This is a genomic window from Kitasatospora sp. NPDC053308 (assembly GCF_055585785.1).
Map to the genome: position 1 here is coordinate 1 of NZ_JBVJJY010000009.1, position 55711 is coordinate 55711.

Below are 55711 nucleotides of genomic sequence, written 5' to 3' on the forward strand. Positions count from 1 at the left end.
GGCAGTCTGAAAATCACCCGCAACGCCCCTCTCCGGGCCACCCCCTGCGCCGCCCCTTCCGCAGCGCGTCCCTCTCGCGGGGTCGGGTGAGGGGGAGGTGGGGGGAGGGAGGTGGGATGGGTGGAGGGAGGTGGATGGGGTGTGCGGGGTGGGGTGGGTGTTGGGGTGGGTGGGTGGGGGTGTTGGGGGTGTGGCGAAGCCGCCGGCGCGGTGGGCGGCCGGCGGCTTCGGGGTGGGGGTCAGGCCTTGCGGAGGTGGAAGGTGAGGCCGAGGGAGTCGTCGGTGAAGGGGGCGGAGTCCCAGTCGGGGGTGCCGGCGGCGAAGTCGGTGGCGAGGACCTCTTCGGCGACGAGGGGGCCGTGTTCGGCGATGGCCTCGGCGGTTTCCTCGGAGGTGGCGCGCCAGCGGAGGACGATGCGGTCGGCGACGTCCAGGCCGGAGTTCTTGCGGGCCTCCTGGATCTGGCGGATGGCGTCGCGGGCGATGCCGAGACGCTTGAGTTCCGGGGTGATGGCCAGGTCGAGGGCGACGGTGGCGCCGGACTCGTTGGCGACGGCCCAGCCCTCGCGCGGGGTCTCGGTGATGATCACCTCGTCGGGGGAGAGGGTGATCGGTTCGCCGTTCAGGTCGACGCCGGCTTCGCCGGTGGTGCGGAGGTCGGCGGCGAGCTGGGCGGCGTCGGCGGCGGCGACGGCCTTGGCGACGTCCTGGACGCCCTTGCCGAAGCGCTTGCCGAGGGCGCGGAAGTTGGCCTTGGCGGTGGTGTCGACGAGCGAACCGCCGACCTCGGCGAGGGATTCGAGGGTGGCGACGTTGAGTTCCTCGGCGATCTGCGCGCGCAGGTCGGCGGGCAGCTCCTCCCAGCCCTGGGCGGCGACCAGTGCGCGGGAGAGCGGCTGGCGGGTCTTCACGCCGGACTCGGCGCGGGTGGCCCGGCCGAGTTCGACCAGGCGGCGGACCAGGGCCATGTGGCGGGAGAGGTCGGCGTCGATCAGCGTCTCGTCGGCCTCGGGCCAGGAGGCGAGGTGGACGGAGGACGGGGCCTGGGGGTCGGTCGGGACGACGAGGTCCTGCCAGACCTGCTCGGTGATGAAGGGGGTGAGCGGGGCCATCAGGCGGGTGACCGTCTCCAGCGCCTCGTGCAGGGTGGCGAGCGCGGCGGCGTCGCCCTGCCAGAAGCGGCGGCGGCCGCGGCGGACGTACCAGTTGGAGAGGTCGTCGACGAAGCCGGAGAGCAGCTTGCCGGCGCGCTGGGTGTCATACGCCTCGAAGGCCGCGTCGACCTCGCGGACCAGGGTGTTCAGCTCGGAGAGCACCCAGCGGTCCAGCTGCGGGCGGTCGGCCGGGGCCGGGTCGCCCGCGGAGGGGGCCCAGCCGGAGGTGCGGGCGTACAGGGCCTGGAAGGCGACGGTGTTCCAGTAGGTGAGGAGGGTCTTGCGGACCACCTCCTGGATGGTGCCGTGGCCGACCCGGCGGGCGGACCAGGGCGAGCCGCCGGCCGCCATGAACCAGCGGACGGCGTCGGCGCCGTGCTGGTCCATCAGCGGGATCGGCTGCAGGATGTTGCCCAGGTGCTTGGACATCTTGCGGCCGTCCTCGGCCAGGATGTGGCCCAGACAGACCACGTTCTCGTAGCTGTTCTTGTCGAACACCAGGGTGCCGACCGCCATCAGCGTGTAGAACCAGCCGCGGGTCTGGTCGATCGCCTCGGAGATGAACTGCGCCGGGTAGCGCTTCTCGAACAGCTCCTTGTTCTGGTACGGGTAGCCGTACTGGGCGAAGGGCATCGAGCCCGAGTCGTACCAGGCGTCGATGACCTCGGGCACGCGGGTCGAGGTGCCGCCGCACTCGCGGCAGGCGAAGGTCACCGCGTCGATGTACGGGCGGTGCGGGTCGAGGGCGCTCTGGTCGGTGCCGGTGAGCTCGGTCAGCTCGGCCAGCGAGCCGACGCAGGTGAGGTGGCCCTCCTCGCAGCGCCAGATCGGCAGCGGGGTGCCCCAGTAGCGGTTGCGGCTGAGCGCCCAGTCGATGTTGTTGTTCAGCCAGTCGCCGAAGCGGCCGTGCTTGACCGTCTCCGGGAACCAGTTGGTGGCCTCGTTCTCGCGGATCAGCGCGTCCTTGACGGCGGTGGTCCGGATGTACCAGGACGGCTGCGCGTAGTAGAGCAGCGCGGTGTGGCAGCGCCAGCAGTGCGGGTAGCTGTGCTCGTACGGCAGGTGGCGGAAGAGCAGGCCGCGCTCCTTGAGGTCCGCGACCAGGGCCTCGTCGGCCTTCTTGAAGAACTGGCCGCCGACCAGCGGGACTTCGGGGGCGAAGGTGCCGTCGGCGAGCACCGGGTTGACCACCGGCAGGCCGTACTTGCGGCAGGTCGCGAGGTCGTCCGCGCCGAAGGCGGGGGACTGGTGGACGATGCCGGTGCCGTCCTCGGTGGTGACGTAGTCGGCGTTGAGGACGTAGTGCGCGTTCTCGATCTCGACCAGGTCGAAGGGGCGGCGGTAGGCCCAGCGCTCCATCTCGGCGCCGGTGAAGCGCTGTCCGGTGGCCTCCCAGCCCTCGCCGAGGGCCTTGGCGAGCAGGGGCTCGGCGACGACCAGCTTCTCGGTGCCGTCGGTGGCCACGGCGTAGGTGACCTCGGGGTGGACCGCGGCCGCGGTGTTGGAGACCAGGGTCCAGGGGGTGGTCGTCCAGACCAGCAGGGCGGCCTCGCCGGCCAGCGGGCCGCTGGTCAGCGGGAAGCGGACGAAGACCGAGGGGTCGACCACGGTCTCGTAGCCCTGGGCCAGCTCGTGGTCGGACAGGCCGGTGCCGCAGCGCGGGCACCAGGGGGCGACCCGGTGGTCCTGGACCAGGAGGCCCTTGTCGAAGATCTGCTGGAGCGACCACCAGACGGACTGGACGTACGACGGGTCCATCGTCCGGTAGGCCTCGTCCAGGTCGACCCAGTACCCCATGCGGGTGGTCAGCTCGGCGAAGGCGTCGGTGTGACGGGTCACCGATTCGCGGCACTTGGCGTTGAACTCGGCGATGCCGTACGCCTCGATGTCCTGCTTGCCGGAGAAGCCCAGCTCCTTCTCGACGGCGAGCTCGACCGGGAGGCCGTGGCAGTCCCAGCCGGCCTTGCGGGCGACGTGGTAGCCCTTCATGGTCCGGTAGCGGGGGAAGACGTCCTTGAAGACGCGGGCCTCGATGTGGTGGGCGCCCGGCATGCCGTTGGCGGTCGGCGGTCCCTCGTAGAACACCCACTCGGGGCGGCCCTCGGACTGTTCCAGGCTGCGCTGGAAGATCTTGTTGTCCTGCCAGAAGGAGAGGATCTGGTGCTCGAGGGCAGGGAGATCGACCTGTGCGGGGACGGGGTTATAGGAGCTCATCGCGGGCGTCTACCTCCGGCGGATGCTGGGACTGGATCCTCCGGAGGGACGAGACGGCCAGCCGTCCCGCGGTACCACCCTCCTTGGCCGCGGTGGTGCGTTGCGGCCCTCTTGTTTGGGCTTGCTGCCGGGTCTAGTGAGCCGCCGCGGCGGCCGTTCTTCCGGCGGCTCCGGGGTGATCTTCCCGCCGCGCACACCCCCGGGCTCGCACCGTCCCCGGGTCGCTGGTGGCTGCGTACGTCGGTACTCGTCCCATCTGCGCCTTGCAGGGCCAGTGTATCGGCCGGGCAAGTCGGTTTGTCCAAACCGTTTCCGGCGGGCGGCACTCGGACGCCGTCGCGGGGCTGGTCAGGAGGGCTGTCGGGTGGGGGTTAGGCGGGGGTGAGGTGGGCACAACCCTCTCAGCGCGCGGGGCGTGGCGGCTGGGGCGGCTGCCTGGGTGGGAACGTTGTGAGGCATCGGTATGTCATGTTGTGACCGGTTTTGATCGGGATTATCGTTCCGGCACTGGAAGCCGCCGGGAACCGGCGGCTCGATTCGTTCGTAGATGGGGTCGTAGCCATGGCTGAGAAGGGAACCGGCGCGGGTACCGCCACCAAGCGGGCACGCAAGGCCGTGGCGGTCGATCCAGGGGAGGGGACCGTGACCACTACCGCACCGAAGACCAGCACCGTCACCGCGCCGCGCGGGGCGGAGTCGGTGGACCCGGCCACGCTGCCGGTCCGGCCCGGCGAGGACCCGTGGACCACCGAGGAGGTCCACGAGCTGCACACCGAGCTGATCAGCGAGCTCAAGCGGCTGCAGGACGAGATCGACGCCGCCGAGGCGGCCATCTCCGGCCTGATGCGCGACTCCAACGACGGAGCCGGCGACGACCAGGTCGACGCCGGTACGAAGAACATCTCCCGGGAGAGCGAGCTGGCGCTGGCCAACAACGCGCGCGACAGCCTCGCCCAGACCGAGCGCGCCCTGGACCGGCTGGAGGGCGTCGGCTTCGGCACCTGCGAGTCCTGCGGGCAGGCCATCGGCAAGGCCCGGATGCAGGCCTTCCCGCGGGCGACGCTCTGCGTGCAGTGCAAGGCGAAGCAGGAGCGGCGCTGACCCGGTCGCGGGAGGGGCGGCGGAGCCCTTGACGAAGCGGGCGTCGGACCGGGTGGCCGGGACGGCGCGCAGGGTCGGGCTTGCCGTACGCTCGACCCGTAACGTCGCCTGACGCGTCCGCACGTGTGGACGCGGGCGGGTCGGCACTGGCCCACCACCCTCCCCCACCTACGGCCGGGGGAGCTCCATCGGCAGCGGAGCGGATCATCAGTACGCAAGGTTCCCCCCAGACCCGGGACGACGCCGTCCCGTCCCCCGCCGATGCCGTGGAGGTGCCCGTGGCCGATCCGTCCGAGGCGGCGTCCGTGGACGAACCGACGGCGGCGGAGAAGCCCAAGGGGCCGCGGCGGATCGGGGTGCTGCTGGTCGTCGCGGTGCTCGCCTTCCTGATCGACCTCGGCAGCAAGCTGCTGGTCGTCGCCAAGCTGGAGAACCACGCCGCGATCAAGGTGATCGGGGACGTCGTCACCCTCCAGGTGATCCGGAACTCGGGTGCGGCCTTCGGGATGGGCCAGGCGCTGACCGTCGTCTTCACCATGATCGCCGCGGCCGTCATCGTGGTGATCTGGCGGATCGCCCGCCGGCTGTACAGCCTGCCCTGGGCGATCGCGCTCGGGCTGCTGCTCGGCGGCGCGCTGGGCAACCTCACCGACCGGCTGTTCCGCTGGCCGGGCGTCTTCCGCGGGCACGTGGTGGACTTCATCTCCGTCCAGCACTTCGCGGTGTTCAACCTCGCCGACTCGGCGATCGTCTGCGGCGGGATCCTCGTCGTGCTGCTCTCCTTCCGGGGCAGCAACCCGGACGGGACCGTCCACCAGCAGGGCGACAAGGCGGAGTAGCGGCCGAGGGGCGGCCAGGCCCCCGGGGAGTGCGGCGCGCGGGGGCGGGGCGGGTTTCCGGCATACTCGTACGGGTGAGTACCGCAGCGCAGATCCGAAGCCTCCCCGTTCCCGACGGCCTGGAGGGCGAGCGCCTCGACGCCGCCCTGGCCCGGATGTTCGGCTTCTCCCGGACGAAGGCCGCCGAACTGGCCGCCGAGGGCAAGGTGACGCTCGACGGCGCCGTGGCCGGCAAGTCGGACCGGGTGACCGCCGGTTCCTGGCTGGAGGTCGAGATCCCCGCCCCGGCCGCCCCCGTGCAGATCGTCGCCGAACACGTCGAGGGCATGCGGATCGTCCACGACGACGAGGACATCGTGCTGGTCGACAAGCCGGTCGGCGTCGCCGCGCACCCCAGCCCGGGCTGGACCGGCCCCACCGTGATCGGCGGGCTCGCCGCGGCCGGCTACCGGATCTCCACCTCGGGTGCGGCCGAGCGGCAGGGCATCGTGCACCGGCTGGACGTCGGCACCTCGGGCCTGATGGTCGTCGCCAAGTCCGAGCGCGCGTACACCGACCTCAAGCGGCAGTTCCACGACCGGATCACCGAGAAGCGGTACCACACGCTGGTCCAGGGCCACCCGGACCCGATGAGCGGGACGGTCGACGCGCCGATCGGGCGGCACCCCAGCTCGGACTGGAAGTGGGCGGTGACCCGGGACGGCAAGCCGTCCGTCACGCACTACGACCTGATCGAGGCGTACCGGGCCGCGTCGCTGCTGGCGATCAAGCTGGAGACCGGGCGCACCCACCAGATCCGCGTCCACATGTCCGCGCTGCGGCACCCCTGCGTCGGCGACCTGACGTACGGTGCCGACCCGACGCTGGCCAAGCGGCTCGGGCTCGGCCGGCAGTGGCTGCACGCGGTGTCGCTCGGTTTCGAGCACCCGTCGGACGGACAGTGGGTCGAGTTCTCCAGCGAGTACCCGGACGACCTGAAGAAGGCGCTGGACATCATCGCGGCGGAGAGCTGAGGTGGCGGCCGAGGCCCGGGCCGGCGTCGGTGCGGGGCTGAGGGGCGGGTCGGGGGCCGTGGTCCGGATCGCCGAGGGGGAATCGGACCTGGCGCTGGTGCGGGAGGTCCGGCGCGCGGTGTTCGTCGTCGAGCAGAACGTGCCGGAGGAGCTGGAGTACGACGAGTACGACGCGACCTCGGTGCACCTGCTGGCCGTGGCGGCGGACGGCAGCGCGCTCGGGACCGGGCGGCTGATCTTCGGCGACCAGGCGCGGGAGCTGACCGGAGGCGTCGAGGGGCGGGTGCTGCTCGGGCGGCTCGCGGTGCTGCCGCAGGCCCGGGGGACCGGGCTGGGAGCGGAACTCGTGCGGGCGATCGAGGTCGCGGGCGTGGAGCGCGGCGGCTCGGAGATGGAGCTGCACGCGCAGGTGCAGGCGCTCGGGTTCTACGAGCGGCTGGGGTACGTGGCGCAGGGCCCGGTGTACGAGGACGCCGGGATTCCGCACCGGACGATGACGCGGGTGTTGTAGGCGGCGGCTTCCGACCCTTCGCGCGGGTCCCCGCGCCCCTGGTGGGGCGCGGGGATTCGTGCGTGGAGGGGTCAGTCGGTGGTGCGCAGGCGGGGGAGGGCCCGGGGGTGCTCGTCGCGCAGGTAGGCGATGAGTTGTTCGCGGATGTCGACGCGGAGCCGGGCGGCGTCGTCGGGGCAGCGGGCGGTCATGGTGGCGCGGACGACGATGGTGCTGGGGGTGGTGTCGGTGACCTGGAGGGCCCACTCGGCGCCGTCCCACAGGGGGTGGCGGTCGAGACGGGCGCGCAGGGCGGCGCGCAGGTCGTCGACCGGGGTGCTGTGGTCGAGGTGGAGCAGGACGGCGGCGAGCAGGCCCGGGTCGCGGCGGGTCCAGTTCTCGAAGGGCTTGTTGACGAAGTACGAGACCGGGACGATCAGCCGGCGGTGGTCCCAGAGTCGGACCACCAGGTAGGAGAGCGTGATCTCCTCGACCGTGCCCTGCTGGCCGTCCACCACCACGGTGTCGCCGATCCGGACGGTGTCGCCGAAGGCGATCTGCAGGCCCGCGAAGAAGTTGCCGAGGGTGCTCTGGGCGGCGATGCCGGCCACGATGCCGATGATGCCCGCGGAGGCGAGCAGGCCGGCGCCGACGGTGCGCATCGCGGAGAAGGTCAGCAGCATCACGGCGACGGTGACCACGACGATGGCCGCGGCGGCCACCCGGCGCAGCATGCTGATCTGGGTGTGCACCCGCTGCACCCGGGCCGGGTCGTCGACGCGCCGCTCGTAACGGCTGAGCAGGGCGTCCAGGAGCGCGGCGACCACGCGGACGGAGAGCCAGCCGAGCGAGGCGAGCAGGATGAGCAGGACGAGGTGGTGCGGGCCCTCGTCCCGGTGCAGGTGGAGGGCCTGCCGGAGCGGCTCGGTGGCGAGCAACAGGGCTGAGGCGACCACGAGTTGGAGCGGGACCCGGCAGCGGCGGAGCTGCGCCCAGAGCGGGGCGTCGGGCTCCCGGGCGGCGAGCCGCTGGAGGGTCTGGTCGACGATCCAGCCGATCGCCAGGGTGGCGGCGACGGTGGCGAGCAGCGAGATCAGCGGCCGGAGCATGGCCGTACGATACCCGGGCGCAGTGGGGCGAACCGGGCAAAGGGGTGGTCTGCTTCCGGGCGGCCTTATCGGGCGCCTACCCGGACGGCGGATACGATCAGCGCCCATGGAGTTCGGTGGGGCATGGCGTCGTCGGCGCGGCCGGGGTACGACGGTCGGGCGCAGGCTGCTGGCCGGTGCGGTGGCGCTGGTGGCGGTGGCCGGGGTCGGTACGGCGGCGATGGCGTCCGGCGGTGAGCAGGCGGTCCGCGAGGAGGACCGTTTCCTCAGCATGCCGGAGACGCCCGGAAGCACGCAGCAGGTCCAGCTGGACACCTCCTTCTTCACCGCCGGCAGCGGTCCGCGGCCGGCGGTGCTGCTCGCGCACGGGTTCGGCGGCTCCAAGGAGGGCGAGCGTGATCGCGCCCGGCAGCTCGCCCGGCAGGGCTACGCGGTGCTGACCTGGTCGGCACGCGGGTTCGGGCGCTCGGGCGGCAAGATCGGGCTCAACGCGCCGGACCGCGAGGTGGAGGACGTCCGGCACCTGGTGGACTGGTTGGCCCAGCGGCCCGAGGTGCAGCTCGACGGCGCGGGCGACCCGAGGGTCGGCATCACCGGTGCCTCGTACGGCGGGGCGATCTCGCTGCTGGCCTCCGCGTACGACCACCGGATCGACGCGGTGGCGACCCAGATCACCTGGTGGAACCTGGCGGACGCGCTGTTCCCGCAGGGGGTGCAGGGCTCGGGCGCCGCGGACGGCGTGTTCAAGAAGCTGTGGGCCGGGATCTTCTTCACCACCGGCTCCGCCGGGGACCTCGGGCCGTCCGGCGGCGCGCCGCGCGAGGGCGGCGAGGCCAAGCCGGTGGCGGACGGGGACGCCGGGTGCGGGCGGTTCCTGGAGCCGCTCTGCCGGATGTACGACCGGGTCGCGACCGCCGGGCACGCCGATCCGGAGGCCGTCGCGCTGCTGGACCGCTCCAGCCCGTCCTCGGTGGCGGCGCAGCTGAAGGCGCCCACGCTGGTGGTGCAGGGGCAGCAGGACTCGCTGTTCCCGCTCGACCAGGGTGACCGGATCGCGCAGGCGGTCGCCGCGAACGGCGCGCCGGTGGCGGTGGACTGGTTCGCGGGCGGCCACGACGGCGGGACGGACACCAGCGCCCGGGTCGACGACCGGGTCACCGCCTGGTTCGACCACTACCTGCGGGGGCGTGGGAACGACACCGGCCCGGCCTTCCGGGTGACCAGGACCGGCGGGGTGGACTCGACCGGCTTCCAGGCGGTGCTGCGCGGCGCCGACGCCGACCGGTACCCCGGGCTGGGCGGGACGGGTTCGCGGAGCGTCGCGCTGGCCGGCGGGGAGAAGACCGTCGCCAATCCGCCCGGCGGTGCGCCGCCCGGGATCTCGACCCTGCCGGGCATCGGCGCGCTCAGCCAGGCGGCCTCGCTGGGCGCCGGGCTGTCGCTGGACTTCCCCGGGCAGAGCGCGGCCTTCGACTCGGAGGCGCTGGACACACCGCTGCACCTGACCGGCCAGCCCACCGTGCCCGTGCGGGTGACGGCGGACCGGCCGGACGCGGTGCTGTTCGCGAAGCTGTACGACGTCGGGCCGGACGGCAAGGCGGTGCTGCCGCAGCAGCTCGCGGCGCCGCTGCGGGTGACCGGCGCGGACGCCGGGCGGACCGTCACGGTGGCGCTGCCGGCGGTGGACCACACCTTCCCGGCCGGGCACCGGGTGCGGCTGGTGCTGGCGACCACCGACCTCGCGTACGCGTCGCCCGTCGAGCCGGCGAGCTACCGCGTCGCGCCGGCCGGGGCGATCACCGCGCCGACCGTCGAGGAGCTGGCCACCGAGGCGGCGCCGCTGCCCGCGCGGACCTGGGTGCTGCCGGTGGTCGCCGTGGTGGTGGCCGCCGGGCTGGTGCTGCTGCCGCGGCTGCGGCGCCGGCGGGCGACGGGCCCCGGTCCGGACTTCGATCCGGAGCTGGCCGCGGTGCCGCTGCGGATCAGCGGACTGAGCAAGCGCTACAAGGGCTCCCAGGACCGCTACGCCGTCCGGGAGCTGGGCTTCCGGGTGGAGCAGGGGCAGGTGCTCGGACTGCTCGGGCCGAACGGGGCGGGCAAGACCACGACGCTGCGGATGCTGATGGGGCTGATCCGGCCGGACGCCGGGGAGATCCGGATCTTCGGGCACCTGGTGCGGCCCGGGGCGCCCGTGCTGTCGCGGGTCGGGGCGTTCGTGGAGGGCGCGGGCTTCCTGCCGCACCTCACCGGGCGGGCCAACCTGCGGCTGTACTGGCAGGCGACCGGGCGGCCGGAGGCCGACGCGTGCTTCGAGGAGGCGCTGGCCATCGCCGGGCTCGGCGAGGCGCTGGACCGCGCGGTGCGGACGTACTCGCAGGGCATGCGGCAGCGGCTGGCGATCGCGCAGGCGATGCTCGGGATGCCGGACCTGCTGATCCTGGACGAGCCGACCAACGGGCTGGACCCGCCGCAGATCCGCGAGATGCGCGAGGTGATGATCCGGTACGCGGCGGGCGGGCGGACCGTGATCGTGTCGAGCCACCTGCTGTCCGAGGTCGAGCAGAGCTGTACGGACCTGGTCGTGATGGACCGCGGGCGGCTGGTGACGGCCGGGGCGGTCGGAGAGATCGTCGGATCGTCGGAGCTGCTGATGATCGGCGTCGCCGGTCCGTACGACCCGGAGTCGGCGGCCGAGAAGGTGGCCGCGCTGGCCGGGGTCGGTTCGGCGGAGGCCGTCGAGGGCGGACTGCTGGTGCGGCTGGACGGGCTGGCGGCGAGCGAGCTGCTGGCCGAGCTGGTGCGGCTGGGGGTCCCGGTGGAGAGCGCCGGGCCGCAGCGCCGGCTGGAGGACGCGTTCCTGTCGTTGATCGGAGGTGGTGCGCAGTGAGTGCCATGGTGTCGGCCGACCATGCGGAGGGGTACCGGGCGAGCCGGACGCTGCCGCTGCGGGTGGAGGCGATGCGGCAGCTGCGCCGGCGCCGCACCCTGGTGATCGGCGCGGTGCTGGCCGCGATGCCGTTCGTCATCCTGGCCGCGTTCCAGATCGGCGGCACCCCGGACCGGCCGGACCGGACCACCTTCATCGAGCTGGCCACCGCCTCGGGCGCCAACTTCGCGGTCACCATGCTGTTCGTGGGCACCGGCTTCATGCTGGTGATCCCGGTCGCGCTGTTCTGCGGGGACACCGTCGCCTCGGAGGCCAGCTGGTCCTCGCTGCGCTACCTGCTGGCCGCGCCCGTGCCCCGGGCGCGGCTGCTCGCCCGCAAGTTCGTGGTCGGGCTGGCGTTCTCGGCGGTCGCGGTGGTGCTGCTGCCCGCGATCGGACTGGTCGTCGGAACGGCGGCCTACGGCTGGGGGGACCTCAAACTGCCCGCCGGGGCCAGTCTGCCGGCGGGCGAGGCGCTGCCCCGGATCGCGATCGCGGTGGCCTTCGTCTTCCTGAGCGAGATCGTGATCGCGGCGCTGGCCTTCTGGCTGTCCACGGCGACGGACGCGCCGCTGGGCGCGGTGGGCGGCGCGGTGTTCGCCTCGATCATCACCGGGGTGCTGGACGCCGTCACCGCGCTCGGCGACCTGAGGGAGTGGCTGCCGGGGCACTGGCAGTACGCCTGGGCGGACGCGCTGCAGCCGCAGCTGGAGTGGGGCGGCATGGTGCAGGGCGTCTCGCTGTCGCTCTCGTACGCGGCGGTGCTGCTGGCGCTGGCCTTCCGCGGGTTCGCGCGCAAGGACGTGGTGTCGTAGGGCGGCTGGTGCCGCGGCCGGCGTCGGGGCCGGTGTCGTGTGGGTCGGGCGGGGCATGGGGGATCATGGGTGGGTAGCTGACTCCCCTGGTGAAGGACCCGAACCGTGGCCCAGATCGTCCTCTTCCACTCCGCCTACGGCCTGCGGCCCGCCGTGCACGACGCCGCCGAGCGGCTGCGGGCCGCCGGGCACACCGTGCACGCGCCGGACCTGTTCGAGGGCCGGACCTTCGACTCGGTCGAGGACGGCCGGGCGTACCAGGAGGAGGCCGGGGGCAGCGAGGAGATGCTGCGCCGCGCCGTGACGGCCGCCGCGCCGCTGTCCGAGGGCGGGCTGGTGTACGCGGGCTTCTCGCTCGGCGGCGCGATCGCGCAGAACCTGGCGCTGGCCGACGAGAAGGCGCGCGGGCTGCTGCTCCTGCACGGCACCTCGGACCTGCGGGAGGACGCCGCCACCGAGATCCCCGTACAGCTGCACATCGCCGAGCCGGACCCGTTCGAGCCGGAGGACTGGCTGAACGCCTGGTACCTGCGGATGCGGCGGGCCGGGGCGGAGGTGGAGGTGCACCGCTACCGGGGCGCCGGGCACCTGTTCACCGACCCGGAGCTGCCCGATTACGACGAGGAGGCGGCGGAGCGCGCCTGGGCGGCGTCGCTGGACTTCCTGGCGGAGCTGGACGGCTGACGGGACTGGACGGCTGACGGGACTGGTCGGCTGACGGAGCTGGACGGCTGACGGAAGTGGTCGGCCGACGGGCGCTGAGGGCCCGTCGGGCGAGCGGGGCGAGGAGAAGGCCAGGTCGGGCGGGTGCCCCGACCTGGCCTTCGGCGTTGGGGCGGCAGCTTCTCCAGTGGCCGGTGGGGCTCGCGGGACGGGTGTGACGATCCGTCGGAGGGACGGTCGAGGGGCGGCGGAAGTGCCGGTCACCGGCGGGCCGCAGGCCGGAAGGACTGTTTCCGGACAGCTACCCACAGTCATCGCGAGGGTAGTGGTCCAGACCTCTTGACACGCTCTCGCCAGTCGGCCAGCGCGAATGATCGAACCACGAACTGTTGTTCACCGGAAGGCCGTCCGCGCGTCACGGTCCGGCGGCCGGTCAGGTTGACCGGAATCCCCACGGTGTCGTTGATCTGCAGGGAAACCTCTTCATAGAGTCGCGGTGCACTTCATACCTGACCAGCTCGCGAATCCGTGGAAATGCCGTCGGGCCATTTCCCGTGACCATCATCGGAGCGGCACATGCTTGTTCTCGGAATCACCAACAACGATCTGGCCGGCGCCTGCCTGGTGCAGGACGGAACCGTCGTCGCGGCTGTCAGCGAGGAGCGCTTCTCCCGGGTCAAGGACCACAAGACCTGGCCGGAGCAGTCGATCGACTACGTCCTGAGGGAGGCCGGGGTCACCCTTTCCGATGTCGACCGGGTGGCCTACGGGTGGCAGGCGGGATTCAGCGCGGAAAAGCACCTGCTGCTGTACGTGGACCGGATTTCGGAGGAGGCCCGGCTGCGCCCCGAGGCGCTTCCGCACCTCCGCAAGCGGATATCCGACGAAATTCGGAACGACCGCGAGAAGCGCGGTGAGTTCGATGCCTTCATCGAGGAGAACGGACTCCGCGGCAAGGTGGTTCTCGTCGACCACCACGAGTCGCACGGCCTGGGCGCCTTCCTCTGCTCCCCGTTCGACGACGCCCTCGTGGTCACCTGCGACGGCCGCGGGGACTTCCAGTCCCTGACCGTCACGCACTACTTCCCCGGCGGCGAGGAGGTGCTCCAGCGGGAGACCTCGATCGACAGCCTGGGCTACTTCTACGGCCGGATCACCAAGCTGCTCGGCTTCCGCCCGAACCGCCACGAGGGCAAGATCACCGGACTGGCCGCCAACGGCGACCCGGAGAAGCTCCTCCCGCTGATGCGGCGGATGATCGACGTCGAGGAGAACGGCGCGATCCGCGCCCGCTGTGGCGACTGGTACCAGCCGTCCTACGAGGGCTACTCGGAGGCGCTGCTGGCGGAGATCGGCGCCCACGAGCCGGCCGACGTCGCGGCGGCGGCCCAGCGGCACGTGGAGAACCTGCTGACCGCCGTGGTGGCGCGGCACATCGGCCGGGTGCCGAGCGGCAACGTCTGCCTGTCGGGCGGCGTGTTCGCCAACGTCAAGCTCAACCAGCGGATCTTCGAGACCCCGGGCGTGCGGAACGTCTACGTGCTGCCGCCGATGGGCGACGGCGGGCTGCCGCTGCAGAGCGCCGTGATCGTGGCCCACCGGGAGACCGGCGAACGCCCGCGGGTGCCCTCGATGGCGCTCGGGCCGGACGCGGCCATCTCCGAGGGCCGGCTGGAGGAGATCCTGCGGGACTACCCCGGGCTGCGCTACCGCCGCATCGGCGAGGGCATGCGGGAGGTGCTGCTGGACGCGCTGGAGGCGGACCAGGTCATCGGCACCTACCGGGGCCGGATGGAGTTCGGCCCGCGCGCGCTCGGCCGGCGCAGCGTCATCTACGGCACCGCCGACCCGACCATGAACGACTGGCTCAACAAGCGCCTGAACCGTACCGAGTTCATGCCCTTCGCGCCCATCACCGCCGAGGACCTGGCGGCCGACTGCTACGTGGGCTGGGAGCCCGAGCAGCCGTCGGCGCTGTTCATGACGATCACCTACGACTGCCACGAGTCGTTCGCCAAGGCCTGCCCGGCGGTGGTGCACGTCGACAACACCGCGCGCCCGCAGATCGTCCGGGCCCAGGACGACCCGTTCCTGCACGGCCTGCTGATGGCCTGGTACGACCGGAGCGGACAGGCGGCGCTGGTGAACACCTCGTTCAACAAGCACGAGGAGCCGATCGTCGGATCGCACCGGGACGCGCTCGACCCGCTCGCCGACGAGGTGATCGACCTGCTGCTGATCGACGACGTGTACCTGGTCTGGAAGGACGGTGCGGACAACTACATGGCGCGGCAGGCGGTTTGACCTGCCGGATCAACCGGTCGGGGCACGGGCCGGCGGTGTGGTCCAGACCGGTTGACCGTCCGCCCGTGGCACGTTGAACTATCGTCAGACCGTATGGCGCGAGCGCCGAGTGAGGAGACCGATGCAGCCGCTGCAGCCGCAAGCCGGGACGCGGTACGAGGTCGAGGCCGTCGTCTTCGACATGGACGGGGTCCTGATCGACTCCAGGCCCGTGATCGAGGAGGCGTGGCGGTCGGTGGCTCGGCGCCACGGCCGGGTGCTGACCGACCCGGAGATCGAGGAGTACGTCCACGGGCGGACCGGCGACCAGACGGTGCGGCTGATCTTCCCGGACCACTCGGACGTCGACCGGAAGGCCATCTGGGCCGAGGTGGACACCGTCGAGGAGCGGGCACCGTACCGGGCGATCCCCGGTGCGGACGGGCTCGCCGATCGGCTGCGGCACGCGGGCCTGCCGATCGGCCTGGCCACCAGCAGCTGGACCCGGAAGATCGACAACGCGCTGGGCGGGCTCGGCCTGCTCGACGTCTTCCGGGTGCGGGTCACCCGGGACGACGTCGAGCGGGGCAAGCCGCACCCCGACCCGTACCTGGCGGCCTGCCGGGGCCTCGGGCTCCGGCCGCAGCGCACGCTGGTCTTCGAGGACTCGGTCAGCGGGGTGCGCTCGGCCGTCGCGGCCGGGGCGGTGTGTCTCGGGATCGGTGGACCGGCCCTGGTGGAGGCCGGCGCGGTGGTCGCGGTGCCCGACTTCACCGCGCTGACGGTGGCGGAGGAGGCCGGGGTCCTCACCCTGACCGACCCGGACGGGCTGGCCGTCGTGGCGCTGGCGCTCGGGCGGCACGGTGGCTGAGGCGGGGACGGCGGAGCCGGCCGCGCCGGTGGCGTCCGGGGTGCCGGACTCGCCCGTGATGGGCCGGGCGGCGGCGGTCTCGGCGTTCGGCGTCTTCCTCGTCCTCGGCGTGCTCACCGCTTCGCTCGGTGCCTCGCTGCCCTTCCTGCGGGAACGTTTCGGCGCCGAGCACGAGGTCGGCCGGGTGGTCTCGGCGTACAACCTCGGCGCGCTCGCGGCGACCGTCGGGATCGGGCTGCTCGGGCGGCGGCTGAACGTCCGGGCGGCGCCGCCCGTCCTGCTCGGGGTCTTCGCGGCGGGCGCGGCCGGGATGGCGGCCAGCCCCGGCTGGGCCGCCTACCTCGGCTGCGCGGCGGTGACCGGCGTCGGCTACGGAGGGCTGGCGCTCACCCTCAACACGGCGTTCGCGCGCGGGTTCGCCGGGAACAGCGTGGTGATGGTCAACCGGCTGAACGCGGTCTTCGGGATCGGCGCGATGCTGGGCCCGCTCGCCGCCGGGGCCGTCGGGCACACGGACGTCCGGTTGCTCGCGCTGGCGGCCGCCGTGTGCACGCTGCCGTGCTTCCTGGTCGGGCGGGCGGGGGCGGTGCTCGCGGCTCCGGCGGGGGTATCGGGGGCGTCGGGAGTGTCGGGAGCTCGGTCCCGGAGCGGGCAGCCGGAGGACGGGCGGGGCGAGGGCGGCGGCCGGGAGGGCGGTCAACGGGCCCGGCTCGGCCTGGAGTTGCTGCCGTTCCTGCTGGTCGGCCTGGTGTACGCGGGCATGGAGACCGCGATCGGCACCTGGCAGTCGACCCAGCTGGTGCGCGACGGCTGGAGCACACAGGCCGCCACCACGGCGGCCTCGGGCTTCTGGGCCGGGATGGCGCTCGGACGCCTGGTCGTCCCGCAGCTGACCAAGCGGCTGCCGGGCCGCACCACCCTGCCCGGCTACCTGGCCGCCGGGCTGGGCGCGTTGGCGCTGGCCGCCGTACCGCACCTGGCCGTGGTCGCCTACCCGCTGGCCGGGCTGGCGCTGGCACCGGTGCTGCCCACGCTGATCGCCTGGGTCTCCGGCGTGGCGGCGGTGCCGCAGCGGGCGACCTCCGTGCTGACGCTGTGCTGCATGCTGGGCAACGCGGTGGTGCCGGCGGTGGTCGGGGCGCTCAGCGGGTCGGGCGGGGCGGCGGTGATTCCGCTGGTGCTGGCCGGGGCGTGCCTGCTCTGCCTCGGGCTCGCGCTGTGGCTGCGGGCGGCTCGGCGTTGACCGGCCGGCGGTGACGAGTCTGCGGTGACGAGTCTGCGGTGACGAGTCTGCGTCGACGGCCCAACCGCTGACGGGTTGCCGGTCGGCGGGCCGCCGACCGGCGTTCGGCGCCTGTCAGGCGGGGGTGCGCGGGGCGGTGCGGCGGTGGATCGGGCCTCCCGGGGTGTACCAGCCGGCCTTCTTGCGGACGGCCGGGCTGCCGTCCCCGGTGTGGCTGGCCTGCAGGGCGGCGAGGGCGCGGGGGTCGGTGTGGACGAACTTGCCGACGAGCTCGGCGGCCCGCATGCGGACCTGCGGGTCCGGATCGTCGGCCAGGTGCCGCAGGCCGGGGTCGAGCACCCGGTCCGCGCCCGGCGCGCAAGCGTCGTCCTTGCAGCGGTCGCAGGCCAGGGCGTGGAAGGCGGCGATCCGGACGCGGGCGTCGGGGTCGTCGGCCATGGCGATCAGCCGGTCCATCGAGTCGGTGTCGACCAGGTGGTCGAGGAGGCGGCAGCAGCCCTCCCGGACCACCGGGTCGGGGTGGGTGAGGCCGGTGCGGATGGCGTCGAGCGAGTCCGCCGCGCGGCGCAGCAGTTCGTGGTAGGCCGCCACGGTGCGCTGAGGGTCGCCCAGACAGGAGACGAGGGCTTCGTTGTCGGTCCGTGCGAATCCGAGCATGGGGCGAGTGTCCGCCGCACGGGGTGGTGGGGCAACGGGATTTCGGCCTGCGGGGGAGGTCCTGGAGGGGGTCAGCGCGGGCGGCGGCGGGTGCGGCCGACGATGAAGAGCGCGAGGCAGGTGACGGCGGCGATCCCGCAGGCGCCGATGCCGAGGGCGAGGAGCATGATCGTGCTGTCGTCCAGGCCCTGGACGAACTCATGGCCGGTGTGGCCGTCGGCGTCGACGGTGACCTTCTCGCCGTCCGGGTGGGCGGAGATGTAGTGGACCATGGCGACGATGCCGCCGACGCACAGGGCCGCGCCGAGTAGGAGCCAGCCGCCGGCCTTGCGGGTCCATTCCTCGCCGGTGAGCAGCTTGGCGTTCGGGCAGTGGTCGATCACGGCGTTGCCGAGGGCGGGCGCGTTGGCGGCCAGGCCGTCCATCCGGACCCGCTTGCCGCCGGTCAGGGTGAGGATGCAGCGGTAGTCGTTGCCGAAGCGGTGGGCGAAGGCCCCGACCGACTCCCGGCGGGTCGGAACGGTGATGGCGGACACCTGATCCCAGGCCCACATCCCCTGGTGGCCGCGGGCGTTGCCGTGGACCAGGCCGTACTCGCGGACCTCGAAGTACTCGCCGGCGCCGCCGCGCAGCGCCCGCACGGCCTGGGTGAGGCCGATGCCGAGCCCGCACGCGCCGAGGCCGAGGGCCACGCCGAGCCCCTGCCCGCCGCCCGGGGAGCCGTCGTCGCCGCCCCCGAAGAGGGCCCACAGGCCCAGCCAGGAGGTGAGTACGCCGATCGTGAGCGCCCAGGCGGCGTTGACCCACCGGGTGCGGGTGGCGACCGGGTGGCGGCTGAGGAGCGCTCCGAGGGCGTCGGGGGTGGCGGTGGTGTCGGTCACGGTGATCAGTGAAGCAGGAGTGGTTCGTCCACCTCAAGGGCTTTGACGCGGGCGGAAGTTGGCGGGGGCGACCGGGGAACGCGAACCGCCCGCCCGGAGGGTCCGGGCGGGCGGGGCGGTCGGCTCGGGTACGGCTCGGGTCACGCCATGGGCTGGGGCCTGATCATGGCGAAGGGGGCGCCCTGGGGGTCGGCGACGACGGTCATCCGGCCCGCCATCATGTCGAAGGGCGGGGCGAGGACGGTGCCGCCCCGCTTGATGAGGGCGTCCGCGGTGGAGTCGACGTCGTCGACCGCGAAGTAGGTCAGCCAGTGCGCCGGGGTGCCGGGCGGGTCGTTGGCGAGCAGGGTGGCGCCGCCGACCGCCCGGCCGCCGACCCGGACCTCCCAGTAGGCGTCCGCGCCGTCCAGCGGCTCGATCTCGATGCCGAACGCCTCGCCGTAGAAGGCGGCGGCCCCCTGGATGTCGCTGGTGTGCAGCTCGTTCCAGGTCAGCGCGCCGGCCTCGTTGACCACCTGCGCGCCGAAGAACTCGCCCGGCTGCCAGACGCCGAACACGGCGCCCTGCGGGTCGGCGGCGACCAGCATCCGGCCCAGGGCGCCCACGTCCATGGCCGGGACGAGCAGCGTGCCGCCGGCGGCGACGATCGCGTCCTGGGTGGCCCGGGCGTCGCTGGAGGCCAGGTAGCTGGTCCAGACGGTCGGCGGCTCCGGCTGGCCCTCGGGGGCCATCGTCGGGCCGATGCCGGCCACGGCCTTGCCGTTGAGCTCGCAGACGGCGTAGCCGCCGAACTCGGCCGGGCCGGGCTTGCCCTGCCAGCCGAGCAGGTCGCGGTAGAAGTCCAGCGCGGCCTGCTGGTCCTTCGCCATCAGGTCGACCCAGCAGGGGGTGCCGGTCGCGTACGGGGTGGTGACCTCGGGCATTTTGGCCCTTTCTGGTGGGGTTTGCTGCCGGTCACGATTTCGCCGCCGGCGTCGTGGCGCCACTCGACACGCCGCCGTCGGCGGCGAGCCCCGACCGGCCTCCGGGCCTGGTGGGCGCGGGGGGCGGGGCTGCGCCGGCCGGTCGGGGCGCGCTCCGGGCGGTCGTCCGGGTGCGGCCGTTCGAGCGGCAGGCCCGTGCCCGCCCCGCGAGGGTGACGGCCGGTGACGGTTCGATGGCCAACCCTTCTTCGTGGCACCACCAGACCCCTGAGCCGGCGCCGCGCGCCGGCCGCTCGCCACGGGAGGCGCCACGCCATGACGTCCGGAAGAAGGAAGACGGGAAGCGGCCGACGGTTCGCTGTCGCCGTCATCGCCGTTGTCGTCCAGCTGGGAGGAGCGGGGCAGGCCCTCGCGGCCCGGGGCGGTTTCGAGTCACGGCCGCAGGCGGCCGCGGGTGTCGGGCAGGGTACGGCCGGCACGGGCAACCACACGGCGGTGCTGGGCTGCGAGGACTGAGGGCGGGGAGCCGTCCGTTCCGTGGCCCCTCGCGCCGGTGGGCGTGAGGGGCCACGGCTGCCCGGGGCGTGATGCGGTCGGCTATTCTAGCGCTAGGATACGTGCATGGACGCAGGGCTGACCGCCGCCGAACTGACGCTGCTGGGACTGCTCGTGGAGCAACCCCGGCACGGGTACGAGCTGGAGAAGGTGATCGCCGAGCGCGGCATGCGGGAGTGGACGGAGATCGGGTTCAGCTCGATCTACTACCTGCTCACCAAGCTCCGCCGGCGCGGCCTGATCGACCAGCCCGCGGGATCGCCGCCGGGGGAAGGCAAGGCGCGCAAGGTGTACGCCGCGACCGACGCCGGGCGCGCGGCCTGCGCGGCGGCGGCCGTCGAGGCGATCGCCGTGCCGCACCCGCTGTTCCCGCGCGTCCTGGTCGGACTGGCCAACCAGCCGGCCGTCGAGCCCGAGGAACTGCTCGCCGCCCTCGACCGGCGGGCGCGGGCGCTGGCCGAGCGCGCCGAGGAGGTGCGCCGGGCGGCCGCCGCCGCGGGGGCGGCCGGGGCGGGCACTCCTGGGTTCGTGAGCGCCATCTTCGACTACAGCACGGGCCAACTGGAGGCCGAGCAGGCCTGGTTGGCCCGGTACCGGGCTTCGCTCGACGACGCCCGCCGACCGGGGAGGAGCACGACCGTGGCACCGTACGACGTGAAGCGGGAGAAGAAGCCGTTCTACGCCCCCAAGAACACCGGGTGGAACCTGGTGGAGGTTCCCGAGCAGCAGTACATCGGGATCGACGGCACGGGGGACCCCAACACCGCGCCCGCGTACGCGGCGGCCGTGGAGGCGCTCTACGCGGTCGCGTACACGGTGAAGTTCGCGAGCAAGGGCGGCGCGGACGGCGGCGACTTCGTCGTCGGCCCGCTGGAAGCCCTGTGGTGGTCGGACCGGCCGGAGGTCTTCACCACGCGGGAGAAGGACTCCTGGAACTGGACCGCGCTCATCAGCATGCCGGACTGGATCACGCAGGAGGCGATCGAGGAGGCGAAGCGGACGGCGTCGGCGAAGAAGAAGCTCCCGGCGGTGGCGCAGGTGCGGCGGCTCACGCTGACGGAGGGTCTGAGCGCCCAGGTGCTGCACATCGGGCCCTACGAGGACGAGACCCCGCTGATGGAGGAGCTGCACCAGGTCTTCCTGGAGGCCGAGGGCCTGCGGCCGTCGGGCCACCACCACGAGATCTACCTCGGCGACCCGCGGAGGACGGCGCCCGAGAAGCTGAGGACGGTGGTGCGGCAGCCGGTCGAGCGGGTCGGCTGAGCCGGGACCGTGAGCCCGCGCCGCGGGACGTCGGACAGGCCGACTTCCTGTGCGCGGGCGGCGGCGCGGCGGCGGCGCGGTGGTGACGCTGAGCAGGGGCGTCAGGCTGACGGGCCATGTGGCGAGATGCGGTGCTCGGGGTGTTCCCGGGGAGCGGGTTCAGGGAACCGGCCGAGGAAGCGGTGGTGGCCGAGGCGGCGCGGCGGCTCGGGGACGAGCTGCCCGGCGAGCTGAGGGCGCTGCTGGCGGAGACGGACGGGATCGTCGGGCGCAGCGGTGTGGACACGGTGTGGTCCGTCGAGCGGATCGTCGAGCAGAACCTGCTGTTCCGGACGGACGCCTCGTTCGCGCAGCTGTACATGCCGTTCGACGCCCTGCTGTTCTTCGGCGACAACGGCGGGGGCGACCGGTTCGCGTTCGTCCGGACGCCGGAGCGGCCGGACATCTTCGTGTGGGAGCACGAGAGCGACAGCCGGCGTTGGGTGGCGAACGACCTGGGGGACTACCTCAGGAGGTCGCTCGCCCAGGGTGGGGACGACTGGTACTGCTGAGACCCGCTGTCGGTGGTCGGGACGACCGGGATGCGGCCTCAGTGGAGATGGGGGACCCGCGGCGCGTCGGCGTCGTACTCCAAGGCCCAGGCGCGGGAACCCGTGAGCACCTTCCGGGGCGGCCATGCCCCGCCCAGCAGTCCCGCCACGGTGGGGTGGGCACTGCTGACGATGTGTGGCGCCGGGCGGTCGATCGGGGAGTCGGGTATCGCGGCGGACACCTCGGCGCGCAGGATCCTGCGCCCCCACGGCTCCAGGGCGTTGGCGAGGAGACCGTCGAACCGCATGGTCGCGTACTCCTCGTCGCTGCCGTCGCGGCCCAGTTCGGAGATGTAGCGGTACGTCTCCCAGTCGATCGAGACCCACACACCGAAGGTCGCCACCCGCCCGTCGGTCAGGGGGACCGGCAGCAGTGCGCGGGTGAAGGGACCGAGGTTGTCGGTGGCGACCATGAAGTCGGACAGGAACCGGATGTGCGTCTGCTGCTGGTAGGCCGACATCCTGGCCACCGGATCCGGCAGGGACACGTTGAACCGGGGATCGCCCGGATCCAGGGCGCCGTCGCAGCACGTACACGTGGGTACGGACGGAGAGGGCGCGCTGCCCGCCCCGGGGCCCTTGTTCCTGCCTCGCCACCAAGCCATGGTCGGAGACTCAACCACACACCGGCCGCCTAGCGCCAGGGACGTCCTCGGGAGCCTCCGGCGGAGGTCGCGCGAGGAGGGGACGGCGTGGGAATCCGGTGACGGAGAAGCCGCACCAGGTCTTCCCGGAGACCGAGGGCCCGCGGCCGTCGGACCACCACCACGGGATCTCCCTCGGCGACCCGCGGAGGACGGCACCCGAGCAGCTGAGGACGGTCGTGCGGCAGCCGGTCGAGCGGGGTGGGCTGAGGCGGGACCGTGAGCCCGCCCGCGGGCTGGTCCGGGATTGTCCAGGGGCTCGGATCGTGTCGCGCCCGAGAGGCGGAGCAGGTCGGGGACGGCGGACGGCCGCCCGGCCGGGAAACCCCCGGCCGGGCGGCCGTCTCTGCCGGTCCTCCGCTCAGCGGCAGTTGGTGGCGCTGTTGTAGTCGGCGTTGACGAAGCCGTGGGTGTACTCGGTGTCGAAGAAGTAGCGGCCCGTGTTCCGGTCGCGGCCGAGGTACTTCCAGCGGTACTGGATGCTGAAGCCGTTGTCGGTGGAGTTGAGGTGCCGGCTGGCCTCACCGAAGGTCTTCGGGCCGACGACGCCGTCGGCCTCGGAGGCGCCGAGGTAGTGGGCCTGCCAGGCCTTGGTCGCGGCCTGGGTCCTCGGGCCGAACTGGCAGTCGACGTCGACCTCGGAGAGGTAGCCGTCCTGCCACAGGACCAGCTGCCACAGGCCGGCGGCGCCGCTGTGGGAGTGCTGGGTGGTGGAGATCAGGCCCTCGTCGGCCCAGTCGTTGCTGTAGTCGCCCCAGCTGGTGTCGACGAAGCCCGTCGAAGTGCTGGCGTGGGCGCCCACCGTGCTGGTGGCGAGCGCGCCGAACGCCAGCGCCGCCGCGGCGAACGCCCGGGCGCAGTGGCGGGCCGTGCGGGTGACCTTGTTGTCCATGGTTCTCGTCTCCCCGTGTGTGATGTGAGTGGTTCGTGTGCCGTGGCAGCCGGGAGCTATCGATCGTTCGCCATGTGCTCGGCGCCGCTGCCTACTTGACGGTCCATTGGGTGACGGTGCCGAAAGTGGCGGAAGGCGGCGGTGCCGCCGCGATGGCGGCCTCCGGGTCCGTCGGCGCCACGAACGGGCTTCCTGGCTCGCCACAAGGTAAGCAGCAGACGGCGTGTAGCTGACGCCGTCTCACACGAGTCCCAGGGTCGGCGAAGGCGTCTCATGCCGATGAGCTGGGATGTGGGACGGCGGTGGAGGTGAACGTGGAGACGTCTCAGGCTGCGTGTGCCGCCGCGGGTCGTCAGTGGTCGGCTTCGGCCAGGGGGGAGGGGGCGCTGACGGGTTCGGGGCGGCGGGTGCGGTCGGCCCAGGCGGCGAGGGGAGGGGCGGCTGCTCCCAGAGCGGCGAAGAAGACGCCGAGGAGGAGCCAGCCCGGGTGGCCGAGGGTGAGGACGACGCCGGTCAGGACGAGTGGGGCGAGGGCCCCACCGGCGTCGAAGCCGATGCCGAGGAGGCCCTGGTACTGGCCCTGCGCGTGGACGGGCGCCAGACCGAAGCCGAGGGCGTAGCCGCCCGAGGACTCCCAGACCTCTCCGATGCTGTGGACGCACACGGCGAGGACGGCGAGCACCGGTGCCACCCAGGCGGGGACGTCGGCGGTCAGTGCCATCAGGGGGCAGCTGAGGAGGAAGAGGAATCCCGCGCGGCGGAGGGCTCGGCCGCCCTGGGTGGGGGTCTCGACCTTGGAGCCGAGTCGGCTCTGGAGCAGGACGCAGACGCCGCTGTTGACCGCGTAGACGGCTGCGACGGTCCAGCGCGGGGCGTCGGTGTGGGCGCTCAGCCAGATCGGGAGAAGGAGGGAGACGGTCTGGTACTGGAGGCCCATGGCGCTGTAGAGCGCGACGAAGGACACGTACGGGCGGTCGGTGAGGACCGACCACCGGCGGTGTTCCTTGGGGCGGGGGAGGGGCCGGTAGTTCGGAACCCCGAGGAGCGCGACCACGGCGGCACCGGCGAAGCTGGCGGCGTTGGCGAGGATCAGGGTGGTGTAGGCGGCGCGGGTGTTGATCTGGACGGCGAAGGCCGCGCCCAGAGTTCCCACGACGACACCGAGGTTGACGAAGGTCCGCAGCTTGGCGCGGAAGGCGGCCGCGCGTTCGTCGGCGACCCTGGCGATGAGGGCGCCGCCGGAGGCGTTGGCGGCGGTGGCGGCGAGTCGGTCCAGGGTGGCGACGAGGGTGAAGGCGAGCCAGCCGTCGATGAGGACGAAGGCCGCCATGGTGAGGGCCTGGAGGGCGAGGGCGAAGAGCCACACGGTGCGGGGGCCGTGGCGGTCGGCGAGGTTCCCGGCCGGGATCCCGGCGGCCAAGCCGCAGAGGCCGGCGATGGTCAGGCCCGCGCCGACCTGGGTGGCAGGCAGGTGCACCACGAGCGTGAAGTAGAGGATGGAGGCGGTGTTGAAGAGGCCGTTGCCCACCCGGTTGACGAAACTCGCGATGATCAGCGCCCGCTGCGGGCCGCCGGACGTCGACCCGCTGGATGTGTGGTGTCTGGACCCCCGCCTCAGCATGCCGATCAGGCTAACAGGGGGGTCCTTCGTGAACGCCCCCTCGCCCGGGGAGGGCGAGGGGGCGGGAAGTGTCAGGCGTGGTGGTCGAATTCGCCGGCTTTGATGGCGTGGAGGAGGGCGGCGAGGGCGGCGGGGGTGGTGTGGAGGATGGTTTCGCCCTCGTCGGACTCGCGGAGCTCGACTGTGCCGCCCACCGTGCGAACCTCCACACAGTTCTCGACGTTGCCGCTGAAGGAGGACTTCTGCCAGTCGGAGTCGGTCATGATGGGCCCTTTCACAGGTTTCGCGCGATCTTGCGAATCAAGTCGCGAGAGTCATCCTCGCTCAGCGCTGACGCTTCGGTGCGTTCGAAGATTGCTCGGTAGCTGGTCAGCTCGCTGACGGCATCGAGGTATTCGGGGCCGTGGGAGGACTCCCGCTCCACGGTGTCCAGTTCAGGGACCGCACCGAAAGCGTATGTGAGGTTCTCGGCGGGCCCGGGGAAGGTCTCGATGTCGAACGGTACGACGCGAATGGTCATCCAGGGCAACTCGGAGTCTTCGAGGAGGGCAGCGAGCTGCTCCTTGAGGACCGGCGTGCCGCCGAACCGCGTCCACAGCACTGACTCGTAGATGAAGTAGGTGACTGGCTTCGGATTTCGCCGCAGATCGGCTTTGCGCTCCATCCTGAACGCGGTGCGTGCCTCCAGCTCGTGCCGAGGCAGCGGTGGGAAGACACGGCCGAAGACGGCCGACGCGTAGTTGAGCGTTTGGGAGGGACCAGGCATGTGTGTGAGAAGCCACAGCATGAGTTCGCGGGAGGTCTTCTCGAACTCCGCGTTCTCAAGAACGCCGTCCGGGACAGTGCCTCGGTACTCCTCCCACCAACCCTTGGAACGGTCCCGGGTCATGGCTTCCAGCGCCTCGATCAAGGGCGGGTTCAAGCACTTGCAGGCTGCTGCGAAGGACCGGAGTCGGTCCACGTTGACGCTGGTCTTTCCGTTCTCCATTTGCGTGATCTGAGCAGCACTCACTCCGAGCGCACGGGCGAGCTGACTGCCACCGAGGCCGGCTCGTTCGCGCATCTTCCGTAGCTCGGCGCCCAGGCGGCGCTGGCGAAGGGTTGGGTTCTGGCGACCAGGCATGGAGTCAGTCTGCCTCGCCAGCGCTCAATGGGGCCATCTGTCCCTCGGGAGAGGGAACTTCGAGGGAGCAACCTAAAATTAAGTAGTCTGTGCGCTATGGTCGATGTCACATCGATCCGACGGATCGTCAGTAACGCCTGCTAGCAAGCACCGCAGAGCAGCCATGCCCATTTCGCCTGGCCTGGCTCACGGCGACATCTGTTCCGCCGGTCCCTCCGTCAACCACGCCTCGGGAGAACTCCCCATGCGTCACCTCGACACGCCCTTGCTCGTCATCGCCATCGCCCGGCAGTCCCTCCGCGACGCGATGGCCCGGGTCGGCTACAGCCCCTCCGAGATCTTCGACGCCCAACTCGCCCTGTGCGAACTCCTCGTCAACGCCTCCCGACACGGCGCGACCCCCGCGCCGATCGTCCAGATCATCTCCGTCGACGGCTCGCTCCGCGTCTCCGTCACCGACGGCAGCCCGGTCGTGCCCGTCCCGCAGACCCCCGAGCCGTTCTCCGAGTGCGGCCGCGGCCTGCGACTCGTCGAAGGGCTCACGCACCGGTGGGGTGTCGACCCCCAGGCTCTCGGCAAGTCGGTCTGGTTCGAGCTGGACGGTGCCGCGTGAAGCGCCAGCCCATGCTGCCGACCGACCCCCGGATCAAGCACTTCACCGACCAGCACATCCGCACCCTCCTCGCCGAAGTCCAGGAGCGCGGCCGCAAGTTCGGCCTGATCTGGCCCTCCGCCTCTACCGACAAGACCATCGACGGCCGCGTCCTGGTCCGCTTCAACACCGCCCCCGCCTCCACCCTCCTCAACCTCCTCACCCTGCTCCTCGACCTCGACCGCGAGCCTCCGTGCGATTCCTGATCGGGACGGCCTTCGTCGTCCTCCTCGCCCTCGCCCTGGCGACCGTCGCCCTGGGCGTCGTCACCGCCCTCCGCGCGACCCCGCCCGACGAGGAAGCCTGACCGCAGACCCCGCCGGCGCCCGCCCCCGCCGCCGACCGCGCGCCGGGGGCTGCGGCACGATGGACCCCATGCGGAACGACCACTACGCCCCGGCGAACACCCTCCCCGGCCTCCTGCAGCGCGGCCGAGGCCTGGGCGCCCTGATGGCCGCCGAGGACCCGGCCGCCGCCGCCGACCTCGTCTACGGCTGCATCCGCTGGGAGTGGCGGTGGGACACGACCGTGGACGAGCGCCACCTCTACCTCACCCGTCTCCTCCGAGACCTGAAGCTGCCCCTCGGTCCGGTGATCGAACTGCTCTCGGCCGCCGACGAGGACGCCCGGGGCCGAGCGGCCGAGGTCCTGCATCTGCTGGCCCCCTGCGGCTCCGCCGAGGCCCGGGAGGCTCTGCGGTCGCTTCCGGCAGCGGAGTACCCGCAGTACCCGGACCCGGGCCCCACACCCGGCGCGCCCGATCCGCTGGCCGAGCTGCCGGGCAGCTCGCTCCTGTCCCTGCTGGCCGACCCCGGGGAGTCCGAGCGCCGTAAGAGCCACGCCCTGAGCGTCCTCCACGACCGGGAGCCCGAGCCCGGACTCGTCCCGCTGGTCCCCTCGCTCGGGACAGCCGACGGCCAGTACCCCCTGCCGGGGCTGCCCGGCGTGATCCGCGAGCTCGGCCGGCTCGCCATGCCCGCCGCCCGCGACTGGGCCGCCTCGGGCACCCGCTGGCTGACCTGGGAGGGGCTGAGGGTCCTGGCCGAGTACGGCGAGGAGCAGGACATCCCCGCGCTGATCGCCGAGCTGGAACGGGACTGGGCGGACCGCACCTGGTGCGGCCCGGTGTTCCTGGCCCGCGGCCTCGCCCGGTTCGGCCCGAAGGCCGCCGACGCCGTCTCCCTGCTGCGCCGCTTCTGGCTGCAGACCCCGCACTCCTACGAGCGCCCCGCCTACCTGGACGCCCTGATCGCCCTCGGCTCCGCCGGGACGGAGCAAGCCTCCACCGAATCGCTCTGGGACTGCGAGGCCGAGGCCCGCCTGCTGGGCGTCCGGCACGCCCCCGACCGCCCCCAGGTGCGGGACCGGCTGGCCTCCCTCCGGGACGATCCGATCGAGGAGCCGGAGGTCCGCGAGGCCGCCGCCGCGCGACTCGCCGGGCTGACCTAGGAGGCCCTCCCCGTCGGGCGGCGAAGGTGTTCGAGGGGGCTAGAGTGGACGCGTGAACGTGTAAGTGATGGTCCGGACCCCGTGAGGTGCTCCGGGCCACATCCATTTCCGGGCATCTCCCCCGTGACCTGCACGTTCGCCGGCCCACCAGACCAGCACCAGAGCCTCCGGAGGCCCCGCCTTGAGCGACCAGCCGTTCGCGCATCTGCACGTCCACACCGAGTACTCGATGCTGGACGGTGCCGCCCGGCTGAAGCAGATGTTCAAGGAGGTCGAGCGCCTCGGTCAGACCCACGTGGCGATGACCGACCACGGCAACATGTACGGCGCCGCCGAGTTCCACAAGCAGGCCACCGAGGCCGGCATCACCCCCGTGATCGGCATCGAGGCGTACGTCGCGCCCGAGTCCCGCTCCAACACCAAGCGCATCCTGTGGGGCCAGCCGCACCAGAAGAAGGACGACGTCTCCGCGTCCGGCGCGTACACCCACAAGACCATCTGGGCCCGGAACAAGGAGGGCCTGCACAACCTCTTCAAGCTGACCTCGCGCTCCTACGCCGAGGGCTGGCTGGTCAAGTGGCCCCGGATGGACAAGGAGCTGATCTCCGAGCTCTCCGGCGGCCTGATGGCCACCACCGGCTGCCCCTCCGGCGAGGTGCAGACCCGCCTGCGCCTCGGCCAGTTCGACGAGGCCCTCAAGTCCGCCGCCGACTACCAGGACATCTTCGGCAAGGAGAACTACTTCCTGGAGCTGATGGACCACGGCCTGGAGATCGAGAAGCGGGTCCGCGACGGGCTGCTGGAGATCAGCAAGAAGCTGGGCATCCCCCCGGTCGTCACCAACGACTCGCACTACACGACCGAGGCCGACGCCGGCGCCCACGACCTGCTGCTCTGCGTCCAGACCGGCAAGAACCTCTCCGACCCGGACCGCTTCCGCTTCGACGGCACCGGCTACTACATCAAGTCCGCCGCCGAGATGTACGCGCTGGACTCCTCGGACGCCTGGCAGGAGGGCTGCCGCAACAGCCAGCTCCTCGTCGCCTCCCGCGTCGACACCGAGGGCATGTTCAAGTTCAAGAACCTCATGCCCCGCTTCCCCATCCCGGAGGGCTTCGAGTCCGAGGCGGACTTCTTCCGGTCCAAGGTCTGGGAGGGCATGGACTGGCGCTTCCCGAACGGGTACGACGAGGAGCACCGGAAGCTCGCCGAGTACGAGATGGACACCATCATCCAGATGGGGTTCCCGGCGTACTTCCTCGTGGTCGCCGACTTCATCATGTGGGCCAAGAGCCAGGGCATCGCGGTCGGCCCCGGCCGTGGCTCCGCGGCCGGCTCGCTGGTCGCGTACGCGATGGGCATCACCGACCTCGACCCCATCCCGCACGGCCTGATCTTCGAGCGCTTCCTCAACCCCGAGCGCATCTCCATGCCCGATGTCGACATCGACTTCGACGAGCGCCGGCGCGGTGACGTGATCCGCTACGTGACGGAGAAGTGGGGATCCGACAAGGTCGCCATGATCGTCACGTACGGCACCATCAAGGCGAAGGCCGCCATCAAGGACTCCTCCCGGGTCCTCGGCTACCCCTACGCGATGGGCGACCGCATCACCAAGGCGATGCCGCCGGACGTCATGGGCAAGGGCATCCCGCTCTCCGGCATCACCGACCCCTCGCACCCGCGCTACAGCGAGGCCGGCGAGATCCGCAACCTGTACGAGACCGACCCGGACGTCAAGAAGGTCATCGACACCGCGCGCGGCATCGAGGGCCTGATCCGCCAGCCCGGCGTGCACGCCGCCGGCGTCATCATGTCCGCCGAGCCGCTGACCGACCACATCCCGGTCTGGACCCGGCACACCGACGGCGTCACCATCACGCAGTTCGACTACCCGACTTGTGAAGGCCTCGGCCTCCTCAAGATGGACTTCCTCGGCCTGCGCAACCTGACGATCATGGACGACGCCGTCAAGGCGATCGAGAAGAACAAGGGCATCAAGATCAACCTGCTTGATCTGCCCCTCGACGACAAGCCGACCTACGAACTGCTGGCGCGCGGTGACACGCTCGGCGTCTTCCAGCTCGACGGCGGGCCGATGCGCTCGCTGCTGCGCCTGATGAAGCCCGACAACTTCGAAGACATCTCCGCGGTCCTGGCGCTCTACCGACCCGGCCCGATGGGCGTCAACTCGCACACCAACTACGCGCTGCGCAAGAACGGGCAGCAGGAGATCACCCCCATCCACCCGGAGCTGGAGAAGCCCCTGGAGGAGGTGCTCCGGCCCACCTACGGCCTGATCGTCTACCAGGAGCAGGTCCAGAAGGCCGCGCAGATCCTGGCCGGCTACTCGCTCGGCCAGGCAGACCTGCTGCGCCGCGCCATGGGCAAGAAGAAGAAGGAGATCCTGGAGGCGGAGTTCGTCCCCTTCCAGAAGGGCTGCCGCGAGCGCGGCTACTCCGACGAGGCCATCCAGGCCGTGTGGGACGTCCTCGTCCCCTTCTCCGGCTACGCGTTCAACAAAGCGCACACCGCCGGGTACGGGCTGGTCTCGTACTGGACGGCCTACCTCAAGGCCAACTACCCGGCCGAGTACATGTCCGGCCTGCTCACGTCCGTCAAGGACGACAAGGACAAGTCGGCGGTCTACCTCAACGAGTGCCGCAAGATGGGCATCAACGTCCTCCCGCCGGACGTCAACGAGTCGGACTCGGACTTCACCCCGCACGGTGACGACACCGTGCGCTTCGGGCTCACCGCCATCCGCAACGTCGGCGGACCGGTCGTCGAGTCGATGATCCGCACCCGGAAGGCCAAGGGGAAGTTCTCCTCCTTCCCCGACTTCCTGGACAAGGTGGAGTCGGTGGTCTGCAACAAGCGGACCGTCGAATCGCTGATCAAGGCCGGCGCCTTCGACTCGCTCGGCCACACCCGCAAGGGGCTCAGCGCGCAGTTCGAGCCGATGATCGACAACGTGGTGGGGGTGAAGAGGAAGGAGGCCGAGGGGCAGTTCGACCTCTTCGGCGGCGACGCGACCGCCGACGAACCCAGCTTCGGGCTCGACGTCGTCTTCTCCGAGGAGGAGTGGGAGAAGTCCTTCCTGCTCGCCCAGGAGCGGGAGATGCTCGGCCTGTACGTCTCCTCCCACCCGCTGCACGGCATCGAGCACGTGCTCGCCGACAAGGCCGACTGCGCGGTCGCCGACCTCGCGGACCGGCCGGACGGGACGATCGTCACCATCGGCGGCATCATCTCGGGCCTCCAGCGGAAGATGACCAAGCAGGGCAACGCGTGGGCCATCGCCACCGTCGAGGACCTGGCGGGCTCGATCGACTGCATGTTCTTCCCGGCCAGCTACCAGCTGGTGTCCTCGCAACTCGTCGAGGACGCGGTGGTGTTCGTGCGGGGCAAGCTCGACAAGCGGGAGGACGTGCCGCGGCTGATGGGGATGGAGCTGTCCGTCCCCGACCTGTCCAACGCGCACGCCGAGGCGCCGATCACCATCAACATCCCCAGCGGGAAGGTCACGCCGCCGCTGGTGGCGCGGCTCGGCGAGGTGCTGACCCACCACAAGGGCACGACGGAGGTCCGGCTCCGGCTGGAAGGACACACCAAGACGACGGTGCTGAGGCTGGACCGGCACCGGGTGAAGTCGGATCCGGCACTGTTCGGGGATCTGAAGCAGCTGCTCGGGCCGAGTTGCCTGGCGGGGTGACGGCCGGGCACGGGTAGCGGTCCTCCACCGCGCGGTTCCCCGTGCCCCTCGTGGGCGCGGGGAACTTCTGTTCGGAGGAGGGGGGGAGCCAGCGCGGGGGCCCCTGGCCGGGGCGGGCGGCCCGCGTGGGGTCAGGAGCCGGTGCCGAGGCCCGGGGGAACGGCGGTGTGGAGGGCCGAGACGAAGGCGGAGATGGCCGGGTGGGAGCCGGCGCCGGCGCGGAAGGCGGCGCGGGTGCGGCGGTACATGGGCAGGCGGGTGAGGACGACGCCGGGCGGCGGCTGGGCGGTGCCGAGGTGGGGGACGAGGGCGACGCCCTGCCCGGCGGCGACCAGGGCGAGCACGGTGGTGAAGTCGTCGATCTGGTGGCGGATCCGCGGGGCGAAGCCGGCCGCCTCGCAGGCGCGCAGGGCCATGGTGTGGCAGAGGGTGCCGGGCGGGGACATGATCCACGGGGCGCCGCGCTGCTCGGCGACGGTGCCCGGCGTGCGGGCGGCCAGGTACATGGGCTCGGTGAAGACCGGGCGGGTCACGGCGAGGCCGGGTTCGGCGTCGGTCGGGACGAGGTCGTACTCGTGCACCAGCGCCACGTCCAGTTCGCCCGCGCGCAGGGCGGCGCCGACGACCGCAGGGTCCACCTCGGTGACCATCGGCTCCAGCCCCGGGTGCCAGGCGGCGAGCTCGCCGAGCACCGCCGGGATGATCGCCCGGGCCGCCGAGGGGTAGGTGCCGATCCGCAGCGGACCGGCCAACCCCCGCTTGGCGTGCGCGAGTTCGGCGCCCGCCTGTTCCAGCAGGGCGAGCACCGACTCGGCGTGCCGGACGAGGTTGCGCCCGGCCGGGGTCAGGGCGACCCGGCGGCCGGTGCGTTCCAGCAGGGGGACGCCCGCCTCCTTCTCCAGGACGGACAGCTGCTGGGACACCGCCGAAGGGCTGAAGGACAGCGCCTCGGCGACGGCCGCGATGGTGCCGAGGTGGGCGAGTTCGCGCAGCAGGCGCAGGCGTCGGACGTCGAGCATCGGCCCAGGCTAGTCGCCACCCCGCGCCGGTCGAGCATCGGCTCAGCTTACGAGAAGCGTCGGAAAAGTGAACTGGACCTGCGGTGATGCCCGGCCGCAGGATCATGGGCATGGAACTGCACGGCGTCTACGTCCCCCTGATCACGCCCTTCGCCGCCGACGGCTCGGTCGCACTGGACGCACTGGAGAAGCTCGCACACGAGCTGCTCGACGCCGGCGCGGCCGGCCTGTGCGCGCTCGGCACCACCGGCGAACCGGCCGCGCTGACCGCCGCCGAACGGGACGCGGTGGTGGACGTCGCCGCGGCCGCCTGCGCCGCGCGCGGCGCACAGCTGATCGTGGGCGCGCACGGCGGGGACACCCGGGCGACCGCCGAGTCGCTGGCCGCGATCGGCGCGCGGGTGCCGCAGGCCTCGGCCGCGCTGGTCACCGTCCCGGCGTTCGTACGGCCCGGCGAGGCGGGGACGGTGGCGCACTTCCGCGCGCTGGCCGCGAGCAGCCCGCTTCCGCTGCTCGTCTACCAGATCCCGTACCGCACCGGGCAGCAGCTCTCCACCGCCGCGCTGCGCGAACTCGCCGCGATCGACGGCGTGGTGGGCGTCAAGTACGCGACCGGCGGACTGGACCAGACGGCGGCCGAGCTGCTCGCCGACACCCCCGCGGGCTTCGCCTTCCTCACCGGCGAGGACGCCTTCCTGTCGCCGATGCTGGCGCTCGGCGCGGCCGGCGGCATCCTGGCCTCCGCCCACCTGGCGACCGGCCGGTTCGTCGAGCTGGTCGAGGCGTGGCGGGCCGGGGACGTCGGGCGGGCGCGCGCTCTCGGGCACCGGCTGACCGGCCTGGCGGCGGCCGCCTTCGCGGCCCCGAACCCGGCGGTCACCAAGGGCGTGCTGCACGCCCAGGGGCGGATCCCGACCCCGGACGTCCGACTGCCGCTGCTGCCGGCCGGCCGGGCCGAGGTGGAGACCGCGCTGGCGCTGGCGGACGGCCTGGCGAGTGGTCTGGACCAGTAGGTCCGTCCGGGGAGCCTCTCACCCAGTGAAATGGCAGCTCGCCCCGCCCGTGTGACAAGGCATGATGGGCAGAGTGCGGCTGTGAACAGCACCATCCAGAGGAGTAGTCGGAATGAAGATCGGCATTGTCGGTGCCACCGGCCAGGTCGGCGGCGTGGTCCGCGAGATCCTGGCGGAGCGCAACTTCCCGGTGGAGCGGCTGCGGCTGTTCGCCTCGGCCCGCTCGGCCGGGCGCACCCTGCCCTGGCAGGGCACCGAGGTCACCGTCGAGGACGCGGCCACGGCCGACTACACGGGCCTGGACATCGTGATCTTCTCCGCCGGCGGCGCCACCTCCAAGGCCCTCGCCCCCAAGGTCGCCGCGGCCGGTGCCGTCGTCATCGACAACTCCTCCGCCTGGCGCCGCGACCCCGAGGTCCCGCTGGTCGTCTCCGAGGTCAACCCCGAGGCCATCGCCGACCGCCCCAAGGGCATCATCGCCAACCCGAACTGCACCACCATGGCCGCCATGCCCGTGCTGCGCCCGCTGCACGAGGAGGCCGGCCTGGCCGCGCTGGTCGTCTCCACCTACCAGGCCGTCTCCGGCAGCGGCGTCGCCGGCGTCTCCGAGCTGCGGGACCAGGCCGCCAAGGTCATCGACAACGCCGCCGCGCTCGCCCTCGACGGCTCCGCCGTCGAGTTCCCCGAGCCCAAGGTCTACCAGCGGCCGATCGCCTTCAACGTGGTGCCGCTGGCCGGCTCGATCGTCGAGGACGGCTCCCACGAGACCGACGAGGAGCAGAAGCTCCGCCACGAGAGCCGCAAGATCCTCGGCATCCCCGGGCTCAAGGTCGCCGGCACCTGCGTGCGCGTCCCGGTCTTCTCCGGCCACTCGCTGCAGATCAACGCCCGCTTCGAGCGGCCGATCAGCCCCGAGCGCGCCGTCGAGCTGCTCAGCGGCGCCCCCGGCGTCGAGCTGTCCGACATCCCCACCCCGCTGCAGGCCGCCGGCCAGGACCCCAGCTACGTGGGCCGCATCCGGGTGGACGAGACCGTCGAGAACGGCCTGTCGCTGTTCGTCTCCAACGACAACCTGCGCAAGGGCGCCGCGCTCAACGCCGTCCAGCTGGCCGAACTGGTCGCCGCCGAACTCAAGGGCTGACCGGCACGGTCGGCACACCCCCGCGTGACCTCGGGCGGGCTCCGTCGTTGAACGGGGCCCGCCTTCGCGTTCTTTGCGTGCCGTTGGGGCGGCTGTTGCGGTACCGGGACATCCGGCAAGGTTCGGCGGACGAACCCCGGGTAAAAGGTGACCCAACGATCGGGCGACGACGGGGGCCCCTCACCTCGGCACGCCCGGACGGCGGGCGGACCGCCCACCCGCCCACCCCCGAACGACCCACCCGACCGATGTCCGAGGGCGAGCGAAAAGAGGTGCGCGATGGACCGCTGTGTCGTCCTGGTGGACGCCGGATACCTGCTGGGCGCCGCCGCCAGCCTGCTCGCCGGGGACCCGTCCCGGTCCAAGGTCACCGTCGACCACACGGCCCTGATCACCGCCCTGCGCGAACGCGCCGAAGCCGAGACCGGGCTGCCGCTGCTGCGCATCTACTGGTTCGACGCCGCCCCCGACCGGCGCCCGATGCCCGAGCACCGGCGACTGCGCGTCCTGCCCCGGGTCACCGTACGGCTCGGGGCGCTCACCCGGGCCGAGGGCCGCTGGGTGCAGAAGGGCGTCGACGCCGCGATGCACGCCGAACTCTCCGAACTCGCCCGCAACCGGGCCTGCGCCGACGTCGTGCTGATCACCGGGGACGGCGACCTGCTGCCCGGCATGATGACCGCCAAGGAACACGGCGTCGCCGTCCACCTGTGGGCGCTCCAGGCCGCCGACGGCGACTTCAACCAGTCCGAGGACCTGGTCGGCGAGGCCGACGAGCGGCGGGTGCTGGACCGCGAGTGGATCGAGGCGTCGTTCTCGCTGCGGGACACCTCCAACCTCTTCCCGGCGCCCGGAGCCCGGCAGGAGATCGCCAAGATCCTCGCCGCCCCGCCCGCCACGCCCGCCACCCTGCCCGGCGTCGTCCCCGGCGTGGTGCCCGGCGTGGTGCCGAGCGTCGTGCCGGCCGCCCCGGCGGTGCGGCCCGCGGCCGCAGCCCCCGCGAGCGGAACCCCCGCCGCCGACGGGCGGCCGCAGCCGGCGGCCGCGCTCAAGGTCGTCCCCACCCCGAAGGACCTGGCCGGGCGGATCACGTCCGTCACCCCGATCACCCCTCTCGCCAACGGGCACGGCGCCGTCGGGCACGCGGCGACCGGGCACCCGGCGAACGGCCACGGGACCAACGGGCACGGAACCGGCGGGCACGGGACGAACGGGCACGGAACCAACGGCGCCGTCGCGCAGGCCGGGCCGGTGCTGCGCTGGTCCTCCGACCGCGGCTGGGTCGACCGACCCGCCCCCGAACCCGCCGTCACCGCCGGCGACAACCTCCCCACCCTCGCCCAGCTCACCACCGCCGAACAGCGCTGGGCCGACCGCGAGGAGGACATCACCTCCATCGGCGGCGACGCCCACGAAGTGGGCCAGGTCTTCGCCCGCCGCTGGACCGAACGCATCGGCGACCCCGAACGGCTCACCGTCCTGTGGCCCGACTACCCGCGCATCCCCCACCGCGTCGACGGCGAGCTGCTCCGCTACGCCGCCCGCTTCGGACTGCTCGCCCACAAGGACGACCAGATCGACGAGCACGACCGCTACGCCATCCGGGCCGGGTTCTGGAAGGAGCTCGCGGCACGGGTGCCCGGCGGGTCGATGGTCGTCGACGACTGAGACCGCGCGTCCGGACGGCCGAGACCACGCGCGGCCGGCGGACCGGTGCGAGGTCACCGGGGGGAGCGGTGAGGGCCCCCTTGTCCGGTTCGCCCGTATGAGCGCGTAGAGTCTTCGGTCGTGAGTGAGACGGCCGGGCGAGCACCCGAGGAAACCCCGCCGTGCGTTGCCGTGCGCGACCTGGTCAGGACCTACCGCAGCGGCCGCGGCGCCGCCGCCACCGAGATCCGGGCCAACGACGGCATCAGCCTCACCGTCCGGCAGGGCGAGATCTTCGGCCTGCTCGGGCCCAACGGCGCCGGCAAGTCGACACTGGTCCGCCAGCTGACCGGACTGCTGCGCCCCGACTCCGGCACCGTCGAACTGCTCGGCCACGACATCGTCCGGCACCCCGAACGCGCCGCCCGGCTCCTCGGCTACCTCGGGCAGGAATCCACCGCCCTCGACGAGCTGACCGTCGCGCTCGCCGCCGAGACCACCGGACGGCTGCGCGGCCTCGGCCGGGCCCAGGCCCGGACCGCCGCCGCCGACGTCCTCGACGAACTGGGGCTCACCGCCCTCGCCCGGCGGCCGCTCGCCGAACTCTCCGGCGGCCAGCGGCGGCTCGCCTGCTTCGCCGCCACCCTCGTCGGACACCGGCCCCTGCTCGTCCTCGACGAACCCACCACCGGCATGGACCCCGTCGCCCGGCGGGCCGTGTGGAGCGCCGTCGACCGGCGGCGCGCCGAACACGGCACCACCGTCCTGCTCGTCACCCACAACGTCATCGAGGCGGAGACCGTCCTCGACCGGGTCGCCGTCATCGACGACGGCCGGGTCATCGCGTGCGACACGCCCGGCGGGCTCAAGGCGCTCGTCGACGGCGACGTCCGGCTCGACCTGGTCTGGCGCGACGAGGCACCCGTCGGCGTGCCCGCCGTCGCCGCACTGCGCGACCGGGCCGAACGCACCGGACGCCGCTGGACCGTCCGCACCACCCCCGAGCAGGCCCGCGAACTGGTCGCCGCCGTCACCACCGGCCCGGCCTTCGCCGCGCTCGACGACTTCACCCTCGCCACCCCGAGCCTTGAGGACGCCTACCTCAAGCTGGGCGGCCGCCACGGAGGACTCGCCAAGTGACCCTGCTCTCGGCGCCGCCCCGGACCGACCGGACCACCGGAGGACCCGCCCCGCTCGCCCCCGCGGCCCGGCTGCTGCCCGCGCTCGCCGCCGTCTACCGGGCCCAGCTCGCCCGGGCCAGGGTCGCGCGGATCCCGCTCCTGTTCGTCGCCACCTTCCAGTCCGTCGGCATCCTCGTGATGATGCGGGGCGTGGTGGACGGCGGGCAGACCTCGGCGGCGCGGTCCGTCGTCGCCGGGTCCAGCGTGCTCGTCGTCGCCTTCGTCGCGCTCAACCTGCTCGCCCAGTACTTCGGCAAGCTCCGGGCCACCGGCGGGCTCGACCACTACGCGACGCTGCCGGTACCGGCCGCCTCCGTGGTGCTCGGGGCCGCCGCCGCGTACGCCTCGTTCACCCTGCCCGGGAGCCTCGCCACGGCGGCCCTCGGGGCCGTCATGTTCGGACTGCCGCTCGGGCAGCTGTGGGTGCTGCTGGCCGTCGTCCCGCTCGCCGGAGCCGCGCTCTCCGGGCTCGGCGCCGCCTGCGGGCTGCTCGCGCCGCGGCAGGAGATCGCGACCATGCTCGGGCAGCTCGGGATGTCCGCGGCCCTGCTGCTCGGGGTGCTGCCCGTCGACCACCTGCCGCAGCCCGTGCAGTGGCTGCGCGACCTGCTGCCCTCCACGTACGGGGTCGAGGCCTTCGCGCGGACCTTCACGCCGGACCCGGACTGGGGGATGGTGCTCGCCGACCTCGGGGTGTGCGCAGGGGTGGGCGTGGTGTCGCTGGGTGTGGCCACCTGGGCGTACCGGCGGGCGGTGGCGCGGTAGCGGCCCGGCCGGGGCCGGGGCCCGGTCGGGGCTGGGGCCGGGGCTTGGTCCGGGGGTCGGGGCCTGGTCGGGGTCCGGGGGCGGAGTCGGGCGGGCGGGGGCCTGCGGGGGAGGGGTGACAGGCGGACGGGTGGTTGGGCCGTTCGCGGGGCTGTCGTGAAACGATGGGGCCTGTGACCGTACCGAACACACCTCCGGATCCCGCCCACGCCGATGCGCAGGCGGCGCCGGGCCACGCCGTGTCCGACGCCGTGCCGCAGGCGGTGCCGCCGCATGCCGAGGTCGATCCGTACGCGCCTCCGGCGGAGGCCGTCACGTCCGCGGCGCAGGACGGCGAGGCGACCTCTCCGGTGCAGCGGCTGCTGCCCGAGGTCCGGCTCGGGGCCGGGGTCGTCGTCGCGTGCCTGGTCGCCGGGCTCGTGATGGCCGTGCTGTGGGCATGGCTGGCGCCGAAGGTGCCGCTGGTGGTCGACGGGGACCGGATCCTCTACGTCGACCCCGAAGGCGAGCAGCGGGCCGGGGCCGACGCGGTGTTCGTGCTCGCCGGCCTGGGGGCCGGGATCCTGACCGCGCTCGGTGCCTTCCTGGTCACCCGGCGGCGCGGGGGCGGCATCGCGGTCGCCGTCGGGCTGGCCGTGGGCGGACTGCTCGGGTCCCTCGGGGCCTGGCGGATCGGACGGTGGCTCGGGCCGAGCAACGACCTGGTCGCGGAAGCACGGAGGGTCGGGAACGGCGGGCACTTCGACGCGAGCATCGACCTGGGCGCGATGGGGGCCCTGCTCGTGTGGCCGATGGCAGCGATGGTGGTGCTGCTCCTGCTGTCGGCGGCGTTCGGGAAGCGGGAGGAGGACCCGCCGCCGTACTGGGCGCCCGTGGCCCCGCCGGCGGCTCCGGAGGACCGGGACTGAGGATCGGCGGCAGGGCGGAAGGCCGGTGGGCTTTCCGCCCTGCGGCGTTTCCCGGGGGAGTTCGGTGGGGGGCGGGTGCGGGGCTCCGGCGGCGGTTCGCGCAGTTCCCCGCGCCCCTGGGGCGGGCGTGTTCTGGGGCGGAGGGGGAGGGGGGTCGGGGAGCGTGGGCGGGTTTCGGTCGGGGGCTTCCGGTTCGCGCGGTTCCCCGCGCCCCGGGGGGTGGGCCTTTTCTGAGGCTGAGGGGGTGCGGGGAGGGGTTCGGTGGGGGTGCGGGGCTCCGGCGGCGGTTCGCGCAGTTCCCCGCGCCTGGGGGGCGGCGCTTTCCGCGGGGGAGGGCCGGGTCAGCGGGCGATGGGGGCGGTCAGGGCTCGGGTGAGGGTGATGAGGTCGGTGGGCGCGAGTTCGACTTCGAGCCCGCGGCGGCCGGCGGAGACGTAGACGGTGGGGTGGGTGAGGGCGCTGGCGTCGATGACGGTGCGCAGGGGGCGGCGCTGGCCGAGGGGCGAGATGCCGCCGCGGACGTAGCCGCTGCTGCGTTCGGCGGCGGCGGGGTCGGCCATGGTGGCGCGCTTGCCGCCGACGGCGGCGGCGAGGGCCTTGAGGTCGAGCTGGCCGGCGACCGGGACCACGCCGACGGTGAGGGTGCCGTCCACGTCGGCGACCAGGGTCTTGAAGACCCGTTCGGCGGCCACGCCGAGGACCTCGGCCGCCTCGCCGCCGTAGGAGGCGGCGGCGGGGTCGTGGTCGTAGGCGTGCACGGTGAAGGGGACGGCGGCGGTCTCCAGGGCGACGGTGGCCGGGGTGCCCTGGCCGCCCTTCTTGGTCTTCTTGGCCATGCGGGGGTCCTGGGCTCCTGGGTCAGTTGGGGCTGAAGGACTGGCGGGTGAGCTCGACGGCGGGCAGCGAGGGCAGCCAGCTGAGGACGGCGGTCTCGCGGCGCAGCAGGTCGAGTTCGACGCGCAGCCGTTGGGCGGTGTCGGGGCAGGCGAGCAGCCGCTGCTTGACCGGGGTCTCGAACACCGAGGCGGCGGCGACCAGGTAGGAGAGCACCTGCGGGTCGTCGGGGAGGTCCTGGCGGCCGACGGTGCTGGCCTCGCGGGCGCCGGCGAGGCGCTTCTGGTACACCCGGAACGCCCGCTCGACCTCGGAGGCCAGGGCGCCGGAGCCCTCGCCGGGGAGCTCCTCGATCGGCTCGATCTCGCCGGTCAGGTACGGGCCGGAGGTGTCCACCGCGGTGAGCCGGAACCGGGTGGTGCCGGTGACCAGGAGCTCGTAGCGGCCGTCCGGCTGGTGCTGGACGGAGGCGACGTCGGCGACGCAGCCGATGGGGAAGACCGCCTCCAGCGGGTCCCCGGTGACGGTGCCGAGGCCGTCGAGGGGCCCGGCCGGGCCGTCCCCCTCCCGGACCGGGGCGACCTCGCGGCCGTCCTTGATCGCGAGCACGCCGAAGCGCCGGGGACTGTCCTCGGGCTGTTCGAGCAGGTCGGCGACGAGACGGCGGTAGCGCTCCTCGAAGACGTTCAGGGGCAGCACCAGGCCCGGGTAGAGCACGATGTTCAGCGGGAAGAGCGGCAGCCGTTCTGTCACGGCGGACAGCGTAGTTCCCCGGGCCCGTCGGTCGCCGCTCGCCCACACGGGTACCGACGCCAGGTCCTGTCCGGCGGATCGTGCCGGATCGGCACGATCCGCCGGACAGGACCTAACCGCGTTGGAGCATCCGGGTGGCACCGGCGACGACGGTGGAGGCGAGCAGCCAGCCGATGATCACCAGTCCGGCGGAGATCCACTGGGAGATGCCGCCCGGGTTCCAGCCCCCCTGGTTGAGGTCGACGATCGGCAGCAACTGGTTGAGGGTGTAGAGCACCGGGTTCCAGTGCGGGACCTCGTCGGCCTTGAGCGGCTGCAACGGGTGGGTGGCGAACCAGGTGCTGCCCAGGACCCAGGCGAGCAGCAGCCACAGGCCCGCCCGCCCGGGGCGGTAGCCGTAGCCGACGGTGACGTCCTGCACGGCGCCCCAGACCCGGGCGGGCAGCGGCAGGGTGGCGCGGCGCCGGCGCTGCTTGGCGTACAGGACCTCGCGGGCGTCGTCGTCGGCGCCGTCGCGGCGCAGGGCGGCGGCCAGCTGTTCGTACGATTCCGGCTGGAAATCGACGGAGGAGCCCTCCAGCCAGGCGATCCGCTCCTGGATCGAGAAGGCCCTCATCGGGCGCAGGTTCTCGTAGACGAAGCCGGTGAGGCCCAGGTGCTTGCCGAGCGGCCAGGCGTCCGGGGCGTCCACCAGGTTGCCGACCCGGGCGCGGGAGAGCGAGACCGTGCCGGTGGGGCGGAACGCGCAGGTGAAGCGCAGCTCGGGGGTGTGGATGCGGCGCAGCGAGAGCTCGTCGTCACCCTCAAGGTGGAATTCGCCGGAGATCAGGCAGGCGCCGTCGAAGCGGCTGTCGGACAGCCGCACCCGGCCGAAGGCGCGGAAGGGCGTGACGGGCCCGTCGGGCGGAGCCGTCCGGCCGTAGCCGGAGCCGTAGTAGCCGCGGGAGCCGGCCCACCCGCGGTCGGCGGAGCCGGTCAGGTAGAGGGTGTGGCCGACGGTGACCCGGACGGCGTTGAGGCAGGTGTTGTTGTGCTGCCGCTCGGCGTGCAGCTGGGCGCCGCGGAGTGAGAGCCGGCCGCCTATCCGGGCCGTTCGGATGCTCAACTCGCCCCCGGTCTCGAGGCGTTCGGCCTCGAAGTCCTGGTTGACGGTGATCCCGTCGGCGGACACGGCCCGGCCGTAGCGGTCGCCGCCGACGAGCGTCTGGTTGAGCAGCAGGTCGGTGCCGATCCTGGCGTCGGTGAGCCGCATGCCCCCGGGCAGGCGGCAGCGGGCGAGGTGGAGGTCGCCGGTGGTGGAGAGCCGGGAGGCTTCGAGGCGCGGGATCAGGCAGTTCACGAAGCGCAGGGTGGTGGCCGCCGCCTCGGACATGAGGATCTTGTGCTCGAAGCGGCACTCGTGGAGCTCGACGTAGTCGCCGATGGCGGCGCCGGCCAGATTGAGCGGGCCGGTGACCAGGGCGCCGCTGATGCGCAGCGAGGGGACCCTCCCGGTGGCGGGCTCCGGACGGACCAGCAGCAGGTGGGCGAGCACCTCGGCGCGGACGGCGCGGTCGTCGCCCCAGACGGCGTCGCCGAAGGGGTCGTCGGTGTCGGCTTCCCCGCGGCGCAGGTCGAGGATCTCCCCCTGGTGGTAGGCCTCCCAGAGTGCCCGCTCGGTGTCGCTCCAGCCCTCTGGGGCGCGCTCCGCCATGGTTTTCCCCGTCCCCCCGGTCGTCTCGCCTTTCGTATCACGGACTGAAATGCGGGACCAGCCGTTCCGGCCACTCCCTACACTGGGTGGCGTGATCTCTCGAATCGACCTCCGCGGCTCGCTGGACGACCCGCGTGACCTGCTGCCCCGTGCCGAGTTCGACGTGGCGGCCGCCCTGGAGAAGGTGCGGCCGATCGCCGAGGACGTACGCCATCGCGGGGTCGCGGCGCTGATCGAGATCACCGAGCGCTTCGACGGCGTCCGGCTGGAGTCGACCCGTGTCCCGGCCGAGCAGCTGACCGAGGCCCTGGAGACGCTGGACCCGAAGGTGCGCGCCGCGCTGGAGGAGTCCATCCGCCGGGCCCGCGCCGTGCACGCGGACCAGCGCCGCACCGGGCACACCACCCAGGTGGTGCCGGGCGGCACGGTCACCCAGCGTTGGGTGCCGGTCGAGCGGGTCGGCCTGTACGTGCCGGGCGGGCTGGCGGTCTACCCCTCGTCCGTGGTGATGAACGTGGTGCCGGCGCAGGAGGCGGGTGTCCAGGGCATCGCGGTCACCTCCCCGCCGCAGCGCGAGTTCGGCGGCCGCGTCCACCCCACGATCCTGGCGGCCTGCGCGCTGCTCGGCGTGGACGAGGTCTACTCCGTCGGCGGCGCCCAGGCCGTCGCGATGTTCGCCCTCGGCACCGAGGAGTGCGCGCCGGTTACCATGGTCACCGGCCCGGGCAACATCTACGTGGCCGCCGCCAAGCGCTACTTCGCCGGCCGGATCGGCATCGACTCCGAGGCCGGCCCGACCGAGATCGCCGTCCTCGCCGACGACAGCGCGCTGCCCTCCGACGTCGCCGCCGACCTGATCAGCCAGGCCGAGCACGGCCCCACCTCCGGCTCGGTGCTGGTCACCGACTCCCCGGCGCTGGCCGACGCGGTCGAGGCCGAGCTGGCCGTGCAGGTCGCCAGGACCAAGCACAGCGAGCGCGTCGCCGAGGCGCTGGGCGGCCGGCAGTCCGGCATCATCCTGGTCGACGACCTCACCCAGGGCCTCGCCGTGGTCAACGCCTACGCGGCCGAGCACCTGGAGATCCAGACCCGCGACCCGCACGCCGTGGCCGCCCGGGTCGTCAACGCGGGCGCGATCTTCATCGGCCGCTGGACCCCGGTCTCGCTGGGCGACTACGCGGCCGGCTCCAACCACGTACTGCCCACCGGCGGCTGCGCCTGCCACTCCTCCGGGCTGTCGGTGCAGACCTTCCTGCGCGGCGTCCAGGTCGTCGAGTACGACCGGGACGCGCTGGCGGACGTCGCCGCGCACGTGGTCAACCTGGCGGACGCGGAGGACCTCCCCGGGCACGGGGACGCCATCAAGGCACGCTTCGAGTGGACGGTGCCGGGATCGTGACCGACGTGACGCGTATCGACGACCTCCCCGTCCGGGACGAGCTGCGCGGCCAGTCCCCGTACGGCGCACCGCAGCTGGACGTCCCCGTCCAGCTGAACACCAACGAGAACCCGTACCCGCTGCCCGAGGAGCTGGTCGCCCGGATCGCCGAGCGCGTCGCCGAGGCCGCCCGCGGGCTGAACCGCTACCCCGACCGGGACGCGGTCGAGCTGCGCGACGGACTCGCCGCGTACCTCCGGAAGACCACCGGCTTCCCGGTCACCCGCGGGCAGGTGTGGGCCGCCAACGGCTCCAACGAGGTGCTCCAGCAGCTGCTGCAGACCTTCGGCGGCCCCGGCCGCAGCGCGCTCGGCTTCGAGCCCTCGTACTCGATGCACGCGCTGATCTCCCGGGGCACCGGCACCACCTGGATCTCCGGCCCGCGCAACGACGACTTCACCGTCGACGTCGAGGCCGCCGAGGCCGCGATCGCCGAGCACCGCCCGAACGTGGTGTTCGTCTGCTCGCCGAACAACCCGACCGGCACCGCCGTCGAGGCCGACACCGTGCTGCGGCTGTACGAGGCCGCGCAGGCCGCCCGGCCCAGCCTGGTGGTCGTGGACGAGGCGTACGTCGAGTTCTCGCACCGCGCCTCACTGCTGCCGCTGATCGAGAGCCGCCCCCACCTGGTGGTCTCCCGCACCATGTCCAAGGCCTTCGGCGCCGCCGGGCTGCGCCTGGGCTACCTCGCCGCCGACCCGGCCGTGGTGGACGCGGTGCAGCTGGTCCGGCTGCCGTACCACCTGTCCGCCGTCACCCAGGCCACCGCGCTGGCCTGCCTGGAGCACACCGACACCCTGCTCGGGTACGTCGGGCGGCTCAAGGAGCAGCGCGACCGGCTGGTCGACGCGCTGCGCGCGATGGGCCTGGAGGTGACCGACTCGGACGCCAACTTCGTCCAGTTCGGCCGCTTCGCCGACACCCACGCCGTCTGGCAGGCCATCCTCGACCAGGGCGTCCTGGTCCGGGACAACGGCGTGCCCGGGTGGCTGCGCGTCACCGCCGGCACGCCCACCGAGAACGACGCCTTCCTGGACGCCGTCCGTACCGTGATCAAGGAGCTCTAACCCCTCATGTCCCGCATCGGACGCGTCGAGCGCACCACCAAGGAGACCTCCGTCCTGGTCGAGATAGACCTCGACGGCACCGGCAAGACCGACGTCTCCACCGGCGTCGGGTTCTACGACCACATGCTCGACCAGCTCGGCCGGCACGGTCTGTTCGACCTCACCGTCAAGACCGACGGCGACCTGCACATCGACACCCACCACACCATCGAGGACACCGCCCTCGCGCTCGGCGCCGCCTTCAAGCAGGCGCTCGGCGACAAGGTCGGCATCTACCGCTTCGGCAACTGCACGGTGCCGCTGGACGAGTCGCTCGCCCAGGTCACCGTGGACCTCTCCGGCCGGCCCTACCTGGTGCACACCGAGCCCGACGGCATGGCGCCGATGATCGGCAGCTACGACACCACGATGACCCGGCACATCCTGGAGTCCTTCGTGGCGCAGGCGCAGATCGCGCTGCACGTCCACGTGCCGTACGGGCGCAACGCGCACCACATCGTGGAGTGCCAGTTCAAGGCGCTGGCCCGGGCGCTGCGCTACGCCGCCGAGCGCGATCCGCGCGCGGCCGGCATCCTCCCCTCGACCAAGGGTGCGCTGTGAACAACACCGCGATGATCCTCATCTTCGTCGGCCTCTTCCTGGTCGGCGGGGTGATCTCCTTCTGGAAGCAGAAGCAGTCCAAGGGCGTCATCCTGGTACTGGCGTTCGGCGCCGTGATGTGCCTGGCCTCCGGGCTCCTGCGCCTGTAGACCCGCCGCCCCGCCGCCCGCCGCACAGAGACTGGACACCTGAACATGGGCAAGAACGTCGTCGTCCTCGACTACGGCTCCGGCAACCTCCGCTCCGCGCAGCGCGCCCTGGAGCGGACCGGGGCGGACGTCACGGTCAGCTCCGACTACGACACCGCGATGGCCGCGGACGGCCTGCTCGTCCCCGGCGTGGGGGCCTTCGAGGCCTGCATGCGCGGCCTGAAGTCCGTCCGCGGGGACTGGATCATCGGCCGCCGCCTGGCCGGGGGCCGCCCGGTCATGGGCATCTGCGTCGGCATGCAGATCCTCTTCGAGAAGGGGGTCGAACACGGCGTGGAGACGGCCGGCTGCGACGAGTGGCCGGGCACCGTCGAACCGCTGGAGGCGCCGGTCATCCCGCACATGGGCTGGAACACGGTGGACGCGCCCGAGGGCAGCCGGATGTTCGCCGGCCTCGACCCGCAGGCCCGCTTCTACTTCGTGCACTCCTACGGGGTGCGGCACTGGGAGCTGGAGACCCACAGCGCGCGGATCGACCCGCCGCTGGTCGCCTGGGCCACGCACGGGCAGCCGTTCGTCGCGGCCGTCGAGAACGGCCCGCTGTGGGCCACCCAGTTCCACCCCGAGAAGTCCGGCGACGCCGGCGCCGCCCTGCTGACCAACTGGGTCAACACCCTCTGACTGTCTGAGAGTTGGTTCTGATGAGCCTTGAACTGCTGCCCGCCGTCGACGTCCGCGACGGCCAGGCCGTGCGCCTCGTCAAGGGCGCGTCCGGCACCGAGACCTCCTTCGGCGAGCCCCTGGCCGCCGCCCTCGCCTGGCAGAACGCCGGCGCCGAGTGGCTGCACCTGGTCGACCTGGACGCCGCGTTCGGCACCGGCTCCAACTACGAGCTGCTGCGCGACGTCACCGCCCGGCTGGACATCAAGGTCGAGCTGTCCGGCGGGATCCGCGACGACGAGTCGCTCGCCCGCGCGCTCGCCACCGGCTGCACCCGGGTCAACCTCGGCACCGCCGCCCTGGAGGCCCCCGAATGGGTCGCCAAGGCCATCGCCGAGCACGGCGACAAGATCGCCGTCGGCCTGGACGTGGTCGGCACCACCCTGCGCGGCCGCGGCTGGACGCGCGACGGCGGACAGCTCTTCGAGGTGCTGGAGCGCCTCGACCGGGAGGGCTGCGCCCGCTACGTCGTCACCGACGTCAACCGGGACGGCACCCTGACCGGCCCCAACCTGCAGCTGCTGCGCGACGTCTGCGCCGCCACCGACCGCCCGGTGGTCGCCTCCGGCGGGGTCTCCTCGCTGGACGACCTGCGCGCCATCGCCACCCTCGTCGGCGAGGGTGTCGAGGGCGCCATCGTGGGCAAGGCACTCTACGAGCAGAAGTTCACCCTCGAAGAGGCCCTGGAGGCGGTTTCAGGATGACGGAACGTCAGGTCGTGCGCGGTCGGGTCGGCGGGTTCTCCTCCTGGGAGAAGATGCTCGGTTCGGTACAGGCGGTCGCCGCCGGCGACCACGTCCACGTGGCCGGCGCCCGGCCCCTGGTGGACGAGGTGCTCCACGGCGACGGTGACCCGTACGAGCAGACCCGCGCGGCCTTCGGCGTCGCGCTGGAGGCCCTCGCCGCGTACGGCCTGACCGCGGACGACGTCGTCCGCACCCGGATGTACCTCACCCACGCCCGCGACGTGGACGCGGTGGGCCGGGCCCACCAGGAACTCTTCGGCGAGGCCCGCCCGGTGACCACCCTCCTGGTGGTCGACGGCCTGGTCGACTCCCGGATGCTCGTCGAGGTCGAACTCGACGCCTACCGTGCCGGGCTCGCAAGCACTTTGGAAGGCAACCAGCCGTGACCCTCGCAGTACGTGTCATCCCCTGCCTGGACGTGGACGCCGGGCGGGTGGTGAAGGGCGTCAACTTCCAGAACCTGCGCGACGCCGGCGACCCGGTCGAGATGGCCAAGCTCTACGACGCCGAGGGCGCCGACGAGCTGACCTTCCTCGACATCACCGCCTCCTCCGGGGACCGGGAGACCACCTACGACGTGGTCCGCCGCACCGCCGAGCAGGTGTTCATCCCGCTCACCGTCGGCGGCGGCATCCGCGCCGTCGAGGACGTCGACAAGCTGCTGCGGGCCGGCGCCGACAAGGTGGGCGTCAACACCGCGGCGATCGCCCGCCCGGAACTCGTCCGGGAGATCGCCCAGCGGTTCGGCCGGCAGGTGCTGGTGCTCTCGGTGGACGCCCGGCGCTGCCCGCCCGGGGTGGAGACCGCGTCCGGCTACGAGGTCACCACGCACGGCGGGCGCCGGGGCACCGGCCTGGACGCCGTCGGATGGGCGGGCCGCGCGGCCGAGTTGGGCGCCGGCGAGATCCTGCTCAACTCGATGGACGCGGACGGCACCAAGGACGGCTACGACCTGGAGATGATCCGGGCCGTGCGCAAGGCCGTCTCGGTGCCGGTGATCGCCTCCGGCGGGGCGGGCAAGCTGGCCGACTTCGCGCCGGCCGTGGAGGCGGGCGCGGACGCGGTGCTGGCCGCCAGCGTGTTCCACTTCGGGGACCTGCGGATCGGCGAGGTCAAGGGCGCGCTGCGGGAGGCCGGGCACCCGGTGCGGTGAGGCGTTCGGCGTCCGTACGACCGAGGGCCCGGGGTGCGTGAACCCCGGGCCCTCGGTCGTGCTTCCCGCGTGCTTCCCGCGTGCTTCGTCGTGCTTCCCGAGCGCTTCCCGTGTGCGTCAGGACTCCTGCGGCTCGCCGTGGATCAGCGCGAACGGCGCGCCGTTCGGGTCCGCCAGCCAGGCCAGCCGGCCGACGTTCTCCACGTCCGAGGCCGGCATCAGGACCGTCCCGCCGGCCGCGGTGGCCCGGGCGACCACCGCGTCCACGTCGGAGGCCGCGAAGTACGGCGTCCAGGCGGAGGGCTGCTCCGGGGACATCGTCGGGGCGATGCCGCCGAAGCTGGTGGCCTGCTGGTCGCCCTCGGAGGTGGAGACCACCCGGTAGCTCATGCCCGGGGACGGCTCGAAGTCCTCCATTCGCCAGGAGAACAGCCGCCGGTAGAACTCGAAGCCGGCGTCCTGGTCGGAGGTGTGCAGCTCGGACCAGACCAGCGCGCCGTCCTCGGAGACCACGTCCAGGCCCTTGGTGTCGCCGGCCTGCCAGACGGCGAACTCGGCGCCCTGCGGGTCGGTGAGCGCGGCGAACCGGCCCTCCTGCATGACGTCCATCGGCGGCACCCGGACCGTTGCGCCCGCCTTCTCCGCGGCGTTCACGGTCGCGTCCGCGTCGGCGCAGCGGAAGTACGTCGTCCAGGCGGACCTGGCGCCCGGGTCGAGGTTGCCGAGCGCGCCGACCGTCCTGCCGTTCAGCTGGAGGAAGCCGTAACCACCGGTCTCGGGGACCTCCTGGAACGTCCAGCCGAAGACCTCGCCGTAGAACGCGGCGGTGGCGGGGATGTCCGGGCTGCCGAGGTCGATCCAGCAGGGGGATCCGGTGGGGAAGTCGGTGGTGAGCATGGAGGGGTGCCCCTTCGGCGAGAGTGACCGGGGCGGTTCCGTCGGGCGCGCGCACGCCCCCGCCCCGGCCACCTGCGAGTCTGCACCCGGGCACCGACATCCGCAGCTCGGAACGGCTGAGCTGCGCGGTCGCGCGGGGCAGCGGGGCAGCGGGGCAGCGGGGCGGCGCCGACGGCGGCGGGGCGGCGCCGACCGGTGGCGCGCCCGGGGACCTGCGGTCAGGACGGCCCGCCGGCCGGGAGCAGGGAGCGCAGCCCGGTGGTGTCGACGATGTGGGCCAGCCTCGGGAGGACGCCGGTCAGCAGGGCCTCGTGGACCTGCGGGTCGGGGTCGGCGACGGCGTCCGACAGGACGTGGAGCCGGTAGTCGCGGTCGGCGGCGTCGGTGACGGTGGACAGGACGGCGCCGCCGGTCGTCAGCCCGGCGATGACCAGGGCGGTGATCCCGCGCTCCCGCAGTCGGCGGTCCAGGTCGGTGGTGGACAGCGCGCCGACGCGGGTCTTGCGGACGGTGAGGTCGCCGGGCTCCGGGGCCAGTCGGGGGTGGAAGTCCGCGTCGGGGTCGGTGTGGTGCAGGAGGCGGCGGCGGCCGAGGAGGGAGAAGGCCCCGTTGGCCGCCGGGACGGCGGCCCAGTCGGACTCGGTGAAGGCGACGCGGACGTGGGCGATGGTGGCGCCGTGGGCCCGGAAGGCGGCGACGGCGCCGGCCGCCCGGGACAGCAGCGCCTGTCGGCCGGTCGGGTCGGGGAGGGCGGCGAGGACGGCCGGTTGGCAGTCCAGGACCAGCAGGGCGGTCGTACGGGGGTCCAGGGACGGCGTGGTGGAGGTCATGGTCTCTTCCGGTCGCGGCGGCGGGTCGGTCGGGCGGTGTCAGGGGCGGCTGGGGACGGGCGCCGGGGCGGGGTGGGGCGTGGCGGCGCGGCGGGGGAGCAGGAGGGGGGTGGCCAGCAGGGCGAGGCCGGCCAGGGCGATGGCGGTGCGGGGGCCGAGGAGGGCGCCCAGGACACCCCAGACGGCGGTGAGGAGCGCGGTGGTGGCCTTGGTGGTCACCGACCAGGCGGACAGGGTGCGGGTGACCCGGTCGTCCGCGGTGTGCCGGAGGCGGTGGGTGGCCTGGACGGGATTGAAGACCGCGCAGCAGAAGATCAGGCCGAGCTCGACGCCCATCACCAGCAGCAGGCCGCCGGTGCCCCGTCCGGCGAAGGACAGGCCGAGCGGCCACAGCGCGCGCAGCGAGCCCGTCACGACCAGCACCCGGTGCGTCCCGAAGCGGGTGACGAGCGGCCGGGCCAGCCGGGCGCCGAGCAGGCCGCCGATCGAGGGCACGGCGAAGGCGAGGCCGTACTGCCACGGCTGGAACCCGAGCCGGCCGAGCAGCAGGACGGCCAGCAGCGGTTCGGTGGCCATCACCAGGGCGTTGAACAGGGTGGTGTTGAGGAACAGCGGGCGCAGCACGGGGTCGGCGAGGACGTACCGCCAGCCGTCGAGCAGGTCCCCGGCGCGCAGGCGGGAGGGCGGCCGGGGCTCCCGGTCGGCGGTGGCGCGGTCGGAGGTGGCGCGGCGGTCGGAGGTGGCGTGGTCGGCGGTCGGGTGGCTGCCGATGGCCCGGATGCCGAGGGCCGAGAGCAGGTAGCTGACCGCGTCGGCCAGCACCGTGGCCACCGGGCCGAGCAGCGCGATCGCGGCGCCGCCCAACGGCGGTCCCACGATCGTGGTGGTCCAGGCGGTGGACTCGAACCGGGCGTTGGCGGTGAGCAGCTGCCCGGCCGGCACCAGTGCCTTCAGGTACGCGCCGGACGCCGCGCGGAAGGTGATGTCGGCCGCGGCGACGACCACCGAGACCAGCAGGAGCTGGACGAAGGAGAGCACGCCGAGCGCGAACGCGGCCGGGACCGTCAGCAGCGCCGCGAACCTGGCCAGGTCCATCGCGATCAGCACCGGCCGCTTGGGGCGGAACTCCACCCACGGGCCGAGCGGCACCGCCACGGCCGCGCCCACCGCGGCCCCCGCGGCGGAGAGCGCCGCCACCTCGGCCGGGCCGGCGTGCAGCACCCGGACGGCGATCAGCGGGAACGCGCCGAAGGCCAGCCAGGTGCCGAGCGCGCTCGTCCCGTACGCGGCCCAGAGCCACCCGAAGGACCGGCCCAATCCGTTCGCCATGCTCGACACCCCTCCCGCCGGTACAACCGATTAGTGACGCGGAGCATCAAAGCGCGCGGCAATTCCCTCGATCAAACAACCGGAGGACCGCAGCCGCACAACGGACGGTTGTGGCTCTAGGGTGTCCGCATGGACCTCGACGCCGTCCGCACCTTCGCCGCCGCCGCCGACGCGGGCCAGTTCCAGGAAGCCGCCGCCGAGCTGGGCGTCACACAGCAGGCCGTCTCCAAACGCATCGCCGCCCTGGAACGCACCCTCGGCGTGCGGCTGTTCACCCGCACCCCGCGCGGTGCCGAACTCACCATCGACGGGCAGGCTTTCCTGCCGCACGCCCGCGAGCTGTTGGGCGCCGCCGACCGGGCCCTGGAGTCCGTGCGCCCCGGGAGCCGTCCGCTGCGCGTCGACGTGATCGCCTCACGCGGCGCGGCGGCCGGGCTGATGCGCGGCTTCCACCGGGCGAACCCCGACACCGGACTCGACGTGCTGATGCTGCTGGAGATCGACGCCGCCGTCGCCGCCCTGCGGTCCGGCACGATCGACGCGACCTTCCGCGCCGTCACCGCGCCCGGCCGGCCGCTGCCCGAGGACATCGCGTCGGTCCGGGTGCTCGACGAACCGCTGCGGCTGATGACCGGCCCCGACCACGCGCTCGCGGGCGCCAAGTCGGTCACCCTCGCCGAACTGGTCGGGCACCGGATCTGGATGCCCGGCCTCGCCCCCGGCAGCGAGTGGGCCGCCTACTACGAGGACCTGGTCGCCGAGTTCGGCCTCACCATCGAGGCCACCGGCCCCAACTTCGGCTCCGACGCGCTCCTCGACACCGTCGCCGACACCCCCGCGCTGGCCACCTTCATGGGCGAGCACACCCGCCTGGTCTGGCCCACCGGCCACGGCCTGCGCCTCATCCCGGTGACCGACCCGACGCCCGTCTACCCGCACTCCCTGCTGTGGCACCGGGACAACCCCCACCCCGCGCTGGCCGCCCTCCGCGCCCACCTCGCCGCCACCACGACCGGCCACGACGCCCCCGGGACCTGGACACCGGACTGGGTGCGGCCCTGAGGAGCCGCCCCGAGGAACCGCCCTCCCCGGGGCGACCGGGGAGGACTGGGGAGGGCCGGGAAGGGCCGGGCACCGGGCGCCGTCAGCGCGCGGGCAGCGGCAGGACGTGCCGGAGCGCCTCGACGGCGTCCGGGGCGCCGTCGACGGTGAGGGCGGTGCGGGCGCCGCGGCCGTACACGAAGAGCACCAACTCGCCCGGCTCGCCGGTGACCCGGACGGTGGGAGCGCCGGCCGGGCCGACCGTCACCGACTCGCCGTCCGGGCGGGCCAGGACCAGCCGGACCGGGGAACGGCGGCCCGCCTCGAACCGCGCGATCAACGGCAGCCGCCGCCACAGCGCCTCGGCACGCCCGGGCGGGACGGGCCGCGCCGACCAGTCCTCGCCCGCCCGCAGGACGTCCTCCGCGTGCACGAAGTACTCGACGGTGTTCGCCGCCTCGTCCGCGCCGGGCAGGGCGAACGGCGAGTACACCGGCGGCCCGCCCCGGAACAGCCGCACCAACTCCTCGTACGGGCGCTCGGCGTAGCCGTCCTGCACCCGCTGGGTCCGGGCGGCCAGGGCGGCGATCCGGATGCCCGCCGCCGCGTCGGGACGACGCTCCCGGATCACCAGGTGCGCGGCGAGGTCCCGGGTGGACCAGCCGGCGCAGAGGGTGGGGGCGTCCGGCCCGGCGGCGGTGAGGAGTTCGGCGAGGCGGTGGCGCTCGGCGAGCGCGTGGTTCGACATGGCGCCAGCCTAGGGCGTCAGGGGCGGAGGTGGCCGGTGAGCTTGGGGCCGCCCTGCTTGTTGCTCGCGGTGAGGGCGCAGGTGTAGTCGCGCCAGCCCTGCTGGTAGTTGGCCTGGGCGGGGCCGAACTGGCGGCCGTAGTAGGCCTTTCCGTCGGCCTGCCTGGCCTTGGCGGCGGCTTCGGCCTCCTTGCAGCCGTCCCGCATGGCGAGGGCGATGGGGATCTCGCCGGTGAGGTTGTCGGCCAGCTTGAGGTCGGCGATCACCTCGCCGTCGTGCTCGCCGTCGCAGGGGCGCTGCTCGGCGCGGGTGATCACCGGGCTCAGCTGGGGGTGGTCGAAGCAGGTGCCCACCGGGAAGAAGGCGTACGGCGGTTGCGGCGCGGTCGGGGTGGGCGTCGGGGTGGGGGTCGGCGTCGGGGGGGCCGTGGGGGAGGGCGGGGGCGGTGCGGCGGCCGGTGTCCTGTCGTCGGGCCAGAGCACCGCGGTGGCGACCACCGCGAGCAGGACGACCAGCACGGCGACGACGGTGAGGACCAGGCCGCGCGACGGACGGGAGGCGGCGGCTGCGGGCGGCGGCTGCTCGGAGGTCATGGCCATGAGGATGGCCCACCCGGGCCCCGCCCGGCAGGCGGTTGGCCGAACTCGCCCGTACGGGGGCTCGACCACCGGTCGGACGGAACGGCCGCGGCGACCGGCCGGACTGACACAATGGGCCCTATGTCCACCACACCCGCCACTCCCGGCACCACCGCGCTGGCCCCCGAGATCGCCGCCCGCCTCAAGCGCACCGAGGACGGCCTGCTCCCGGCCATCGCGCAGCAGTACGACACCGGCGAGGTGCTGATGCTCGGCTGGATGGACGACGAGGCCCTGCACCGCACCCTCACCACCGGCCGCTGCACCTACTGGAGCCGCAGCCGCCGCGAGTACTGGGTGAAGGGCGGCACCTCCGGCCACGTCCAGGCGGTCAAGTCGGTGGCCCTGGACTGCGACGGCGACACCCTGCTCGTCAAGGTCGACCAGACCGGCGCGGCCTGCCACACCGGCGACCGCACCTGCTTCGACGCCGACGTGCTCCCGCTCTCCTGACCCCGTCCGCACCCCCGCCGCAACCCCCGCCCGCAACCCCGTCCGCCCGCAGAACTCCAGACTCCAGAAGGTGCCGCCGCGCATGGACCTCGAAGCCTTCCGCAAGCTCGCCGTCGACACCCGGGTCATCCCGGTCACCCGCAGGCTCCTCGCGGACGGCCTCACCCCGATCGGCCTGTACCGCAGCCTCGCCGAGGAACGGCCCGGCACCTTCCTGCTGGAGTCCGCCGAGCAGGGCCGCAGCTGGTCGCGCTACTCCTTCGTCGGCGTGCGCAGCGCCGCCGCCCTCACCGTCGGCGAGGACGGCGAGGCCCGCTGGCTCGGCACCCCGCCGGTCGGCATCCCCACCGGCGGTGACCCGCTGGAGGTGCTGCGCGCCGCCCTGGAGGCGCTGCACACCCCGCGGCACGCCGACGACGGCCTGCCCCCGCTCACCGGCGGCCTGGTCGGCTACCTCGGCTACGACATCGTCCGCCGGCTGGAGAAGCTGCCCGACCTCAACCCGGACGACCTCGGGCTCCCCGAGCTGACCATGCTGCTCGCCACCGACCTCGCCGTGCTCGACCACGCCGACGGCACCGTGCTGCTGATCGCCAACGCCGTCAACCACAACGACCTGGCCAGCGGCGTGGACGAGGCCTACGCGGACGCCGTGGGCCGGCTGGACGCCATGGAGGCCGACCTGCTCAAGCCGGTCGACCCCGGCCTGGCCACCTTCACCCCGGCCGGCCCCGGCGAGGTGCACTCGCCGTTCGGCGGCGCCCCCTACCGGGCGGCGGTGGAGGACGTCAAGGAGCGGATCCGGGCCGGCGAGGCCTTCCAGGTGGTGCCCTCGCAGCGCTTCGAGGCGCCCTGCCCGGCCTCCGCGCTCGACGTCTACCGCGTGCTGCGCACCACCAACCCCAGTCCGTACATGTACCTGTTCCGCTTCCCCGGGCCGGACGGCACCGCCGAGGGCGGCTTCGACGTGGTCGGCTCCAGCCCGGAGGCGCTGGTCAAGGTCACCGACGGCGAGGCGATGCTGCACCCGATCGCCGGCACCCGGCACCGCGGCGCCACCCCGCACGAGGACGCGGCGCTCGCCGCCGAACTGCTCGCCGACCCCAAGGAGCGGGCCGAGCACCTGATGCTGGTGGACCTCGGCCGCAACGACCTCGGGCGGGTCTGCGAGCCGGGCAGCGTCGAGGTGGTCGACTTCATGCAGATCGAGCGCTACAGCCACGTGATGCACATCGTCTCCACCGTCACCGGCAAGGTCGCCC

General features: G+C 73.1%; 52 protein-coding genes (1 of these 52 cut by a window edge). 33 read left to right on the forward strand and 19 right to left on the reverse strand.

Annotation, left to right across the window (positions count from 1 at the left end; translation table 11 throughout):
* Positions 1–239: 239 nt before the first annotated feature.
* Positions 240–3368 carry an isoleucine--tRNA ligase gene (gene ileS, locus ACZ6Y7_RS20900; RefSeq protein ID WP_465759401.1) on the reverse strand — a complete coding sequence of 1043 codons (3129 nt, stop codon included), beginning with the start codon at positions 3366–3368 and terminating at the stop codon, positions 240–242.
* Positions 3369–4010: 642 nt separating this feature from the next.
* On the opposite strand from ileS, the gene ACZ6Y7_RS20905 reads away from it, so the two are divergent.
* The 4 genes from ACZ6Y7_RS20905 (at position 4011) to ACZ6Y7_RS20920 (ending at position 6832) form a co-directional block, all read left to right on the forward strand.
* The gene (locus ACZ6Y7_RS20905; RefSeq protein WP_465759402.1) at positions 4011–4469 is read left to right on the forward strand and encodes a TraR/DksA family transcriptional regulator; all 459 of its coding nucleotides are present in this window, start codon (positions 4011–4013) and stop codon (positions 4467–4469) included.
* Positions 4470–4615: 146 nt separating this feature from the next.
* Positions 4616–5308: a signal peptidase II gene (gene lspA, locus ACZ6Y7_RS20910; protein ID WP_465759667.1), complete on the forward strand. Its 693-nt coding sequence runs from the start codon at positions 4616–4618 to the stop codon at positions 5306–5308.
* A 74-nt stretch (positions 5309–5382) separates the two neighbouring features.
* The gene (locus ACZ6Y7_RS20915; RefSeq protein WP_465759403.1) at positions 5383–6321 is read left to right on the forward strand and encodes an RluA family pseudouridine synthase; all 939 of its coding nucleotides are present in this window, start codon (positions 5383–5385) and stop codon (positions 6319–6321) included.
* Between the two features lie 37 nt (positions 6322–6358).
* Positions 6359–6832, forward strand: coding sequence for a GNAT family N-acetyltransferase (locus ACZ6Y7_RS20920; RefSeq protein ID WP_465759668.1), 474 nt, complete (start codon positions 6359–6361; stop codon positions 6830–6832).
* 71 nt (positions 6833–6903) lie between these two features.
* Here ACZ6Y7_RS20920 and ACZ6Y7_RS20925 read toward each other — a convergent pair whose 3' ends face one another.
* Entirely contained in the window at positions 6904–7920 is a 1017-nt protein-coding gene (locus ACZ6Y7_RS20925) for a mechanosensitive ion channel family protein (RefSeq protein WP_465759404.1), read from the reverse strand.
* Positions 7921–8026: 106 nt separating this feature from the next.
* Here ACZ6Y7_RS20925 and ACZ6Y7_RS20930 point away from each other — a divergent pair, with 106 nt between their 5' ends.
* The 6 genes from ACZ6Y7_RS20930 (at position 8027) to ACZ6Y7_RS20955 (ending at position 16721) form a co-directional block, all read left to right on the forward strand.
* Positions 8027–10807 carry an alpha/beta fold hydrolase gene (locus ACZ6Y7_RS20930; RefSeq protein ID WP_465759405.1) on the forward strand — a complete coding sequence of 927 codons (2781 nt, stop codon included), beginning with the start codon at positions 8027–8029 and terminating at the stop codon, positions 10805–10807.
* Positions 10808–10812: 5 nt separating this feature from the next.
* Positions 10813–11661, forward strand: a complete 849-nt coding sequence (locus ACZ6Y7_RS20935) for an ABC transporter permease (RefSeq protein WP_465759669.1) — start codon at positions 10813–10815, stop codon at positions 11659–11661.
* A gap of 105 nt (positions 11662–11766) precedes the next feature.
* Positions 11767–12345, forward strand: coding sequence for a dienelactone hydrolase family protein (locus tag ACZ6Y7_RS20940; protein ID WP_465759406.1), 579 nt, complete (start codon positions 11767–11769; stop codon positions 12343–12345).
* 555 nt (positions 12346–12900) lie between these two features.
* Positions 12901–14628, forward strand: coding sequence for a carbamoyltransferase family protein (locus tag ACZ6Y7_RS20945; protein ID WP_465759407.1), 1728 nt, complete (start codon positions 12901–12903; stop codon positions 14626–14628).
* Positions 14629–14749: 121 nt separating this feature from the next.
* Complete coding sequence (locus tag ACZ6Y7_RS20950) at positions 14750–15478, forward strand: HAD family hydrolase (protein ID WP_465759408.1); 729 nt, start codon at positions 14750–14752, stop codon at positions 15476–15478.
* 40 nt (positions 15479–15518) lie between these two features.
* Positions 15519–16721: an MFS transporter gene (locus ACZ6Y7_RS20955; RefSeq protein ID WP_465759409.1), complete on the forward strand. Its 1203-nt coding sequence runs from the start codon at positions 15519–15521 to the stop codon at positions 16719–16721.
* Between the two features lie 114 nt (positions 16722–16835).
* Here ACZ6Y7_RS20955 and ACZ6Y7_RS20960 read toward each other — a convergent pair whose 3' ends face one another.
* From ACZ6Y7_RS20960 to ACZ6Y7_RS20970, 3 genes are all read right to left on the reverse strand, one after another.
* The gene (locus tag ACZ6Y7_RS20960) at positions 16836–17378 is read right to left on the reverse strand and encodes a HEAT repeat domain-containing protein (protein WP_465759410.1); all 543 of its coding nucleotides are present in this window, start codon (positions 17376–17378) and stop codon (positions 16836–16838) included.
* A 71-nt stretch (positions 17379–17449) separates the two neighbouring features.
* Entirely contained in the window at positions 17450–18259 is an 810-nt protein-coding gene (locus ACZ6Y7_RS20965) for a hypothetical protein (RefSeq protein ID WP_465759411.1), read from the reverse strand.
* A 140-nt stretch (positions 18260–18399) separates the two neighbouring features.
* A complete protein-coding gene (locus ACZ6Y7_RS20970; protein ID WP_465759412.1) occupies positions 18400–19182 on the reverse strand; it encodes a VOC family protein in 783 nt (260 codons plus the stop codon).
* 621 nt (positions 19183–19803) lie between these two features.
* Between ACZ6Y7_RS20970 and ACZ6Y7_RS20975 the strand changes: the two genes are divergently transcribed.
* Together ACZ6Y7_RS20975 and ACZ6Y7_RS20980 are read left to right on the forward strand one after the other, a co-directional pair.
* The gene (locus ACZ6Y7_RS20975) at positions 19804–21000 is read left to right on the forward strand and encodes a GyrI-like domain-containing protein (protein ID WP_465759413.1); all 1197 of its coding nucleotides are present in this window, start codon (positions 19804–19806) and stop codon (positions 20998–21000) included.
* Positions 21001–21116: 116 nt separating this feature from the next.
* The gene (locus ACZ6Y7_RS20980) at positions 21117–21551 is read left to right on the forward strand and encodes an SMI1/KNR4 family protein (RefSeq protein WP_465759414.1); all 435 of its coding nucleotides are present in this window, start codon (positions 21117–21119) and stop codon (positions 21549–21551) included.
* A gap of 38 nt (positions 21552–21589) precedes the next feature.
* Here ACZ6Y7_RS20980 and ACZ6Y7_RS20985 read toward each other — a convergent pair whose 3' ends face one another.
* From ACZ6Y7_RS20985 to ACZ6Y7_RS21005, 5 genes are all read right to left on the reverse strand, one after another.
* On the reverse strand, positions 21590–22195 hold the full coding sequence (locus tag ACZ6Y7_RS20985; RefSeq protein ID WP_465759415.1) for a DUF2199 domain-containing protein: 606 nt from the start codon (positions 22193–22195) through the stop codon (positions 21590–21592).
* Positions 22196–22595: 400 nt separating this feature from the next.
* The gene (locus tag ACZ6Y7_RS20990; RefSeq protein ID WP_465759416.1) at positions 22596–23126 is read right to left on the reverse strand and encodes a peptidoglycan-binding domain-containing protein; all 531 of its coding nucleotides are present in this window, start codon (positions 23124–23126) and stop codon (positions 22596–22598) included.
* Between the two features lie 352 nt (positions 23127–23478).
* Complete coding sequence (locus tag ACZ6Y7_RS20995) at positions 23479–24747, reverse strand: MFS transporter (protein WP_465759417.1); 1269 nt, start codon at positions 24745–24747, stop codon at positions 23479–23481.
* Between the two features lie 71 nt (positions 24748–24818).
* Complete coding sequence (locus ACZ6Y7_RS21000) at positions 24819–25010, reverse strand: DUF397 domain-containing protein (protein WP_465759418.1); 192 nt, start codon at positions 25008–25010, stop codon at positions 24819–24821.
* An 11-nt stretch (positions 25011–25021) separates the two neighbouring features.
* The gene (locus tag ACZ6Y7_RS21005) at positions 25022–25870 is read right to left on the reverse strand and encodes a helix-turn-helix domain-containing protein (RefSeq protein WP_465759419.1); all 849 of its coding nucleotides are present in this window, start codon (positions 25868–25870) and stop codon (positions 25022–25024) included.
* 244 nt (positions 25871–26114) lie between these two features.
* Here ACZ6Y7_RS21005 and ACZ6Y7_RS21010 point away from each other — a divergent pair, with 244 nt between their 5' ends.
* The 4 genes from ACZ6Y7_RS21010 to dnaE all read left to right on the forward strand — a co-directional run bounded on the left by ACZ6Y7_RS21010 (position 26115) and on the right by dnaE (position 31686).
* Positions 26115–26483, forward strand: a complete 369-nt coding sequence (locus ACZ6Y7_RS21010) for an ATP-binding protein (protein WP_465759420.1) — start codon at positions 26115–26117, stop codon at positions 26481–26483.
* Positions 26480–26728 (forward strand): hypothetical protein, encoded by a 249-nt coding sequence (locus ACZ6Y7_RS21015; RefSeq protein WP_465759421.1) that lies wholly within the window; start codon positions 26480–26482, stop codon positions 26726–26728. Before ACZ6Y7_RS21010 ends, ACZ6Y7_RS21015 begins: the two co-directional genes overlap by 4 nt.
* Positions 26729–26897: 169 nt before the next feature.
* On the forward strand, positions 26898–27971 hold the full coding sequence (locus tag ACZ6Y7_RS21020; protein ID WP_465759422.1) for a hypothetical protein: 1074 nt from the start codon (positions 26898–26900) through the stop codon (positions 27969–27971).
* Between the two features lie 181 nt (positions 27972–28152).
* The gene (gene dnaE / locus ACZ6Y7_RS21025; RefSeq protein WP_465759423.1) at positions 28153–31686 is read left to right on the forward strand and encodes a DNA polymerase III subunit alpha; all 3534 of its coding nucleotides are present in this window, start codon (positions 28153–28155) and stop codon (positions 31684–31686) included.
* A 131-nt stretch (positions 31687–31817) separates the two neighbouring features.
* Here dnaE and ACZ6Y7_RS21030 read toward each other — a convergent pair whose 3' ends face one another.
* Entirely contained in the window at positions 31818–32705 is an 888-nt protein-coding gene (locus ACZ6Y7_RS21030; protein WP_465759424.1) for a LysR family transcriptional regulator, read from the reverse strand.
* A gap of 110 nt (positions 32706–32815) precedes the next feature.
* Between ACZ6Y7_RS21030 and ACZ6Y7_RS21035 the strand changes: the two genes are divergently transcribed.
* From ACZ6Y7_RS21035 to ACZ6Y7_RS21060, 6 genes are all read left to right on the forward strand, one after another.
* Positions 32816–33718, forward strand: a complete 903-nt coding sequence (locus ACZ6Y7_RS21035; protein WP_465759425.1) for a dihydrodipicolinate synthase family protein — start codon at positions 32816–32818, stop codon at positions 33716–33718.
* Between the two features lie 112 nt (positions 33719–33830).
* A complete protein-coding gene (locus tag ACZ6Y7_RS21040; RefSeq protein WP_465759426.1) occupies positions 33831–34859 on the forward strand; it encodes an aspartate-semialdehyde dehydrogenase in 1029 nt (342 codons plus the stop codon).
* 279 nt (positions 34860–35138) lie between these two features.
* A complete protein-coding gene (locus ACZ6Y7_RS21045; RefSeq protein ID WP_465759427.1) occupies positions 35139–36527 on the forward strand; it encodes an NYN domain-containing protein in 1389 nt (462 codons plus the stop codon).
* A gap of 120 nt (positions 36528–36647) precedes the next feature.
* On the forward strand, positions 36648–37646 hold the full coding sequence (locus ACZ6Y7_RS21050; RefSeq protein ID WP_465759428.1) for an ABC transporter ATP-binding protein: 999 nt from the start codon (positions 36648–36650) through the stop codon (positions 37644–37646).
* Positions 37643–38452, forward strand: a complete 810-nt coding sequence (locus ACZ6Y7_RS21055; protein WP_465759429.1) for an ABC transporter permease — start codon at positions 37643–37645, stop codon at positions 38450–38452. Before ACZ6Y7_RS21050 ends, ACZ6Y7_RS21055 begins: the two co-directional genes overlap by 4 nt.
* Before the next feature lie 173 nt (positions 38453–38625).
* Entirely contained in the window at positions 38626–39360 is a 735-nt protein-coding gene (locus ACZ6Y7_RS21060) for a hypothetical protein (RefSeq protein WP_465759430.1), read from the forward strand.
* Positions 39361–39701: 341 nt separating this feature from the next.
* On the opposite strand, the gene ybaK is transcribed toward ACZ6Y7_RS21060, so the two are convergent.
* The 3 genes from ybaK to ACZ6Y7_RS21075 all read right to left on the reverse strand — a co-directional run bounded on the left by ybaK (position 39702) and on the right by ACZ6Y7_RS21075 (position 42640).
* Entirely contained in the window at positions 39702–40196 is a 495-nt protein-coding gene (gene ybaK, locus ACZ6Y7_RS21065; protein WP_465759431.1) for a Cys-tRNA(Pro) deacylase, read from the reverse strand.
* Between the two features lie 22 nt (positions 40197–40218).
* Entirely contained in the window at positions 40219–40947 is a 729-nt protein-coding gene (locus ACZ6Y7_RS21070; protein WP_465759432.1) for an LON peptidase substrate-binding domain-containing protein, read from the reverse strand.
* 112 nt (positions 40948–41059) lie between these two features.
* Entirely contained in the window at positions 41060–42640 is a 1581-nt protein-coding gene (locus ACZ6Y7_RS21075; RefSeq protein WP_465759433.1) for an oxidoreductase, read from the reverse strand.
* A gap of 91 nt (positions 42641–42731) precedes the next feature.
* Here ACZ6Y7_RS21075 and hisD point away from each other — a divergent pair, with 91 nt between their 5' ends.
* Genes hisD through hisF form a run of 8 tightly spaced genes read left to right on the forward strand, consistent with a single transcriptional unit; the run spans position 42732 to position 48513 of the window.
* Positions 42732–44039: a histidinol dehydrogenase gene (hisD, locus tag ACZ6Y7_RS21080; protein ID WP_465759434.1), complete on the forward strand. Its 1308-nt coding sequence runs from the start codon at positions 42732–42734 to the stop codon at positions 44037–44039.
* Between the two features lie 5 nt (positions 44040–44044).
* Positions 44045–45145, forward strand: a complete 1101-nt coding sequence (locus ACZ6Y7_RS21085) for a histidinol-phosphate transaminase (RefSeq protein WP_465759435.1) — start codon at positions 44045–44047, stop codon at positions 45143–45145.
* Between the two features lie 6 nt (positions 45146–45151).
* The gene (hisB, locus tag ACZ6Y7_RS21090; RefSeq protein WP_465759436.1) at positions 45152–45745 is read left to right on the forward strand and encodes an imidazoleglycerol-phosphate dehydratase HisB; all 594 of its coding nucleotides are present in this window, start codon (positions 45152–45154) and stop codon (positions 45743–45745) included.
* The gene (locus ACZ6Y7_RS21095) at positions 45742–45894 is read left to right on the forward strand and encodes a hypothetical protein (RefSeq protein WP_402225709.1); all 153 of its coding nucleotides are present in this window, start codon (positions 45742–45744) and stop codon (positions 45892–45894) included. Before hisB ends, ACZ6Y7_RS21095 begins: the two co-directional genes overlap by 4 nt.
* A gap of 45 nt (positions 45895–45939) precedes the next feature.
* Positions 45940–46575, forward strand: a complete 636-nt coding sequence (gene hisH, locus ACZ6Y7_RS21100) for an imidazole glycerol phosphate synthase subunit HisH (RefSeq protein ID WP_465759437.1) — start codon at positions 45940–45942, stop codon at positions 46573–46575.
* Between the two features lie 17 nt (positions 46576–46592).
* The gene (gene priA / locus ACZ6Y7_RS21105; RefSeq protein WP_465759670.1) at positions 46593–47318 is read left to right on the forward strand and encodes a bifunctional 1-(5-phosphoribosyl)-5-((5-phosphoribosylamino)methylideneamino)imidazole-4-carboxamide isomerase/phosphoribosylanthranilate isomerase PriA; all 726 of its coding nucleotides are present in this window, start codon (positions 46593–46595) and stop codon (positions 47316–47318) included.
* A complete protein-coding gene (locus ACZ6Y7_RS21110) occupies positions 47315–47746 on the forward strand; it encodes a Rid family hydrolase (RefSeq protein WP_465759438.1) in 432 nt (143 codons plus the stop codon). Before priA ends, ACZ6Y7_RS21110 begins: the two co-directional genes overlap by 4 nt.
* Positions 47743–48513, forward strand: coding sequence for an imidazole glycerol phosphate synthase subunit HisF (hisF, locus tag ACZ6Y7_RS21115; RefSeq protein ID WP_465759439.1), 771 nt, complete (start codon positions 47743–47745; stop codon positions 48511–48513). The genes ACZ6Y7_RS21110 and hisF overlap by 4 nt, the downstream gene beginning before the upstream one ends.
* A 117-nt stretch (positions 48514–48630) precedes the next feature.
* Here the strand turns inward: hisF and ACZ6Y7_RS21120 are convergent, their stop codons facing one another.
* The 3 genes from ACZ6Y7_RS21120 to ACZ6Y7_RS21130 all read right to left on the reverse strand — a co-directional run bounded on the left by ACZ6Y7_RS21120 (position 48631) and on the right by ACZ6Y7_RS21130 (position 51569).
* Positions 48631–49410 (reverse strand): VOC family protein, encoded by a 780-nt coding sequence (locus tag ACZ6Y7_RS21120; RefSeq protein ID WP_465759440.1) that lies wholly within the window; start codon positions 49408–49410, stop codon positions 48631–48633.
* A 218-nt stretch (positions 49411–49628) separates the two neighbouring features.
* Complete coding sequence (locus ACZ6Y7_RS21125) at positions 49629–50240, reverse strand: cysteine hydrolase family protein (RefSeq protein ID WP_465759441.1); 612 nt, start codon at positions 50238–50240, stop codon at positions 49629–49631.
* Positions 50241–50279: 39 nt separating this feature from the next.
* Entirely contained in the window at positions 50280–51569 is a 1290-nt protein-coding gene (locus ACZ6Y7_RS21130; RefSeq protein WP_465759442.1) for an MFS transporter, read from the reverse strand.
* Positions 51570–51698: 129 nt separating this feature from the next.
* On the opposite strand from ACZ6Y7_RS21130, the gene ACZ6Y7_RS21135 reads away from it, so the two are divergent.
* Positions 51699–52631 (forward strand): LysR family transcriptional regulator, encoded by a 933-nt coding sequence (locus ACZ6Y7_RS21135; protein ID WP_465759443.1) that lies wholly within the window; start codon positions 51699–51701, stop codon positions 52629–52631.
* A gap of 82 nt (positions 52632–52713) precedes the next feature.
* Here ACZ6Y7_RS21135 and ACZ6Y7_RS21140 read toward each other — a convergent pair whose 3' ends face one another.
* Both ACZ6Y7_RS21140 and ACZ6Y7_RS21145 read right to left on the reverse strand, forming a co-directional pair.
* Entirely contained in the window at positions 52714–53358 is a 645-nt protein-coding gene (locus ACZ6Y7_RS21140) for a TIGR03085 family metal-binding protein (RefSeq protein WP_465759444.1), read from the reverse strand.
* Between the two features lie 17 nt (positions 53359–53375).
* Entirely contained in the window at positions 53376–53951 is a 576-nt protein-coding gene (locus ACZ6Y7_RS21145; protein WP_465759445.1) for a hypothetical protein, read from the reverse strand.
* 126 nt (positions 53952–54077) lie between these two features.
* Here ACZ6Y7_RS21145 and hisI point away from each other — a divergent pair, with 126 nt between their 5' ends.
* Both hisI and ACZ6Y7_RS21155 read left to right on the forward strand, forming a co-directional pair.
* Positions 54078–54449: a phosphoribosyl-AMP cyclohydrolase gene (gene hisI / locus ACZ6Y7_RS21150; RefSeq protein WP_402225687.1), complete on the forward strand. Its 372-nt coding sequence runs from the start codon at positions 54078–54080 to the stop codon at positions 54447–54449.
* A gap of 82 nt (positions 54450–54531) precedes the next feature.
* On the forward strand, positions 54532–55711 hold the 5' portion of the coding sequence (locus ACZ6Y7_RS21155) for an anthranilate synthase component I (protein ID WP_465759446.1). 344 nt of this gene lie beyond the right edge of the window; the window shows 1180 of its 1524 coding nt (coding positions 1–1180); it begins with the start codon at positions 54532–54534; the stop codon falls past the right edge of the window.

Excerpts from the sequence above, each read along its gene's own strand:
- ACZ6Y7_RS21110 (WP_465759438.1), top strand. The coding sequence starts at position 47,315 with ATGACGGAACGTCAGGTCGTGCGCGGTCGGGTCGGCGGGTTCTCCTCC.
- ACZ6Y7_RS21020 (WP_465759422.1), top strand. The coding sequence starts at position 26,898 with ATGCGGAACGACCACTACGCCCCGGCGAACACCCTCCCCGGCCTCCTG.
- ACZ6Y7_RS21040 (WP_465759426.1), top strand. The coding sequence starts at position 33,831 with ATGAAGATCGGCATTGTCGGTGCCACCGGCCAGGTCGGCGGCGTGGTC.
- ACZ6Y7_RS21135 (WP_465759443.1), top strand. The coding sequence starts at position 51,699 with ATGGACCTCGACGCCGTCCGCACCTTCGCCGCCGCCGCCGACGCGGGC.
- ybaK (WP_465759431.1), bottom strand. The coding sequence starts at position 40,196 with ATGGCCAAGAAGACCAAGAAGGGCGGCCAGGGCACCCCGGCCACCGTC.
- ACZ6Y7_RS20980 (WP_465759414.1), top strand. The coding sequence starts at position 21,117 with ATGTGGCGAGATGCGGTGCTCGGGGTGTTCCCGGGGAGCGGGTTCAGG.
- ACZ6Y7_RS21125 (WP_465759441.1), bottom strand. The coding sequence starts at position 50,240 with ATGACCTCCACCACGCCGTCCCTGGACCCCCGTACGACCGCCCTGCTG.
- ACZ6Y7_RS21045 (WP_465759427.1), top strand. The coding sequence starts at position 35,139 with ATGGACCGCTGTGTCGTCCTGGTGGACGCCGGATACCTGCTGGGCGCC.
- ACZ6Y7_RS20935 (WP_465759669.1), top strand. The coding sequence starts at position 10,813 with ATGGTGTCGGCCGACCATGCGGAGGGGTACCGGGCGAGCCGGACGCTG.
- hisH (WP_465759437.1), top strand. The coding sequence starts at position 45,940 with ATGGGCAAGAACGTCGTCGTCCTCGACTACGGCTCCGGCAACCTCCGC.
- ACZ6Y7_RS21075 (WP_465759433.1), bottom strand. The coding sequence starts at position 42,640 with ATGGCGGAGCGCGCCCCAGAGGGCTGGAGCGACACCGAGCGGGCACTC.
- ACZ6Y7_RS20995 (WP_465759417.1), bottom strand. The coding sequence starts at position 24,747 with ATGCTGAGGCGGGGGTCCAGACACCACACATCCAGCGGGTCGACGTCC.
- ileS (WP_465759401.1), bottom strand. The coding sequence starts at position 3,368 with ATGAGCTCCTATAACCCCGTCCCCGCACAGGTCGATCTCCCTGCCCTC.
- ACZ6Y7_RS21030 (WP_465759424.1), bottom strand. The coding sequence starts at position 32,705 with ATGCTCGACGTCCGACGCCTGCGCCTGCTGCGCGAACTCGCCCACCTC.
- ACZ6Y7_RS20970 (WP_465759412.1), bottom strand. The coding sequence starts at position 19,182 with ATGCCCGAGGTCACCACCCCGTACGCGACCGGCACCCCCTGCTGGGTC.
- ACZ6Y7_RS21140 (WP_465759444.1), bottom strand. The coding sequence starts at position 53,358 with ATGTCGAACCACGCGCTCGCCGAGCGCCACCGCCTCGCCGAACTCCTC.
- hisI (WP_402225687.1), top strand. The coding sequence starts at position 54,078 with ATGTCCACCACACCCGCCACTCCCGGCACCACCGCGCTGGCCCCCGAG.
- ACZ6Y7_RS20990 (WP_465759416.1), bottom strand. The coding sequence starts at position 23,126 with ATGGACAACAAGGTCACCCGCACGGCCCGCCACTGCGCCCGGGCGTTC.
- ACZ6Y7_RS21130 (WP_465759442.1), bottom strand. The coding sequence starts at position 51,569 with ATGGCGAACGGATTGGGCCGGTCCTTCGGGTGGCTCTGGGCCGCGTAC.
- ACZ6Y7_RS21010 (WP_465759420.1), top strand. The coding sequence starts at position 26,115 with ATGCGTCACCTCGACACGCCCTTGCTCGTCATCGCCATCGCCCGGCAG.
- hisB (WP_465759436.1), top strand. The coding sequence starts at position 45,152 with ATGTCCCGCATCGGACGCGTCGAGCGCACCACCAAGGAGACCTCCGTC.
- ACZ6Y7_RS20930 (WP_465759405.1), top strand. The coding sequence starts at position 8,027 with ATGGAGTTCGGTGGGGCATGGCGTCGTCGGCGCGGCCGGGGTACGACG.
- ACZ6Y7_RS20925 (WP_465759404.1), bottom strand. The coding sequence starts at position 7,920 with ATGCTCCGGCCGCTGATCTCGCTGCTCGCCACCGTCGCCGCCACCCTG.
- ACZ6Y7_RS20975 (WP_465759413.1), top strand. The coding sequence starts at position 19,804 with ATGGACGCAGGGCTGACCGCCGCCGAACTGACGCTGCTGGGACTGCTC.
- ACZ6Y7_RS21035 (WP_465759425.1), top strand. The coding sequence starts at position 32,816 with ATGGAACTGCACGGCGTCTACGTCCCCCTGATCACGCCCTTCGCCGCC.
- ACZ6Y7_RS21000 (WP_465759418.1), bottom strand. The coding sequence starts at position 25,010 with ATGACCGACTCCGACTGGCAGAAGTCCTCCTTCAGCGGCAACGTCGAG.
- ACZ6Y7_RS21120 (WP_465759440.1), bottom strand. The coding sequence starts at position 49,410 with ATGCTCACCACCGACTTCCCCACCGGATCCCCCTGCTGGATCGACCTC.
- ACZ6Y7_RS20945 (WP_465759407.1), top strand. The coding sequence starts at position 12,901 with ATGCTTGTTCTCGGAATCACCAACAACGATCTGGCCGGCGCCTGCCTG.
- ACZ6Y7_RS20985 (WP_465759415.1), bottom strand. The coding sequence starts at position 22,195 with ATGGCTTGGTGGCGAGGCAGGAACAAGGGCCCCGGGGCGGGCAGCGCG.
- ACZ6Y7_RS21145 (WP_465759445.1), bottom strand. The coding sequence starts at position 53,951 with ATGACCTCCGAGCAGCCGCCGCCCGCAGCCGCCGCCTCCCGTCCGTCG.
- ACZ6Y7_RS20950 (WP_465759408.1), top strand. The coding sequence starts at position 14,750 with ATGCAGCCGCTGCAGCCGCAAGCCGGGACGCGGTACGAGGTCGAGGCC.
- ACZ6Y7_RS21005 (WP_465759419.1), bottom strand. The coding sequence starts at position 25,870 with ATGCCTGGTCGCCAGAACCCAACCCTTCGCCAGCGCCGCCTGGGCGCC.
- ACZ6Y7_RS20960 (WP_465759410.1), bottom strand. The coding sequence starts at position 17,378 with ATGCTCGGATTCGCACGGACCGACAACGAAGCCCTCGTCTCCTGTCTG.